We start from the raw sequence: 57,671 nt of genomic DNA, 5'->3' as shown, positions 1-57,671 counted from the left end.
CGGCGGCGGCAACACGCGATATGTTTGTGGTGGATGGTAAAGCCAATCCGGAATTGAGTCGCACTGGCGCGTTGGCGGCAGGCATTCCAGGTTCAGTTGCGGCGTTTGATAAATTGCAAAAACTGGGCGGAAAATTAACATTCCGCGAGGTGATTTTACCGGCGGCAGATTTGGCCGAAAAAGGTTTTTCTATTTCACCTGCACTGGCAGAGCGCATAACAGCAACGGCAGATAATTTGGCGAAATTTCCAGCCAGTGCAGCGATTTATCTGGATAAAAATAATAAACCGCTATCCGCCTTTTCACTGCTGCAACAAAAAGATTTGGCGGCAACTTATCGCTCCATTGCCAAACAGGGTTCTAGTTATTTTTACAGCGGTGATTTTGCGAAAAAAACCGGGCGCTGGATGGCCGCTAATGGCGGCATGATCACCAGTAAAGACTTTGCTAATTATCAGGTCAAAATGCGTAAGCCGATTGTGTCGGAATTTGCCGGTTATACACTCTATGGTTTTCCGCCGCCGAGTTCCGGCGGTATGCACGTTGCACAAATTTTAAATATTCTTGAGCAATTTGATTTAAATAAATTAGCCCCAGCGGAGCGCTACCATTTAATGGCCGAGGCGATGAAGTTTGCTTTTGCCGATCGCGCACACTGGTTGGGTGATAGTGATTTTACCAAGGTGCCGTTGAGTATCGCGGATAAACGCTATGCAAAAGCTATAGCACAAAAAATCAGTCTGGAAAAAACCACAGCGGATATCACCGCAGGCAATCCAGATGTGGATATTCAGCATTTGATGCAGAAACACACCACGCATATTGCCGCTGCAGATCTTGATGGCAATTGGGTGGCAATTACATCCACGGTCAATACCAGTTTTGGCAGTAAAGTAGTTATACCCGGCACCGGTGTGGTGTTGAACAATCAAATGGATGATTTTTCTGCACAAGTCGGTGCTGCCAATGCCTTTGGTTTGGTGGGCTCAGATGCCAATGCGATTGCGGCGCGCAAACGGCCACTGTCCAGTATGAGCCCGACACTGGTGTTTAAAAATGGCGAGCCGGTAATGACACTCGGCGCAGCCGGTGGCCCGACGATTATTTCGCAAGTAGTACAAACCTTGTTGTATGCGCTGAATGACTCTATGCCGGTAGAAAAGGCGATGGCGCAAGCGCGTATTCATCAGCAGTGGAACCCGAATTTATTATTTGTAGAGTCTGCTATGCCGGTTGAAATCCAACAGGCACTACAGAAAAAAGGCCATGAATTAAAAATCTGGCCCAGCATGGGCGCATCGCAAGCAATTCAATTGCGCGATGGAAAATTGGTGCCTGTGGCCGAGCCGCGAGTAATTTTGCAGAATTCAACTAAATAATTCCTGCTCTATCATCGCCAATAATTTGCGATAGCCAATGCTCATTTTTTTGCGCAGTTGGCGGATATCCACATAATACGCGGCGCGTTTGCCGTGGTATTCCACCGGTGCGCCAATTTGGGTGAAGTGAATGCCAACAAAATTCAGGCTGCGCGCCAGCCTGGGTTCCATCATCACAAATACATGGTGAATTCTGCTTTTGTGGCACAGGGCAATTGCAGATAAATACAAGCTGACAGCAATGTAAGGAAAAAAGCGCAGCTCTTGTGTGGAAAATATTGTTTCATTGATTGCACCGGTAGCGCCTCCTGAAAATTGGTCTACTTGCCGTTTTCTAAAGCTGAGCGGTACTGCCAGCCGTGAGACTTCACAAATCTGGTGCGCGGGAAAATTTCTGGGGCGCAGATTTTCATCGGTAATCGCTTGTGGGCAAAACTTTTCCATTGGTAAAAGCTCATCTGTATTGCGGGTGGCGATTACCCGCAGTGTTCCGGCGAGCGCGTTTGTATTGATATGGCGAATAAAGCAGTGTATTGAGCGGCTATCAAACTCATCTTGTTCAATATGTGTTGCATTGGTTTCTTCAAAATGTAATTCCTCGCAATAAACTTGATAGCGAAGTTTGTACACTTCTTGTTTTAACGGGTCAGATTTGGCAATTTGTGGTTTTAAATAGTGGGAAAAATGCTGCGCGATGTTTTCCGCTTCATCGCTTGCCAATGCCGCAGCATTTTGTTTTGGGGCGGGTTGGTTGATGTTTTCAATGCTTGCGTGATGGATCGATTTCATGGTGTCCTTATCTCCCTGTTAAATCGTCTCACTAATGATTGTAGCTCTCCTTGTCACGTGAACATCTAATTAAATCAATCTATGCCCAGCTTGGTATATTCAGAATCTTGCAGGTGACTTTTGCGTCACCTGCTTGCACATTAAAAATGACCGCTAGTTGCTACTAACTACTAAAAGCTACCACTGATACCCAAGGCAAATGAGCGAGCAGGCAGCGGCGCTTTGTCTTTCAGGAATGATGCGTGCACACGCGCATATTCGTTGGTGAGGTTGTTGCCCTTGAGGAAGATTTTCAGGTCGCTGCGCATTTGATAGCTGAGTTGTGCATCCATCAATGTGTAACCCGGGGTGCTGGTTTCAAAGGCGGCAGTTTGGTCTTGTTCAAAATAATGTTGGCCGCTAAGTTCTGCGCGCCAGTTGCCGAGCGCGTATTCAGCGCGCGCACCAACACGCAGCGGTGGAATGCGCGGCAAATTGCTATCTTCATCTAATTGCGCGCGGATGTAATCGCTGGTGAGGCTGAGTTTGAACGGTGCGCTTAATTGCCAAATAATTTCGCCTTCAAATCCGTATAGGTTGGCGTCGCGCGCTTGGTAAATAAATACCGGTAACTCGCTGCCGTGATCATGTTCATCGGCTTCACTTTCGTCGCCGTGAGCATGTTCACTTTCGTAGGTCAGGCCGGTTTCGGCGAGGTAGTAATAATTGTCGATGCGGTTGTAAAACGCATTGAAGATAAAACCGAAATCGCCTTCAAATTTGCGCAGTGAAAGGTCGATGTTGTTTGAGGTTTCCAGCTCGCTATCGCCGCTGGCTAAATCAAAATGAAATTCACCCGGTTCATCTTCCACTAGTTGCAGTAGTGCACCGACTTCATATAAACCTGAGCCTATATGTGGGCCGAAGGAAAATAATTCGGCGGCCGATGGCGAGCGTTCGGCATGGGTGTAAGAGAGTGCGATGTTGTAACCGGGAGTGAAATCCCACACCAGTCCGGCTGAGGCACTAAACGGGGTAGATTTTTGGTCGATGGAGAATACGCTTAGGTATTCGTCTTCATGCTCGCCTTCGTCGTGGTCATGGTCATTCAAATCGACTTGAAAATTATCGGCAGAAATTTTCACTTGTTCGATGCGCGCACCTAGTTGCACTAACACATCGCCAAAGTGACGCTCTTCCATCAGGGCGATGGCAAGGGTGTTGGTTGCACTGGGCGGGGTAAAGGCTTCTTCACCGACGGCTGAAAAATCCGAGTGTTTAAAATGCAGGCTTACTGCCCCGCGCCAATCGGCGATGGGGTGGTGAAATAGATCGATGCGCGCTTCCTGACTTTCGTTATTAAACGTGGTGCCGATTTCACCGTTTTCGATTTCACTGTGCTGATAATCGGTAAAACCAAAACGAGTATTGAGTGCGCTGAAAATATCGTGATCCAGTGACAGTTCACTTAGGAATTGCACGCGGTCTTGTTTTAAATCCGCGTAAACATCCACTTCTTCACCCTCGTGACCGTGGCCGGGAATGCCGTATTGACGCTCCAAGTGGCCGTAGGAGACGCCGACAAAACCTTCATCCAATATGTAACTGGTGCCCAGATTAAAACCTTTGGCTTCTGTTGCCGAGTTGGCCAAGCGATCATCATCGTGATCCTCATGGTCTTCCTCTTCGTGTTCTTCATGGGTTTCTACTTCGGCGGCACCGGGGATTTTGTAATCCTCGGCATCGCGCCAAAAACCATCCAAGTGCAATCCGACATTGCCCACACCGGTATTGCCGCTGGCGGAGACGAGTTTGTCGTTGGCGACCGAGTCGCGCTCAAGCCGCCACTCGCCATAGGTATCCAGCCCTTGGGGTACTCGGTCATCAACAATATTCACCACGCCGCCAATTGCACCGCTGCCATAAAACAAGGTGGCAGGACCACGCAAAATTTCGATTTGGCGCGCGGTTGAGGCTTCGGTTGCGACCGCATGATCAGCGCCAACGCGCGAAGCATCACCCGCATCCAAACCATTTTGGGTGATGAGCACACGCGGGCCTTCAAGGCCGCGAATAATCGGGCTGCTAGCCACCGGGCCGTAATAGTTGGAGTGCACACCCACTTCATTTTTGAGGGTTTCACCCAGAGTGGATGCCTGACGGTCGCGCAAGGTATCGCCGCCCAATACCGTCACCGGTTGCGCCGATTCCATATTGGATGCGTGCCAAGGCAGGCCGATCACATTCACCACTTCTATAGCGGTGCTGCTCAATACCAAATCGACGGCTTGATCGCCCTGTTTCAGATGAAAAGTTTTATGCATAAACATGGGCGCCTTTACATGCAACTCCACTTCGCCATTGATCTGCGGCGGCAGGCTGAACTCGCCTTGGGCATTGGCGCGAATCTGCAGGTTGGAACCTACTACATCGAGCTTGGCGTTACTAATTGGCTGGCCTTGCTCATCGCGCACCACGCCTTGATGCTGGGCGAATGCAGAGTGACTGACAGCGGTGATCGCCAAACATAAAAGGGTCTTTTTCATACTGAACATGTGTATCTCCACAGTTACGCGTAAAACGGTTCGCTTGCCCGCCGATTGTAAAAACGGAGGCTGGCGCTTGAAATTGTTGGTGATGTTATACTATAACAATTTAACTGGGCAACCTTTAATAAAGCGAATCCTAAGCAGGGCGAGTCAGCCTAGTGTTTTTGAGGGACGGAACAGGGTGGCTAGTGCTAAGCTTTGAGCACTATTCGTCAGGTGCAATCGCGGAGATTTTTATGTCACTGGTTACCGAACTTGCAGATCGCCCTTTGGCAGAGCGCATTCAGGCTATGGAACAGCTATGGGACTCACTTTGTCGCGAGCCAAACTACAACCCAAGCCCTGCATGGCATGAAGACGTGCTAACGGAGCGTCGCGCAGAGTTGCAGCGCGGCGAGCATAAGCCGTGGCAAGAAGTTAAAGCAGGCTTGCGGAATGGTTCTTAATTCATGGATGAACTACAAGAGCGCACAGCGTATGTGGTTGCTGTGTTGGATTGCCGACAGAATCCTGATTCGATCAAAGTGCGTTTTGATGTTTAGCGCGATCGCGTGGTATTGAGGCCGAACACCAACGCCAACAGGGCAAAGAAGATTAAGCCATTTACCAACAGGCTGGCGCCGATCAACGAATTCGAACCAAAGTGGCTGATGTGAGTGGCTAGCAATAAACCCAGCAACACAGCGAGCAATAGGCGCAAGCCCTGCGAAATCTGGCGGCGTTGAGTGCTTGTAAAAGTGATAACTGCCAGAAGCAGACTGGTAATCCAGAAAATACCCACCGACGCCATTGGCCACCAGAAGTTAGTAATCCCCGTTAACACCAATGCACAAGGGAAACCCCATACCGCGGCTAGCCACAAACGCTCGATGGTGGGACGCGGGGTACCGGCTTGCAGTTGGCGGCGAAACCAGATGTTCATGCCGGTGGCGCAGATAAAACACAAACCCAGACCGAGTAGGGTGTAAACGAGTTTTACCGGCAAGCCCCCAAAATGACCGAAGTGCAGGCGATAGCTGGAAGCATAAATCTGCATACCGACATCGCCATCTGGCCAACCCAAGCGCTTGGTTTCTTCGCCGGCCGCGTTGTATTGGATCGCGTCGTACCACGCCAGGCGATCCGGTACATAGGCACCAATCTCAACCGTTTGGGCGGTGGTAGCGGGGTAGTGAATGGCGAGGAAGTAGGCTTTCAGATCCGGATAATCGCGCTGGAACTTCTCCACAATCGGCGTCACGTCCATTAGCGGGGCAGCCTCTTTGCTGGGTTCCGGGTGCGGCATATAGAGCTGGTTGGTGATCGCGGTGGTATCGCCTTTATGGAAGCCGGTCGCGAAGGTAAACAGTAGCACCTGACCTAAACCGATCAGCGCGCCAGTCAGGGCGATGGCCAAAATAAACGGCGTCGCCCAGACGCCGATGCGATTGTGCAGATCCACTTGTTGCTGGCGTTCACCGCGATTGATGCGCAGGGAGAAAGCATTTTTGAACAAATTAGGGTGCGCCAAAATACCGCTAATGGTCATGGCCACCAGCACCATGCCGATCATACCCACCAAGGTTATACCCCAAATGCCGGGTATAGTCAGGGCGTAGTGCAGCTTGACCACAAAATGTGTCCACTCGTGGCTCACAGTCTCACCCAAACTGCCATCGGCATTCAGGTGAAACTCCATGTGTTCGTGTTCTTCTGCTTCATTTTCCCCGTGAGCGGGCGCGGCACCCACGGTAAAACGCGGCATATCGGCAGTGGGCAGGCTGACCCAAATATCCTCCAGGGATTCGGCTGCATCACCCTTGTGGGCTTCTTGCTGTTGGTGATGTTGATACACATTCACCAGCGCGGCCTGCACCTGCTCCGCAGTAACATTTTCGGTATTGGCGATATGAGCCTGTTCCCATTGTTCGATATCCGGGTAATAAACGCTGACCACCCCAGTCACGCAGACCAAATAGAGTAGGGCGACAATAAATAACCCTAGCCCTGAATGCGCCTTGAGGTTGGCGCGCACGCTGGAGGATGAAAGCTTGAATGATTTGGTCACAGTGAAATCCAATCGAGTATTGAGGAGTGCTAGAAAATTGCTGGGGTCGATAACCAGCCGGCCACACTTAGGCCGATAAACCAGAACGCCGGTTTGACTAGTGAATCGCGGCTGCGGCTCCACACTATTAATACAGGCCAGAGCAGCAGGGCCACAGAGGCAGCGGCCATCATGCGGTTTACCAAGCTGGTATCCAGCAGTGCATACACCACCAAGGCCACACCCAAGGCAGCGCTTAGCGAGAGCAGGCCGGTCACTAGAATCTGCACCAGCAGACCGGGCACCTGGCTGTACCACGGGGGTGATGGCTGAGCGGGGCGCGCACTTTTATCGCTGCGCCGATCAGCCAGTTGGCGCTCATGCCAAGGCGTGCGCAAGGCAATCAACAGCAGGGCGATTAGCCCCGGCAGCATCGCCGCTAGCGCCCAACCGCGATCTACCCCAAAAGCAGCAAACCAAGGCCAGTGCGCCAGTATCAACACACCCCAACCGGCTGCAATCAGCGGCCAATGGCGCTTGGGCTGCAACCATGCGCGGTAGAGCAAGCCCACTCCTGCCGCGATCAGCAGCAGGGCGAGCAAACTAAACCAAGGGTTAACGGTGGATAAAAACAGCGAGTTCATCTTAAAACTTCACCGTCACTGAGCCGCTGATATTGCGTGGTTCAGCGTAATAAGCCTGGGCATATTCAAAGCTGGTCAAATAGCTTTCATTGGTGATGTTGTTGAGATTGAGGCCGAAGGCGACGTGATCGTTCAGTTGATAACGGGCAAAGGTATCGACCAGTGTTAAGGCATCCTGTTTGATTACAGTGCCGCGCAGATAAGTGTCTGAGCGGTATTCCACAAAGCTGCCCAAGGTTAAGGCCGGTTGCCACTCAGGGTTGAAGCTGGCGCTGAGTTTTAGTGATTGTTTCGGAGTAAAAGTGCGCGCGACTTCGCCTTGGTGATCGTCTACCGTGAGGCTGGTGTAACCCAGCGTCATCTTCAGCTGATCGGTGATTTGCCCGGCCAGCTCCAGTTCAAAACCTTGGGATTCATAGTCCGCACCGCCGTAATAAAACTTGCCGGTCTCCTCGTTAAAGCCCAGTTGAATCGCAAAGTCTTGTAATTCAGTGGCAAATACCGCGACCGATGTGTTCAGCAAGCCGTCAAAAAATTCGCCTTTTACACCCAGCTCTTTGTTCACCCCGGTGGTGGGGGCGAGGCGGTCGAGTTGTGCGTCCAATTCGGTTTGCGGGGTGAAGGTTTCGGTGTAACTGGTGTAGGCGGTCAGTTGTTGGCTGATGTCGTAGGTTAAACCGACGTAGGGCACCACCACATCTTCGTTGGTAGCTTGCGCAGCGCCGTAACTGCTGCCGCTGCTGTTATAGCGCGCGGCGCGGGCACCGGCTAAGAGTTTTAAGTCGTCACTCAGGCTAAATTGACCGGCGATATAAGCACCGGTTTGTTTATCGGTAATAGCCGAACCTGGTTCTTCATCATTGAAGGTAGGGTGAGGCGTGTCGCCAGTCCATGTCGCCATATTATCGATCGCCGGGAAGCCATTGCCGGTGGTGTAATCGTAAAGAGCGCGTTCCTGTAAATCACTTTCTGCCTGATTAAAACCCACTACAAACTGATGGCTAAGTGAACCGGTGGTGAAGCTGCCGGTGGTGGCAAGGTCGAATTGCTCCTGATCGGTTTCGCGGTCAAATTTTCCAGCCCAGCCACCTAGGCCCGACATATCCTCATTGAGGGTGCCGTACACATAAAGCAATTCCTGTGCGCCGCGGGTTTTGGTACGGGTATAAGTTGCTTTGGTATTCCAGCCGTTATCCCAAGTGTGATCCAGCTCGACAAAACTCTTGGTGGTTTGCACATCCCAGTAGGCCCAATCCGCTGAGCTATTCATAGATTGGTCAAAGTTGGTCATGTAGGTTTTGCCATCATCACCCAAATAGGTCAGGGTGAGGGCGCCCCACATAGGGCTATCTGCCTCGCTTTTCTGGCGGCTGATACCAGCGGTCAGCAAGGTATTAAGCCCCAAATCCGCTTCAATAACGCCATAGCTGGTGGACAGATCTTTGTGGTAATCCTGCAGGTGGGAATCCTTACTTTGTTCACTCACCACCGCGCGGGCGCGAATGCCGCTGGTCAGTGAGCCTGAGGCATCCAAAACCGCGCGGGTATCGTCCCAGCGCCCGCGAGTCAGGTTGAGACTGGCTTGGGTTTCAGCTGTGGGGCGTTTGCGCACTAGATTAATCGTCGCCGCCGGGCTGCCCAGTCCGCTCATCAAACCTGAAGCACCGCGAATAATCTCCACCCGATCATAGAGCGCCATGTCGATATCGCCCTCCAGCAGATCCCAATGCAATGGGGTGCCCAAACCATCCACTTGAAAGTTATTGATATCAAAACCCCGCGCTTCAAAGTAGGTGCGGTCGGTTTCGGTACGTTTTACGGTGATGCCAGTGGCGGTATCCAGCGCTTCATTGATGGTGCTGATGTTCAGGTCTTCAATCTGGGCGCTGGTAATCACCGCGACCGATTGCGGGGTCTCGCGAACACTCAAGTCCATTTTGGTCGCCGTGTTCATGCTACCAGTGGTATAGGCGCCGGTCTGTTCAGTGGTATTGCCCAGGGCATTGGCTTCAACTTTCACCGTCTTGAGCTTACCGGTTGGCTCCTCGGCAAAGCTGGTAAGAGGAGTAAACAACAGGCTGGTGATGATGCTGGCAAGCAGGGCTTTCGGCTGATTCATGGTGATATGGCTCTCCCGTACTGATGAATAGGGTGCCATTGTATTTATAAATGATAATCAATATCAAATGGTATTTAATTCTAAACGATATTGATTGCTGTATTGATGGGTAAAAAACTCCGGCTTGAATAAGAAACGGGAGCCGAAGCTCCCGTTTAACTGGTCTACTGGTGCCTGTGAATCAGGCGCGGCAGATTTACTCTGGAGTATCGAGTGCCGCCTCAGCTGCGGCAATTTCGCGCTTGTATTCTTCGATCTTGGCGCGAATTTTCTTGGCGTCTTTAAACGATGGGTACAAATGTAAAAAGCGCTCGTAGTAGGGGATTGCATCCTGCTTGCGCCCCAGCTCTACCATAATGTCGCCGAGGTTCCAGTAAACTGCGGTGCGGCGCGCGTCTAACTCCACGGTGCGGTAATACCATTTCAGCGCTTCGTCATTTTCATTCATGGTGTCGAGTACATAGGCGTAATTGTTGACGATGGTTGGGTTGTACGGATTTAACCGAACTGCTTCCGCCCATTCGCTTTTTGCTTGTGCGTATTTCTTTTCTTTAAAAAATTCCATCGCCGATGCGTTTAATCGCCGCGCTTGGTTTTTGCGTTCTTCCGAGGTTTTTGCTGCAGTGCTCGATGTTGCATCACCCGTGGCGCTGCTGCTTGCTGCCGCACTTGTATTAGTCGTTTGCGCTTGCTGTTCTTTTTCCAGGGCGATTTCCAACTCCAAGCGGCGGCGCACATTTTCAGACGTGTCTTTCCGCAGTGAGGTTAATTCGGCTTCGATCCGTTTTGAGTCGGCAATTAATTTTTGATTAATGGCCGCTGCGGCATCGCTATTGATTTTAAATACAAAGTCACCACCCTCGCTGCCGAGCAAATTACCGAAGGAGGGCGTTTGTTCTGCATAACTGGATACCACTGGTGCAACATAAGTACCCAGCTCGGAAGCGGTGACGTATCCGTTGTTGTCGGTATCGGCTAAGCCATCCAATGCTTGTAAAAAAGTCCAGGTAAAAATCGAGTGTCCGCCGGGGCCGCCGTCGGCGACTTGTTGATCGGCGCCGCCTGCGGTGAGAATCTGCCGCGCTTTGCGCTCGGTGATTTGATTGATGTAATTAAGTGATTGACCAATACTGACACCGGCGCGAGTTAATGCCAGACCGCTGTAACAAGAGTCCATCACAAAATACACATGCTTGGCGGGAATAAGCGCAGAGAAGTCGTTAATTTGCGTCATGCTAATGCCGCGGTTTTGGAATCTATTTGTGTCCGCATCGACGGGAATTAAATAACCCAGTGCTTTGCCATTGGGCAGGTCGCGGGTCATACCGTGACCTGCGTAAAAAACAAAAACGCGATCATTTTCTTTAACAAGATTGGGGTCTGCTAGTTGATAGCCGAGCACCTCGGTAATCCGCTCGGAGGTGGCCTCTTCATCATAGAGGGCGATGATATTTTCTTTTTTGAACCCCAATTTAGTTTCAAGCCGCGCAGCAACTGCTTGTGCATCGTTTACCGCGTATTCCAGTTTTGGCCAGGATTGGTATTGATTAATGCCAATCACCACTGCCCAGCTGGTGCCATAAAATTCGGTTTTGGGCGCTTGAACTTTTGGTAAGCCCGTTGAATTTTCGCTGAAGCTGCGACCGTCGAGTGTGACTACGCGGTAGCCTTCATTGGCCAGTGCGGTCAGCAAGGTTGGCAGTGCATTAACGGTTTGTTTGTGGATATCGTGAAATAACAAAATCCCTTTTTTATATTTCTCCAATTCACGCAGGGTGCGGTCGGCAATAGATTCCGGAATCGGGTCGGCCCAGTCCATGGAATCGATATTCCACATCACCGAAATCATGCCCTCTTTGCTGGCAAGTGCGTCCAAGGCTTTGTCGCGCGAGCCATAGGGCGGTCTGAATAGTGTGTTGGCTGAGCCCTGGCTGTTACTGATCAGCAAATTCGTTTTGGTGATTTCGGCTTTGCGCCCTTCATCGGCAAGTTTAGTAAGAATGCTGTGGCTATAACTGTGATTGGCAAGTATATGGCCTTCAGCAATAATGCGTTTGGTAATTGCATCATTGCGTGTGCTAGTAACTGCTTCGCCATCGGCTTCACCCAAATTTCTCCCCACCGTAAAAAAGTAACCGTTCACTTCATACTGTTTGAGAATGTCTAACACCAAACCGGTATTGCGCGCATGGGGGCCGTCATCAAAAGTGAGCACTACGGTTTTTTCGGGCAAGTCGTTGCCCCACATAATTTTGGGGGTTGTCTCGGTCAAGGCATCTTTTTTGGTTTTGCTATCGTTTTCGCCGCGTGTCATATAGCGAAATAATTGTGCTTTTTCCTGCGCGTAGTGACGCAAGAGTTGAGCAGTATCAAATTGGCTGTTGAGAAAACTAATGTAATCAAGCCAACTCTCGTACTGCTGTCCGCGTGTGGTTAATTTATCCAGTGCTTTGCTGTAATCACTGCGGTATTGATCAAATGCTTTTTGATAATCTGTCGCAGCGCGTTCCAATTTAGCGAGTTCCTGCGCGGGCAGTGCACGGGCTTTTTCCAACGCCATTAATTCATCATAAAGATCATTAAACGCGAGCAAATCGGCGGGGTGTGATTGCAGTGTTGTTTGGGTATAGCGAATGAGTGTTTCGCTGGCCTGCGTCAGTTTGGACGATGACTGCTCAGCCTCGGCCTGTGTGATTAATTGTTCTATGCCTTCTTGCTTCACCACATACGCATTGCGCGCGGCAAAAATATAATCAGAGAGCGGGTCATTGGATGGGCTTTTGTCGAGCAGCAATATCATCGCCCGCTGCGCGGTGACAATATCGTCCAGTAATTTTTCAGTTGGGTTTGGATTGCTTGTGGCGCTAGCGTGTAATGAGCTGGTTATCACTACCAGCATTAGCAGAATTTGTTTAAACATCACCCTGTATGTTCCTCGCTATTATTGTTTGCCGCAGTCAGGTGTATGGAGAAAATGACTGCATTCCGTAGAGTCCTTAATTGCTTAGCGGGCGATGCTGAGCCGCGCTTCAACCCAAGGCTGCGCTAGTGTGCCACCATTGCATAAACGAATGCTACCTTTGTGCAGCGCGGCAATTTCTTGTACAAAACTCAGACCGAGGCCAGAACTTTTCCCCGCGCCCTCGGCGCGAGCCAGCGAATAAAAACGCTCGTAAATACGCGGCAGCGCGTAATCTGGTATCCAGGGGCCTTGGTTTTGAATCACTAATACCAGCTGTTCTGCTTGTTGTTCTATATGAATCAAAATGTCGCTCTGGCTATTGGCAAAGTTCAAGGCATTATCGAGCAAATTGCTAATGGCTTGCAGCAGTAAAAAACGATCGCCTTTTATTTCAGCAATGTTGGGTGGTGCGGTAAACACTAATTGAAGTTGTTTTTGTTGTGCACGGCTGCGTTTGGTATCGATTTCAGCACTGACTAGTTGGGCTAAATCCAGCGGCTCAGGGTTATGTAATTGATTGGTGTTTTCCAGTGCGGCCAATGCCAGTAAGCGATCAATTAAATCCTGCATGCGGTGTGCGGAGTGAACAATGTTGTGCAAAAACTTTTGTCGGGCATTGGCCTCCATGCCGCCTTCTTCCAATAACTCGGCCGCACCGCGAATGGCGGCCAGCGGGCTTTTCATTTCGTGGGTCAATGTGTGTACATAGTTTTCAATATAGGCTTTGCCTTCTAATTCGCGGCGCATAGATTCAGTTGCCTCTGCGAGTTCTGCCAGTTCTCGCTCGTGTAATTTCGGCGGTGTTACACGCTCACCTTGCCTGACTTTTTGCACGTAAATTGATAAGAGACGAACAGAGTGAGTGAGCCAATAAGTTAAGAGTGCGCCTATGGCCAGGGCGAAAATTAAAATCAAGCTGCCCTGGGTTAACAGTTGGGTGCGGGCAAATTCAAGAAAGGGCACGCTGCTGGCATTCGGTTGCACCACAGTGAGCACGCCAAATAAATCGCCATTGTTAAAAATAGGTGCGGCCACGTGCATTACACTGGTTAATTCATCATTCGGATCTATACGCGTAGTGCGCGCACCGTACTGACCTTTGAGCGTTTTGCTTACATCCAGCCAGCGCGAATAATCTTTGCCAATTTCATCCGGGTCGGTATGAAAAATCACTCGACCTTGGCGGTCGGTGATGTAGCAGCGCATATCCGATGTAGTTTTTTTAACATCCCAAATAGATGCATTGAGCTGGCGCTGCTGGTAGCGGGCGATGGCCTGGGTAAATTGCTCGCGATTAAATTGATTGTTATGCAGATCGCGCACCACCAGTTCAGCGAGCAGGTTGGCGGTATCGATCAGTGCGTTCTCGGCTGACTGGCGCACAATGGGCCGCAATTGGTTGGCTGCATTGCTAAAAAAAGTAAACAGGCCAATGCCGACCAATAAAAAATACATTAGAAAAATGCGCAGGCTTAATTTCACTCAGGGCAATCCTTATCGCGTTTGGCTAATGAATGCTGATGCTATAGCCCATACCCCGGTGGGTTTTAATGGGGTCGGTATCGCTATTGTCAGTGGCATCGCGCAATTTGGCGCGCAGGCTTTTGATATGGGTGTCCACCGCGCGCTCAAAACTGGATTCGGGTTCATCCCACACTTTATCCATTAATTGGGCGCGACTAAAAATTCGTTCAGGGTGTGCAAGCAGTACACGCAAAATTAAAAATTCATAGCGGGTAAGGTTGATGATTTTATCGCAGTAACTGACTCGCGCTTTATCGATTTCGACACAAAACTTTCCCTTTTGCCAAGGTGCTTGGGTTGTTGGTGCTGGCGCGATCTCCTGGGCGGAGGCTGGCGTTGAATTTTTTTCTGGCGAATTGCTGGGCGTTCTATTCGCTGCGGTGCCAGAGCGCTTGAGAATAGTTTTAACGCGCGCGCTGATTTCCCGTGGGCTAAAGGGTTTGGTGACATAGTCATCGCCGCCGATTTCCAAGCCGATAATACGGTCAACTTCTTCTTTGCGCGCGGTTAAAAACAAAATAGGCACATCTGCATATGGCTCATTGCTGCGGCGAATGGTTTTGCACAATTCAAAGCCATTTTGATCGGGCAGGCCAACATCGAGAATAATAAAATCCACTGGCTGCTGCGCAAGATATTGCAGGGCACTTTGCGCCAGTGATTCCCAAGTGACTGCAAAACCTTCTGTCTCCAATGCGTAAACCAATGTGTCCGCAATAGCGGGTTCATCTTCAATAATTAATACGCGGGCTTTCATTGCAATGATTTATCCAATACCTGATGACAGTTGCGGCTACAAGAGCGCTGCATGTACAACATAACGCAGCGGGCCGCCAGAGTTTAATGCATGGAAAGGATAGCAGGTGATCAGGGTTAATTCTGCGTTTTGTTGCTGCAAATATAATGACCGCTTGCCGCTATCGACAATTTCCATTTGCTCGATTTTATAGCGGTAGCGGTGCCCGTCGCTATTTTGTAATTGGATTACATCGCCTTTTTGTAGATTTTCCAAAAATACAAAGTGTGTATCCCGGTGGCCGGCAATAATCGTAGAGCCCGGTTGACCCGGCGCTGCACTCTGGTCAAGTAAACCCGGCCCAAATGCCAATGCCTGGCCACTGGTGCCTGCGAGCACGTAGAGTGTATCGCCCGCAGGTGTGGTGAGTGCCGCAACGGGCCAAGTGTCTGCCCAGCGCCAGGGTTTGCTGTTTGTGCCGGTAGCCAATGTGTGCTCCCATGCTTGCGCAATTAACAATTGTGCAAGCATGGCTTTAGCGCTAATCCAACTGGCTTTTATTAAACAGGCCAGAGCCACTATTAACAGCAATCCCGCACATAGGTTTAACCAGCGGTTGCGCTGTGCAAATTTGCTCTTACACATAGCATTGACTGCGACGGCAATAAATTGTTAACGCGCCGTATGCCAAGAGCATACACACACCAATCAACCACAATAATTCAATGCCGGTTGCGGTAGAAGGGTAGGCCGCTGTATGGCTAATAGCTGTGCCTTTGGGTAATAGATTGGCGACATTTTGTTTGGCGATATCGGTTTCTGGTGCGCGACTGATCACTTCCTCAACGGCGACAAAACTGGTGAATTGACTGACGAGTTGATGGGTGAATGCGACATCAATTATTTCGCGTTTAAGCGTGTCAGGATTGGCTTCATGCCGCATGCGTTCGCTGAGCGATTCAATTTTGGCGCGCGCCCAGAGGCTTGCGATTCCGGTTGCATTGTTATTGGTGGTGTCGCTGTGATCCTGAGGATAAACATTCCTGCTCCAAGTCGAGTGACCTTCGCCAATAATGCTGATTGTTGCGGGTAAAGCGCTTAGTTTTAGGGCGAGTAAAATTGGCTCACCCACATAGAGATCGGGAATTTTTTGTGGATAAATATCGGCGTGAATAGTATCGGGAAAAGTGACCTGTATATCGCGCAGTAAGGGTTTTTCCAGTTGGGTAAATAAAGTGCTCATCGCCGAATTTACATCGCTTAATTGGCTGATCAGTGTTTGAGTGCCGCGTCCTAGCTCTGCTGCTTTTTTCATAAAATAACCGTTAGGTGCGGAGCCTATGCCCACGGTAAACAAACGGCTGTCACCGAGCAATTGATGAATAATGCCAAACAGCTCATCCTCATTGCCCACTGCACCATCGGTAATAAAAATCACCTGACGCAAATATTCCGGGTCGCTGGGTAATGTCAGTGCGCTGCGCAGAGCGGGTGCCATTTCGGTGCCGCCGGTTGCTTGCAGGCTATTCACAAAGTTGACTGCCTGTTGTTTACCGCTGGCAGTTGCCTGCTCAGACAGTGCAAACAGTTTGCTGTGAATTGAATTAAATTCAATGATGTTAAAACGCTGCTGCTCGGTTAAATGTTCTATTGCAAAAATTAAACTGGCTTTGGCTTGTGCGATAGATTCGCCGCCCATGGAGCCAGAGGTATCGATAATAAAAATAGTTTCGCGCGCTAAAATAGTTTCATTGCTGGGATTCTCCGGCGGCATCAACATTAATAAACCGTAGTAACTGCCATCGACCTGATCGACAAAAAAAGCCGGTGTTGTTTCATTGATGCTGGCAATTTTCCAGCGCAATTTAAAATCTCTGTCCATCGGTACATGACTATCTTTGGTGGTGATTTGCCAGGCATTTTTATCTTCTTGCGTCACTATGGTATGGCTATTACTTTCAATGCTGCTCAGGTGTTTCACATTATTAATCTGCACATGAATACGCGCCGGATTGGCGAGCTCTGCCGGCAAATCTTGCGCAAAAATAAAATCGCTGCCCAACGATTCAGCCAGGTTGTTAGCGGCAGGTGGAAGGTAGCGCGGTGTTAAGGTCATAGGAAAATAAAAACTGAATTCATTGCCGGTGCGGGTCAGGGTTTCGATATAGGTTATCTCTACCAATATGGCTTCTTTGGGGGCGATATTGGCTACTTGTGTGGTGAAGAGATTGGCGCGCTGCTGTTCAATCAACCCCGCGTGTTTACCCTGTTGTAACGCCTGTTGATAAATTTTTTGCGCCTGTTGTTTTTCATGGATTTCGCCGTTGATCACCCGCTCGCCAATGAGCAAGGTCATTGCATTAATCGCGGCATCTTCCGGCAGCGGGAATACATATTTGCCTTCTACAAATGTATCGGACTGGTTGTAGAACTGCTGCCGTACCACCACTCGCGCAACGGGGCCGGTAATTTTCACCTCCACGTCGGTGCCGAGCAGCAGGGCGGGTTGGTAATCCTGATCGGCTGCGCTGCGCACTAAAAAACTGCCGCTTTCCGGCCCGCTGTTATCAGCGGCCTGCAGGCCGCTACTGAATATGAGTAATCCACACAATAGGCTGAGGTAATGGGTAATTTTCATTGACTGCTCCTGTCGCTAATAAAATGGCCTTGGTCTTGGTCAAGTGGGCCGACGAGAGACAGATTAAGTAACCAGTGTGAGGAAACTATGTGATTAATGTGTGGCTCAGGTGAAGATGGCATTAACAACCCTGGCTTGGCGCTTGACTCACCCCGAGTAACCTCGTACCTTGCGCGCCCGAGGTGTCTGATGGGTGTTTACTCTGTAACCAGAGTGCGCCAGGATCAGAGTCAATGGGAAGTCGGTACGTATCGCTCGTATATTAGTGGCGATGCAATCCCGACACTGCCCCCGCAACGGTGTATCACGATTGTTTTGCAATCCTGATGAGTCCGATACCAGCCTCAAACCCGGAGCAATGCTCTTTTAGTTCACGATGTCGCGGAGGGCAACATCGGTGGAAATCTGTATTTTTTGAGTCTTTGGCTCATCGCAGGCTTTTCCGCTTTCCCTCCCTCATCCCATTTAGGATTGAGGAATCTCATGTTTAGCAAATCATTTTCTTTTAAGCATCCATCTCCTTTTACAGTGGCCAGCCTGAGCGCGGCGATTATCGCGCTTACATCCACTCACGCAATCGCTGCCACTAAAAAAGCGGACGATAAAAAACTCGAAACCGTTTACGTCAGTGCCACACGCAGTGAAACCGCGCAGATGCCAGTGGCGACGCAAATTAAAATTATCAGCGCCGAAGACATTCGCGTAAGCGGCGCAAAATTATTATCGGAAGTGTTGCGTACCCAAGCGGGCATTCAATTAACCGATTCCGATGGCAGCGGCGCGCGCAATGTCACTGCTTCTATGCGCGGTTTGTCGGGCGCTAACAATGTGTTGGTGTTGGTAGATGGTCGCAAACTGAATAATCCATCACTCGCTGCACCGGCATTAAATACAGTTGCATTAAAAGATGTAGAGCGTATTGAAATTGTGCAGGGCAGTGCGGGCGTGTTGTATGGCGATCAAGCAGTCGGCGGCGTCATTAATATCATCACCCGTCGCGCCGTTGTAGGTGAGGTGCACGGTTCAGTAAGCGCAACCGGCGGTAGCGATAATCTTGAAGATTACACCGCGAGCATCAACCAGGGTTTTGCCAATGGTTTGAGTTACTCTGCCTCGGCACAAAAACGCAATGCCGATAATTATCGCGATAACAATCAAAATGCATACGAAAATGTGTTGGCTAATGTGCGCTACGATTTTGCGCAGGGTTTTGTGTTTGTTGAAGGGCAGACAATTGATGACGAATTAAATCTTGCGGGTTACCTATTGGACTCTGAAGTGATTGTTAACCCACGCAAGGCTCGCACACCGAGTAATTATGTAAATCAAAATACGGATCTTGCTCGTATTGGCGGTGGATTAAATTTGAGTGAGCATTGGGAGTTACTTGCCGAATTCGCCGATCGCGATGAGAATACAGAATCTTTCTACGGCTATGGTGCTCCGACACTCGGCAATATGCGGGTAAAAAATATTACGCCACGCCTTGTGGGTACTTTGCCTACCACAAAGGGTAATGCCCTTGTAACTTTGGGTTATGATCAGGTTGACTCGGAATATACAGTACTTGATTGGGGTACTGATATTGAGCAAGCGATTGATGCTTATTATGCGCAATTGATTTATCCACTAACACAACAATTAAGTCTTAGTATTGGTGCGCGGACTTCATCAGTAGATGATGCCAATCACGCACTGAGTACACATCACAGTGACGATGTGACTGCCAATGAATTGGGGCTTAGCTATCAATTAGATAATGGTTGGCGTGTATTTGGCCGCTATGCTGATGGTTTTCGTTTTGCAAATGCGGATGAAAATGGTTTTGTGCTGCCGAGTGTAATGTTTTTGGAAGCGCAAACCAGCCATTCTGGTGAGCTGGGTGCAGAGTGGAGCAGCGAGCGTGCGACAGTGCAGTGGTCGTTGTATCGCATGAATCTCGATAATGAATTGATGTACGATGCAGTGATTGTAAATCCTAATTCATGGAATGGATTTGGTGCAAACGTCAATCTGGATTCATCGCGTCGTCAAGGTGTTGCGATTGATGGTCAATTAATACTGAGCGACGAAATTCAATTGCAAGCAAACTACACTTACACCGATGCTGAGTTGAGCAGCGGCAGTTTTGCGGGTAATGCAGTGCCTAATACTGCGGAAAACCGCGCAAACGTTGCTTTGGTATTTACTCCTGTGCAGCAGTTAACTATATATCTGGATTCCAGTTACACTGGTTCACGTTATCGTTCAAGTGATAGTGCAAATGCGGGTGAAACATTGGCTCCGCTAGTGCTATTTAATTTGAATCTTACTTGGCAGTACGAAGCGGTTGAGTTAACTGGCCGCATTAAGAACCTGACTAACGAGCGGTATGCGGGCTTGTATGGCTTATCGCCAACTGCTGGTTACTATCAATACCCACAACCAGAGCGCAATTATCAAGCTAGCATCACCTATCGTTTTTAATTAATTCGCGTAGGGTGGGTGGAGCGAAAGCGATACCCACCGTTTAATTCAATGTACCCATTTTTCAGTATGGAAAACCACTATGAGCGATGAACATAACCAAGGCGATGAAAAAGCCAAGCGCCATCAAGAGCGCATGCAGCAGCGCAAAGAAATTGTCGATGCGGCTATCGCCCGTGCTGACGAAGAGCGCGGTGTGGTGATTGTGTTAACCGGCGACGGCAAAGGTAAAAGTTCATCGGGTTTTGGCACCGCGCTGCGCTGTTTGGGGCACGGTTACAAAGTCGCAATTGTGCAATTTATTAAAGGCACTTGGGAATGCGGCGAAAAAAACTTTTTAACCGAAAGTATTTTTCGTGGTGCTAGCCCGCAATTGGAATATTTTGTAATGGGTACAGGCTTTACTTGGGAAACCCAAAATGCTGAACAGGACAAACAAGCCGCTGAAGCTGTGTGGGCGGAATGCGAACATGTATTTCGCGACCCGAGTATTCACTTGGTATTGCTCGATGAGTTGACCTATATGCTCAATTACAAATATATCGATAAAGATAAAGTGATCGCCGCAATTCAAAATCGCCCGATCACTCAAAATGTGATTATCACCGGGCGCGGCGCAAAAAAATATCTGGAAGATTTAGCGGATACATTCAGTGAAGTGAAATCGGTTAAGCATGCTTTTAATGCTGGGGTTAAAGCGCAAAAAGGCATTGAATGGTAATACCAATTTAGTGTTGTTGATGTTCTATTTATCGCTGTTGTGCGGGTATGTATAGGCTGTGCAAGCGGGTATCTTTTCAGTTAAGCTGATGTGAATAATTATAACTATATCCAAAATTATAACGGTCATCACAATTCAACGACTGAGAGAATCAACATGCACAACAGTTTCAATAATATGTCTTTGGTGGCCTTTTTATTTATCGTTTTGTTGGGTTTACAAGCTTGCGGAGGCGGCGGTGGGGGCTCTTCACCTGCTGCTGCTAGCAGTAAAGCTTTATCGGTAGCACCATCCAGCTCAAGCGCCACAAGTGTATCGGTAATGAGCAGCAGTGTGCCGTCCAGTCTTAGTAGCAGTTCTTCATCTAATATTAGTAGCAATTCTGTTTCCCAATCTTCCATGTCAGTGCCAGCGGGCAATCCGGGTATGCGCAATCCCGATGGCAGTATTCGCCCAGCACATACACCTAATGCCGCTCCCAATATCATCAACGTAGTTACCCGCGCTGCGCAGCTGGGTTATACCATCGATCTCGCCAACACCAACAATGACGATAACCCCGGCATTCAGGCGGTAATTAGCGATGCAGCTACTACTGCGGGCAGCACTGTGTATTTTCCTAACGGTACTTACAATTTGAACAGTGTTTCAGTGTCGAGCACAACAGTACACATTGTGATGGCTAAAAGCGGTGTAAATTTGGAAGGCGAAAGCCGCGATGGCACAGTGTTTTTGTCCAATATAGATGCAGGTACCGGCGCGACAAATTATTACGGTATCCGCATGTTGGGCGTGAACAATATTGTGTTGAAAAATTTCACTTTCACCAACACCTGGAACAAAAACTATTCCACCAATACGAATACAGCTAACCCTGATCGCGGTGGTTTAAGTTATGTGATTGCAACCGGGTATGGCAGTTCTGCTGCGGCCTACAACATTACCATCGATAATGTTGTAGTAGAAAAATATATCAAAATGGGTGTGCGTATCGCCGCCGGTTCCTATGATGTAGTGGTAAAAAATTCTATCGCCCGCAATGCGACCGATGTGGCCGGTGGCGGAGCCGGTTATGGTTTTGTGATTCAGGGCAGTACACATTTAAGTGAAGCAACCAATCCCTATTTGGGTGATGCAGCAAAAGACACTTATTTTGTTACGCTCGATGGCAACAAAACCGAAGGTGAATACATTCGTCACGCAGTGATTGTTCAATACTGGGCGCACAATAATCTCATTACCAATAATCATTTTGTGAATAACCAGCTCGATGCTATTGATCTTCATGGTGAAGATGAATACGCCAACGAAGTGTCTTACAACACCGTGGTGAATTCTTATCGCGCCGGAGTTGCATTGGGTAATTCAGGTGCAGGTCACGATAAAAGTGGTATTGATAACTGGATTCACAATAACGATTTAATCGGCTGTAACTGGGGCATTAGTGTGCAATACGGCACGGCAAAAACCACGATTGAAAACAACACTATTCGCGATAACACATCAAATGCCGCTAGCTCACCCAGAGGCATTTGGCTGGGCAATAGCGACGGTTATATTGTGCGCAACAATGTGATTAGCAATAACACCGTACCAGGCTTTGTTGCGGTGGCGCTGAGAGATGATGCTGCCGAAGGTGAATCACCTGCGGGTGGTCCAATTAATTGGATCATTAGCGGAAATACTGTGATCAACAGCGGCACCGAGTTTGCTAACACGTCTACTTATGCAACAGGCAATAGTATTCAAACGAGTTGGTAAATGAATACAACTTGTTTGTGAATACAGTTAATAATGCTAGTTATTTAAAATAAAAGCGGGTGTTGTGTGGTAACTAGGTCATTAATGATCCAGGGCACAACACCCCAGAAAGGATTAATTCAGTGTAGGTGTATGGTTCAATATTAGCTCTACCAGTTGCGCCACATCGCCATTAAAGTGATGGTCGCCCTCTAAATAAAATAGTTGCTGTTTGACTGTGGCTGGAGGATGTTGTGCAAGGACATCACACAGGCTTTGTTCGCGAGTGGAATAAAAACAGTTGGTAATCCACTGCTGCCAATCCTTAACTTCGGGGTAAAGTTTATAAGGTGCTTCTTTTGCGTTGTTGAGCCAACCACTTAAGTGAAACGTAAAGTCTACATTGGTGGACGGGTTGAGCAGGTTGACGCTTAAGAGTTGTCGCTGGGTGGTCGCGTTTAAACGATTCACCATAAAGGGCATAACATCGGCGCCCATAGAAAACCCAATTAACAAAATTTTGTTTTTATGCCAGCGCGCTGAATAAGTATCCAGCAATAGTTGTAGATCCCGCCCGGCAATCTCGGGTGTCTTTCCCTCCCAAAAATAATCCAATGAATTCCAACCTACTACCGCTATACCTTTGGCCGCTAAACTATTGGCAATGTCTTTATCGATATTGGCCCAGCCGCCATCGCCAGAAATGACAACGGCGAATAAATCGTCCTGTGAGTATTGTTGATTGGCGAGCGGGAGAACTTCGACAAGTGGTAGTGAATCAACTGACACTTGTGCATTTACAGCGCTAGTTTTTGTGGGCTCCATTAAATGCCGTTCAAAATTGTCGCGTTCATTCAACCAGTTGCGTGAGGGGAAAATATTGTAAAACCAAGGCTTTAGCCATTCTGGTTCGGTGAAACTGCGCCAAGGGGTGGCTGGCGCAGAGTAAAAGTTCAGTGTGGCTAAATGGTTTGTTTGATTCCACTTAACTGCGGGATTGGGTTGGCATAAATTGTTGGGGAGTAGAATAATACTGCCGATTGTTTGGCTATAAGCGCCGCGAAAAACGCCTTTGGGTATTTGACTGAGCATGGCAAAGAGGTAATCACCGGCAGTGCCCAAGGCAGTAATAAAAGCCGGTTCGAAATGAAAAAAATGGTGATGCTGTTGCACATCCTGCGCGTAAACTGCTAGCGGGGTTGCCGCATCAAAGCAGCGCTTGTCATTGTTCTGCTGCTGTAAATATTGTTCTATAGATAAAATGGCTGCGAGTTTTCCGGTGCGGCTTAAATGGCTTGCCAGAAGGCGCGCATCAGGCAGCGAATGCTGATCCGTTAAAATTAACTCCACGCCATTGCTGCCGCCCGCGTAAATTTCAGTCGTACCAAAATCACCCCAGCTAAACAATTCTGGCACATACTGCGCCTGACAGATGTTGGCGATCAATATTAATGTCAAGGTAATGAGCGCGCGTGTCATTGGGTAAAGTTTCCGCTGATGCCGCGCGCTATGGCATTGGTGATGGTAAAGATCACACCCGGCAATTGTTGGCTTTTTGGTAAAGCTAAGTAGATGGGTTGCCATTGGGGGCGAAATTTTTCTTTATAGTGATGCAGGCCTTTGAAATCGTAAAATTCATTTTCTAATTTATAAATAGATGAGCCCAGCCGTTGCCAGAGCGGTGCCAGTTGGTCGTCGTCCATACCTGCCAGTGGCGCCATGCCCAAATTAAACCAGCGATATTCGCGCGCCTGCGCCCAAAGTAAAATATTAACCAGCAAAAAGTCCATGGTGCCTTTGGGGGCATCCTCGCCATAGCGCATTAAGTCTATAGATATGTCGCTCTGCTCATTGGTGATTAATAAATTGGTAAACGCGACTATAGCCTCGTCTTTTACGATGACCGCGATATTACATTTACCCAAATAGGCTTCGCTAAAAAAACCTAATGAAAAACCTTTTTCACGCACTTTTTTTTGCGCCAGCCATTGGTCGGAAATTTTCCGCAAATTGGCGAAGTGAGGTTGTAGCTCATTTGGCGTTAAAATTTTAAAACTATAGCCTTCGCGCGTCAGCTTGTTGATGCTGGTACGAAATGCAGTCTGGGCATTACCCTTAAGGCTAAAGTGTTGAATGTCTACCTGAGCTTCTTCGCCCAGTTTGATCAGTTGCAATCCCAGATCGACATAAAGTGATAATTGTTGTGGGCTCACGCGATAAAATACCGGCTTAGCTCCATAGATATCTGCAGCTGCCCGAAACTCGCGCACTAACTGGCTAAAGCGGGCAGGATTGCCACAGGGATCGTTGAGTGCAATCCAGTATTTATGGCTGGTGGTATAGGCAATAAAACAATCGCGCTCTTGGTTCCAGAAAAAATATTTGTCACCACTGAGATAAATAAAATGATCTGGTCTTTTACTTTGGCGAATAAGCAGTTCAACAGCGTGAAGTTCAGTGCTATCGGGTAAGTTTGGGTTGTGGCGACTACGCGAAAGCAGGTAATAGAAAATCGCACCGCCGCAGACTAAGGCTACCAAAAAACTGGAGCGCAAAAAGCGTGAGGCGTTAGCGTCACTGGCAAATTGCCACCAGAGCTCGTGGCGGTACGCGACTTCTTTATAAGCTACAAAACCAATATAAGTGCTAAAACTGGCCGCGGCGATAATCAACAGTAGCCAGTGATAGCTAAGGAAGTGTGTTTCAAAATTGGATTTGCGATAAAAACAACTGCGACAGGGAATAAAAATCAAGAACAGCAGGATCAGGGTGCCGGCCTCTTCGTAATCCCAACCTTTGGCAAGCGAAAAAATAATACCACTAGCCAAGAGTGCCAGCGTCAGTGGATAAGCAATTTTAAGGCGCAGATTGACTGCCCGCGCCAGAACCAATAAAAAAATCCCTATGCAACTGCCTAGCAGATGCGCCACTTCTACAAAGGGTAAACCGATAAATTCAATCAGCCGATCCACGCGCGACGGAACAGCGGGTGTGCTACCTGAGATTAACAACATAAGCCCAGCAACAACTAATAACCCGGCGAGCATGCGCGCGAGCGCCTGCTGGGAAATTCCTGCAAACAGTAGCAATAATCTGCCCTTGGCGGGCGCTGGTTTTAGCTGCTTGGGTGTAATGCTTTGCTCTTGTTCGTGGCCGCGCCACATCAAGCTGGGCAGGGCGAGGCCGAGCGGCAGGAAGTAATAAATAATCCTATAAGTTAATAGCGCCATAATAAGTAGCTGGTGGTCATAATGATCACCCGCCAAATATAAAAATGTGCCTTCAAATACGCCTATGCCACCGGGAACCTGACTGAATAGTCCCAGCAGCTGCGCCAGAATATAAATCGTAAAAAACCATTTAAATGGCATATCCGTCGTGGTGTAGAGCAAACTGTAAAGTACCAAACTGGCGAGAATTAAATCGACGGAGCCTAGCAAGGTTTGCATCAAACTCATACGCGTTGAAGGCAGGTGCAAATCCCATTTGCGCCAGCGAATATGAGGATGAAACACTACTGCACCCCAATAGCCCACTAAAAAAATAAGGGCTCCGCCAATCAGCCAGAGTAAATGGCCGCCGAGTAGTGCTGGATCCTGTAATTCGGCTTGGGGGAGCATTAATGCAACAACAAAAAACAGGCTGAGTGCGCCTAAAAAATAGGTCAGGCTACCGAATAGAATGATCTGCCCAATGGCGACAGTGTTGAGTCCCCAGCGCGAGTAAAAACCATAGCGAATGGAACCGCCAGATAAGTAAGCATGACCGGCATTATTGCTGACGGCATAGCTGATAAGGCCGACTTTGAGCGCGCGCTGCCAGCTAATAGGGAAGTTAAACTGGCGCATTGCTAGATAGTCGTAGAGTGCCAATACCGTATAACCGATTGTTGCAAATGTCAGCGCGGCAATAAGACTTGGCCAATGAAAATCCAACAAAATCTGGCTCGCGCTATCCAGATTGAGGTTGTAGGTTGTTATTTCCCGTTCGACCATGTAGAGCGCGGCCAGTCCCGCTACAATGGGCAATCCGTTTATCAGGTTGCGCGAGCTAATCAATTCAGTACCTGCTTTGCAGTGAGGTTATGGGGCGGGTCAGTAGGTGTAGATTTTATTGCAAGCTTGGTAGCCTAAGGTGAGTCAGGCTACGCCATGCTACTGACATGTGCCCACAGTATTAATTCGCTTAACTTATGAATTTTTCGATTTTTTTACGCGTTTGCTTTCAGGTGTTGTTAGCAAATATCTTTTTAGGCCAGGCTGTTTCAAAACCCATATGACAAAAACATTAATGATACAAGGCACAACATCCGACGCAGGTAAAACCACACTCGTTGCAGCGCTCTGCCGTATTTTAAGAAAGCGCGGCATTTCGGTGGTGCCATTTAAACCGCAAAATATGGCGTTAAATTCGGCTGTCACTGTCGATGGTGGTGAGATTGGTCGTGCGCAAGCGCTGCAGGCTCAGGCAGCAGGGCTTGCGCCGCACACGGATATGAACCCTATTTTAATTAAACCCACCAGCGATACCCGCGCGCAAATTATTGTGCAGGGTAAAGCGGTGACAGATATGGAGGCGGCGGTTTATCACAATTACAAAACCGAGGCGATGGGTTTTGTATTGGATTCTTACGCGCGTTTGCAGCAAAAATACGAGGTGATTTTGGTAGAGGGGGCAGGCAGCCCGGCTGAAATTAATTTGCGCGACCGCGATATAGCCAACATGGGTTTTGCCGAAGCGGTAGATTGCCCGGTGATTTTAATTGCCGATATAGATCGCGGCGGGGTGTTTGCCCATTTGATCGGTACACTTGAGTTGTTAAGCGAATCTGAACAAAAAAGAGTAGTCGGTTTTGTGATTAATCGCTTTCGCGGCGATATAAGTTTATTGCAATCGGGTTTGGATTGGCTGGAACAAAAAACCGGCAAACCGGTATTAGGTGTTATTCCTTATCTGCAAGGTTTGTATTTAGATGCGGAAGATGCGCTTACCGCAAGTGCAGCAAAACAAGATGCAAAATGCCGTGTTGCGGTATTAGCCTTGCCGCGCATTTCCAATCATACGGATTTTGATCCGCTACGTTTGCATCCACAAATCGACTTTCATTGGGTCGGGCCGAATCAAACAATTCCTTCCTGTGATTTAATCATCATTCCGGGCAGTAAAAATACCCGCGCCGATTTGCAATTTGTGTACGAACAGCAGTGGGATCAACAAATCAAAAAACATGTGCGTTACGGTGGAAAATTAATCGCTATTTGCGGCGGTTTTCAAATGCTCGGCGATGAGATTCACGACCCGCAGGGATTGGAATCTGCGCCAGGTAGCTCGGCAGGATTGGGTCTGTTTGCCATGCAGACAACACTGGAGCCGCACAAAATATTGCAACAGCGCAGTGGCTTTTTGTGGAATAAAACCAGTGCAGTGCGCGGCTATGAAATTCATTGCGGCATAACAACGGGTCATGCATTGCAATTCCCCGCCTGCTATTTGCAGGGCGAGCAAGGCTTGGAGCCAGAGGGGGCCATCAGTGAAGATGGCTTGGTTGTAGGCACTTATCTTCACGGTTTATTCGATCACCCGGATGCGCTGAATGCACTGCTTTTGTGGCTAGGTGCAGAACAAGTGCAACAAATGGATATCAATCGCGAGCGTGAACTATCCCTTGAGCGGTTGGCCGAGGCGACTGAGTCGGCGCTGCTACCTGATTTTTTACAGCAATTTTTATAAGACTGCGTTTTTAGGCCTATACTCTTTGAGTATTCCCGCATACCTATTTACTCCCTCTGTAACAAAGGCTAAACAAGGAGCGCCTTTATGCGTTTGATGCTGTTGGTAATTTTATTCTTGAGTGGCCAGCTGGCCCTACAGGCACAGGGGCAGGTCAAGACCCAAGCAGCAGACGAACCACCTATCATTAATCTGGCAACCAATATTTCATCCGCATTTACTTCTGATTTTCCATTGGGTAGCACACAAAATCTATTGCCCCATTTGCAGTGTATTTTTAAGAATATAAAGTGGGACTATCGTGTGCAAATCATGCCTTGGCGCCGCGCTTATCAAGACGTAAAAAATAATCGTATTGATGGTTTTTTTACCGCGATTCCAATGCGCCAAATCGATCCCTATGCGGTATTGTCTGCCCCCATGGTGTTGGAAAATTGGTATTGGTTTTGGCGCATGGACACAGTCGCTCCCGAGTCTTGGCGCGAGGGTTATAAACTGGGGTCTATTTTAGGCAGTCAGCAGGAAACATGGTTGGATGAGGCTGGCTACCGGGTAGAGATGAGTGCAAATAATTTGCCGCAGCTCATTAAATTATTAAGGTCCAAGCGCATTGATGTGATTCTTGCTGATCGCGAGCATTTTCTTCAGGCTGCGCAAGAATTGAAGCTTGACCCCAATCAATTCAAAAGCCGTTTTTTTCGCTATGTCCCTTTAGGCGTCTATTTTAACGAGCAGTTTCTCAATCAGGATCCGGAATTTTTAGCGAGTTTTAATCGGCAAATTAGCGGCTGTGCAAGTACTCGGTTTGCGGTGACTGATTATGAGCAGCAGCTTATAAAAGAGCTGTTGATGCGTAAAATTGAACGGTGGAAACACCTGCCAAAATTAGAGGAAATATTACGCGCGCAGAACAAAAAATCACGCCGTATTAGCCAGCAAGAAATTGCCAAGCGCGATAAACAATGGGCGCAGGCTTTTTTGCAAGGGGATTTTGCCTATCCCATTAAATTGGTTGATCAAGAACTGTCTGCACAGCTGCGCGAAGTGAAAAAACAATCGCAAGACATGATTACCGAAATCATCATTACTGACGCCTATGGGCTAAATATGGCAGTAAGTGATATGACCTCGGATTACTGGCAGGGTGACGAAGAAAAATTCTCAGAGGTTTTTGGTAAACCCGTGGGCACCCTCTATTTTGGCGATATTAATTACGATGAATCTACTAAGCGTTTCCAATTACATTTAAGCGTTCCGCTCTTCAGTGACGAAAAATTTGAACCTTTGGGTGTGATGGTATTTGGTATAGATGTAGAAAAAGTGCTGTCGCAAGCACAGTGAGTTATCTTTCTAGTGCTAGTTTTACGATGTGTTTTTGTTATTTGAAAGTGTTTTTCCTAATAAAAATATTTTCCTGGGCGTTTTTAGAGACCGGGGAAAACTCCTCTAAAGTGGCCATTTTTAGGCAATAAAAATTGTCTTACTTCACAAATCGAGTCAAGTGAGCATTAAGGTCTTATTGACTTTATTGCCATTAGATCTGATTGTATGACATTATGTGAGCGCAATCATTTTATAAGGCTCTTTCCGCGTCGAGCCGCATAATAATCAGCGAAAGCCATGAGAGGTGTGAATGATTGCGTATAGCAAATACGGTTTTATCACTCCGAGCAGCCCTAATCTCTGACTCTGGCCGAGCTATTTATCTAAATCTGAACGGTTGTTTCAATAATGCTAACGTTTTACCGGAATGCCCTCGCAGCATTTGTCGCGATCTTGGTGTTTAGCGCGCTGGTGGTTTACGTGGGTGTGATGAAATCCAAATTAAATGCGTCTTTATTTCCGGGGCGCGATGCGAATTTTCTTTGGGTGTCAGCGATAGAGCCGCAAGAGCCTGTTGGCAATACCCGGTTAAAGCTGAAGGGTGAGGTGGGTACGGTAGAGTATGATTTTTTTCTGGATGCAGAGACTCCATTTCCCTATACCCATTATTCAATTTATTTTGTTGATCCAATTCAATCATTTGCGCAAGTTGATTTACGCCGGTTCGCGGAAATTTCATTCAAAATTCAATGCGATCCCAAAAATGTGTTGATGTTGGTGTTATTTAGTTTTGATGACAAAGTTACTGATTTGAATAATATGTCATCGCGCCGGGTGTCTTCTACTGCGTTTTCTTGTGATAAAAACTGGTCCGAATTGAGGATTAATTTAGCGGATTTGGATACCCCGCACTGGTGGTTGGGGCGATATGGATATGAATTTAGCGACACCGGTTACCAGCTGAATAAAACCATGGGTTTTGCTTGGGTGAATTCCTTGCAAAGTCCGCTTAATACACCCTCTCATGTAAAGCTGACCGATGTAAAATTGCTCGGCACAGATCGTCGTTATATCTATGTATCAGCGGCTCTATGCTTTGTGGTATGGATTGTATTTGGTGTGTGGTTGTTTCGCCGCTACGTGGCGGTGTTGACGGTAGATATCAGAGAAAAGGTAAAACAAGATCAACCGTTAATGGCCTACAAAAAATTATCGATTGAGCCACAGAAAGATAAAGAGAAAAGTGCAGTATTGCGCTATATGGCAACTGAATATGCCAACCCGGAATTGAGTTTGGAAATGGCTGCTGCAGCACTGGGTGTCAATCGAACAAAAATTAACGACATACTAAAAGAGGAATTAGGTCTCACTTTTAGTACCTACTTGAACAAGTTGCGGTTAACTGAGGCGGCGCGTTTGTTGTCAGAAAATGAAGAGGCTAACGTATCTGAAATTGCCTATTCGGTTGGTTATAACAACGTATCCTATTTCAATAAACTATTTAAAACGGAATATGGTTGTGTGCCAAAAACGTTCAAATTTCTATATCCGTTGAAAGATTCAGAGCAACAGGATAAATAATTCTTTTCTTGATTTTCCCGCAAGTTATCATTTCCATAAAAATGGAATATCCTCTGAGTAAAATTATTTTCCCGTAGAGCTGTACATCGCCATATTGAATGCGGCATTTTTGGCTAGTGCAGTGGTTCTCATTTTGCAAGTTGTCGCTATTAATTGCATTCAAATAATTACAGTAAGGCTTCAACTTTCTGCAGTTTTGTATAAAACCTTTCAAAAGTGCAATTTTTAACTCCTCCATTTCCTTAGTCTTGCCTTCGGCGCGGATCAAACTGATCGGCGAACGACCCCTTTGAATTTTTAAATTTCGCAGTAACACGACTTATTTTTTCTAATAACCATAAACGGAGACTTGCATTATGCAAACATCACAATATCCCGTTAACCCTCTTGCACGGATACTCAAACGTACCTGCAGTATGGTTGGCGCCAGTGCCGCTTTAGCGGTGTTATCGCACTCAGCATTTGCCGTGTGCACTTATACGGTTGAAAGCGAATGGAATACGGGTTTTGTTGCCAGTATTACCATTAAAAATGATACGGCTGCACCGATTAATAATTGGAGTGTGAATTGGGGTTATGCCAATAACCGGATCACCGGAACCTGGAATGCGAATTTTGCCGGTTCAAACCCTTACACAGCATCTAACGTTTCCTGGAACGGCAATATTCCTGTGGGTCAGTCGGTCTCATTTGGCTTTCAAGGCAATAAAAATAGCGCGACTGCTGAGCGTCCTACGGTAAATGGGGCTGCTTGTGGTGGTGCAGTAGCAAGCAGTGCTGCGCCAAGTTCAGCGCCTCGCTCCAGTGTTGCGCCTAGCTCGGTTCCGCGCTCAAGTGCAGCACCAAGTTCACAGCCTGTAATCTCAACTAGCAGTTCATCATCGTCTGCCGGTTACACAGTTCCCACCAATAATTTTGCACAAAATGGCGGTGTGGAAAATGGTTTAACTAACTGGTCAACAACGGCCGGTACTGTTACACGTTCAACTCAAGATAAGCGCAGTGGCTCGGCGAGTGCGTTAATTTCCGGGCGCACAGCAAACTGGCATGGTTTGACATTTAACGTGGGTTCACTTGTTAGTGGCAGCCAGTATGATGTTGCGGTATGGGTGAAACTTGCACCTGGCACACCTGATAGTGTTGTTCAACTCACGGCTAAACGTCAGGACGACAACGACTCATCTACTTACAACGAATACACTCAAGTTGCGACTGCAACTGCATCCTCTACCGAGTGGCGTTTGGTGCAAGGTTATTACACCCAATCGGGCGCTACTGCATTTCAACATTTTATTATTGAAGCTACCGACGCAACGATCAGTTTCTACGCCGATGATTTTTCTATCGGTGGTCAAGCTCCCGTTGTGAATAGCTCTTCATCACGCTCATCCAGTAGTGCGCCTGCGGCCAAAAAATTCATTGGTAACATCACTACCAGTGGTGCGGTGCGATCCGATTTCAATCGCTACTGGAATCAAATTACCGGCGAAAATGAAGGTAAATGGGGTTCAGTGGAAGGCACTCGCGATGTGTACAATTGGGCGCCGGTTGATCGCATCTATGCTTACGCTCGCGCCAATAATATCCCGGTAAAAGCGCATACATTTGTATGGGGCGCACAATCACCTTCCTGGATTAATAACCTCAGCGCTTCAGAAACTGCAGCGGAAATTGAAGAGTGGATTCGCGATTACTGCGCTCGCTACCCAGATACGGCAATGATCGACGTAGTTAACGAAGCGGTATATGGTCACCAACCAGCTGCCTACGCGCAAAAAGCGTTTGGCAATAACTGGATTCAACGTGTTTTCCAATTGGCTCGCCAATATTGCCCTAACTCGATTTTGATTCTGAACGACTACAACAATATCCGCTGGCAGCACAATGAATTTATCGCGCTGGCTAAACCTTTGGCACAAGGCGGTTATATCGATGCAGTTGGTCTGCAATCTCACGAATTGAAAGGTATGACAGCTGCACAAGTTAAAACCGCAATCGATAATATTTGGAATCAATTGCAAGTGCCGATTTATATTTCTGAATACGATATTGGCGACACCAATGATCAAGTGCAATTGCAAAACTTCCAAGCGCATTTCCCCGTATTCTGGGATCACCCGCATGTTAAAGGCATCACTATTTGGGGTTATATAAATGGCAGAACCTGGATTGAAGGTTCAGGGTTAATGTCGGACAACGGTACTCCACGCCCGGCAATGACTTGGTTGCTGAATAACTACATCAATAAGTAAATCCGTTTTATTGCAACTCATAAAAGGATCTTATGAGTTGCATATTTTCATCAAACACCATCTTTTTGTACAAACTCCCGATTCAACACAATAACGATGAAGCTATGCTTCAACGGAGATTATGATGATTAACAACAAAATTTATCCCAACATTTTTGCACAGGTATTTAAGCATACCTGTAGCATGGTTGTTGTTAGTGCCACGTTGGCGGTCTTGCCCTATTCAGCATCTGCTGCCTGCACCTATACAGTTGAGAGTGAGTGGAGCAACGGATTTGTTGCCAATATCACGATTAAAAATGATACGGTTCTTCCGCTTAATAATTGGAGTGTGAATTGGGGCTATGCCAATAACCGTATTAGCGGTACATGGAATGCTAATGTTTCCGGATCGAACCCTTACACGGCGACTAATGTTTCCTGGAACGGCAATATCGCACCAGGTCAATCAGTGTCATTTGGTTTTCAGGGTGAAAAAAATGGTGGTATTGCTGAGCGCCCAACAGTGAGTGGAACTGCATGTGGTAGTGTAGTAGCGAGCAGTGTTGCACCAAGTTCATCTTCTCGTTCCAGTATTGCGCCTAGTTCAGTTTCCCGTTCGAGTGTCGCGCCCAGCTCCCAGCCAGCTATCATCAGCAGCTCTTCTTCATCCAGCGGTTACACTGTGCCAGCTAATAATTTCGCGCAAAATGGCGGTGTTGAAAATGGTTTAACTAACTGGTCAACAACAGCTGCCACCATTACTCGCGCAACCGCCGATAAACGCAGTGGCTCGGCGAGCGCATTAATTTCCGGGCGTACCGGCAGCTGGAACGGTTTAACTTTTACTACAGGTGCACTGGTTAACGGCAGTGAGTACGAAGTTGCAGTCTGGGTAAAATTGGCACCGGGCACGCCTGATAGTGTTGTGCAACTCACGGCCAAACGTCAGGATGACAGTGATTCATCCACCTACAACGAATATACGCGAGTGGCGACGGCGACGGCATCCTCAACTGAGTGGCGTTTGCTGCAGGGGTATTACACTCAATCTGGGTCAACTGCGTTTCAGCATTTTATTATTGAAGCAACCGATGCAAACATAAGTTACTACGCCGATGATTTTTCTATCGGTGGTCAAGCGCCAGCTGCCAGTTCGTCTAGCAGCAGTTCATCCTCTAGCGCGCCGCAAACCTGTGAATTAAAAGCGCCGTTAAGGTGGACGTCTACTGGCCCCTTAATTAGTCCAAAAAATTCAGGCTGGAAATCGATAAAAGATCCGTCGGTAGTGAAATACAATGGGACTTACCATGTATACGCGACATACTACGACACGTCGTACAAATCCATGCATACCAGTTTTACCGACTGGAACAGCGCACAGCAGGCTCCGCACACTTCTATGAATGGAACTGCTGTGGGTAATGCAGTTGCACCGCAAGTATTTTATTTCCGCCCGCACAATAAATGGTATTTGATTACGCAGTGGGGCGGTGCCTACGCAACAACCGATGACATTAGCAGACCTAACTGGTCGGCTAAAAAGAAATTGCTGCAAGGTGAGCCAACTAATTCATTGGATTTTTGGGTGATTTGTAACGCGACTCACTGTTACTTGTATTTTTCGCGGGATGACGGTGTGTTGTACATGTCAAAAACCACGATTGGAAATTTCCCCAACTTCTCCGGTTATTCCATCGTGATGGAGGATCACCGCGGCAATGGCAATCAATATTTATTTGAAGCCCCCAATGTTTATAAGTTGGATGGCCAAAATAAATATTTGTTAATGGTAGAAGCTTATCCCAATGGCCCACGCATGTTCCGCTCTTGGACATCAACCAGTTTAGATGGCCCTTGGAGCCCATTGGCGGACACCAACGATAATCCCTTTGCAGGTAATAACAACGTGGAATGGCCGAGTGGCAAATGGGCAGATGGCATTAGCCACGGCGAGCTGGTTCGCTCGGGTTATGACGAGCGCCTCACCGTTGATCCTTGCAATTTAGAATTTCTCTATCAAGGTCAAGCGGGCACCAGTTCAGACTACAACACCATTCCCTATAAATTAGGTTTGCTGCGCTTGAAAAAATAAGTTTGTTTTAGTCGTCACCCTTGTTTGCCCGGCCTAGTGCCGGGCTTTTTTGTAGGTTTTCTGCTTGTGCAGGGGAGAGGTAGTAATAAGCTGTAATTCAAATTGACGCCGGGTGTAACTATGGTCTTTAATTGTTTGCTATTTTATGGCGTCAATACGAGATTTGCGCTGCGTTTTTTTACGAGTAAAGCGACTCTATTGTTCATGCGTTCAAACGCCTAAACTTCCGATATTCCGCCGGGCCCCATACAGGCTACAATTACGTCAATCCCAACCGCTTAGATTTAACACGAGTACATAAGAGTCAATTATGAATTCAAAAAGGCAAACTGCATCAGCTCGGCATATTTTGGTTAAAACGCAAAGTGAAGCGGAGAAGATAAAGCAGCTGATTGCCAAGGGCGCTGATTTTGGTGTTATGGCGAAGAAGTATTCTACTTGTAGCTCTGCCAAAAAAGGTGGAAATCTTGGTGAGTTTAGCCCGGGGCAAATGGTTAAGGCATTCGATAATGTGGTGTTTAAGTTGCCGATACATGTAGTGCATGGGCCTATTAAAACGCAATTCGGTTTTCACCTTATTGAAACTATTTACCGCGACTAATGCTTTCATTTTTTGCAAAAATAATTGTGGTGCAGCTGCTCCAGAGTAGTGTTGTAACAAGCTCGTTTAATAATCAAATGGAGATGTTGTGATAGAAATTATTGCTGCAGAATTACAGGATGCAAAAGAAATACTTGAGTTGCAGCGCCTTGCGTATCAGTCAGAAGCTAAACTGTACAATGATTGGTCTTTGCCCGCGTTAACCCAGACAATTGAATCACTTATTCAGGAGTTAGAACGCTCCATTGTTCTCAAGACTGTTATTAATGGAATGATAGTCGGCTCTGTTCGAGCAAGTGTTGACAGTGACATCTGCAAAATTGGCCGTTTAATTGTGATGCCTGAATTTCAAGGGCGAGGGATTGGCACTGCATTGTTGGAGCGTGTTGAAGCAATGCAGGAGACTAATGTTAGCTTTGAATTGTTTACTGGTAGTAAAAGCCTACGTAATATTCAACTTTACCAAAGGCAGGGCTATGTTATGTCGCATACAAAAGTTTTGTCAGATAGTGTAACGCTTGTTTTTTTGGTCAAGAAAAGTAAAGCGTTTTTTTGAATGGCTCGCCTTGTTGGCGAAAACGTGCAGTGAAAAAAGGCGCAGATTATTAAATAATCTGCGCCTTTTTTGTTGCAATTTTTACCACAACAATATTTTTTACATTATTGAATGGTTTAGCCACAAGTGAGCATAGATGCTGGCGAAATAGCCAAGCGCTACTACGGGCGTCCATTTTAAATGGCCGAGGAAACTGTAGTGGCCGCGTGCTTGCCCCATGAGTGCAACACCTGCCGCTGAACCGATTGACAGCATGCTGCCACCAACACCGGTTGTTAAGGTAATGAGCAGCCATTGCCCTTGGGAAAAATCTGGCGCCATGGTGAGTACGGCGTACATGACGGGGATGTTGTCGATAATGGCAGAGATTAAACCGAGGCTGACGTTTGCAATTGTCTCGCTGAAATTGCCATAGAGTGATTCAGACAATAGGGTTAGATAGCCTAAAAACCCTAATCCGCCGACGCACATGATAACGCCATAGAAGAATAGTAAGGTGTCCCATTCCAAGCGTGCCAGCGGTTGAAATACATCAAAGGGTAGTGGCACTTTGGTAATGGGGTTTTCATTTTTATCGGGAATAAAATCCGAGCTTGCTTGTTCGGCATGTTTTAAATCTACAATGCCTTTTTTGCGCAAATAAAAACCGTAAATTTTTAAGTAGGCCAAACCAAGCATCATGCCCAGCACCGGCGGCATGTGAATGAGTATGTGACCGAGCACGGCGCTCGCGATAGTGGCCAGAAACAAAAACAGTATAGGGAACGCGCCTTCTTTGTACGTTAGTGTTTCCAAAAATAGATCTTCTGCATCTTTGTGTGAAGGGCGGTTTTTTATAAAAAAACTCATGATCGCGGCGGGAACCAAAAAATTTACCAGCGATGGAATAAACAAATGAAAGAAAGTAAAAAAATCTACCTTACCAGCTTGCCATACCATTAAGGTGGTAATGTCGCCAAAGGGGCTGAAAGCGCCACCAGCATTGGCTGCAACAATAATATTAACGCAGCACATATTGATAAAGGCTTTTTCATTTTCGGCGATTTTTAATACTACGGCGCACATTAATAACGCGGTGGTGAGATTGTCGGCAATGGGCGAAATAAAAAATGCCAGAATGCCGGTAATCCAAAATAATTGGCGATAGGTAAACCCTTTTTTAATCATCCAGCCGCGCAGAGCATTGAATAAACCTCGCTCATCCATGGCGTTGATGTAGGTCATGGCCACCAGCAAAAACAACATCAGCTCAGCAAATTCCAGCAGTGTATGGCGGAAGGCTTCATTGGCTAATGCTGATTGATCTTGTTGGGTGTATATCCAACCAATAATGACCCAAATAATGCCAGCGGCGGCCAGCACTGGTTTGGATTTACGCAAATGCAATTTTTCTTCGAGCATGACAAAGGCATAGGCGATCACAAATAAGCCGACACAAAACCAACCGGCGCTAGTGTGAGTCATGTCCATGCCATCACCTGCGAGGGCGATATTGCCGGTGCACAGCAAAAGTAGCGGCAAGATAATTGCCAGAAAGGATTTGAGCATAGCGCGTCCTGTTTTTTTTGAGTGAATTCTAGAGAGCGATTATTTTGGGCCGCAATAACGAAAAAAGGCAGCTCGCGGGAGCTGCCTTTTTCGTTAATTTTACGCCTTGAGCGGTTTGTACTTCATACGTTTTGGCTGTGAATCATGGCCCTTACGTTTGACGAAATCCTCGTGATATTCCGTGTAGTTGCCTTCAAAGAAAACTATATCGGAATCGCCTTCATAGGCGAGGATGTGGGTCGCGATACGGTCGAGGAACCAGCGATCATGCGAGATTACCAATACGCAGCCAGGGAAGGCGAGGATTGCATCTTCCAAAGCGCGCAGGGTTTCGATGTCCAAATCGTTAGACGGTTCGTCGAGCAAGAGTACGTTAGCACCTTGTTTCAGGGTGTTGGCCAAATGCAAACGGCCGCGCTCACCACCAGAGAGTTCGCCCACACGTTTTTGTTGGTCAGAGCCTTTGAAGTTGAAGCGACCAACATAAGAGCGGGAACTTACTTCGTAATTGCCGATTTTTAAAATATCCAAACCGTCTGATACTGCTTCCCAGACCGATTTTTTATCGTCCAGATTTTCACGACTCTGCTCAACGTAAGCGACTTTTACTGTATCGCCCAGCGTCACAGTGCCTGAATCCGGTTTTTCAGTGCCAGAGATCATACGGAACAGGGTGGATTTACCCGCACCGTTACCGCCGACAATACCGACTACTGCACCCTTGGGAATGGTGAGCGATAGATTGTCGATCAACAGGCGATCGCCATAACCCTTGCTCACATTTTCCAACACGATCACTTTATCGCCCAAGCGCTCGCCCGGCGGAATGTAGATCTCGTTGGTTTCGTTACGGGCTTGGAATTCTTGCGATTGCAACTCATCAAAGCGCGCCAGACGCGCCTTGCTCTTGGCTTGGCGGCCTTTAGGGTTCTGACGAACCCATTCCAATTCGGTTTTCAGTGCTTTTTGGTGGGCTGCTTCAGTGCGTTGTTCCTGTTCCAAACGAGCATCTTTCTGCTCCAGCCAGCTGGTGTAGTTACCTTCGTACGGAATACCGTGACCGCGGTCGAGTTCCAGAATCCAACCGGCGGCGTTATCGAGGAAGTAGCGGTCATGGGTAATCGCCACGACTGTGCCGGTGAAGTTGTGCAGGAATTGTTCTAGCCAGTAAACCGATTCGGCATCCAAGTGGTTGGTCGGTTCGTCGAGCAAGAGCATATCGGGACGCGACAGCAACAAACGGCACAAAGCAACACGGCGGCGTTCACCACCGGACAGCACCGTCACATCGGCATCCCACGGCGGCAAGCGCAGCGCATCGGCGGCGACTTCTAGTGTGTGTTGCAGATTGTGGGCATCCCAGGCTTGAATAATGTCTTCGCACTTGGCCTGTTTCTTGGCCAACTCATCAAAGTCTGCATCGGGTTCGGCGTAGGCGGCGTAGATGGCATCCAGCTCCGCCAGTGCATCAACTGCTTCGCGCACACCGTCTTGCACGTTGCCCAGTACATCTTTAGCTGGATCGAGTTGCGGTTCCTGTGGTAGATAGCCGATTTTCAGATTCGGCATGGGGCGGGCTTCACCGTTAAAATCCTGATCCACACCGGCCATGATGCGCAGTAAGGTTGATTTGCCTGAGCCGTTTAAGCCGAGTACGCCAATTTTGGCGCCAGGGAAGAAGGAAAGGGAGATGTCTTTAAGAATTTCGCGCTTGGGCGGTACTATCTTGCCAAGGCGATGCATGCTGAATACATATTGAGCCATGATGTAACTATCTCATTCGCGGTAAAAGAGGGTGCCTACTATAAAGAAAGCGGCGCGAGGGGGAAAGGCGCAATAACACCGTAAAAGCGAGTAGTTGCTAAGAGTTCAATTTGAGTTTGTCGCGTGAAATGCGTATAACCTTTCTATGTTTGATGTCTTGATAAATCTGCGAGGAAGCGATGTCTAGTAAAACGAGTAACCCCCTGCGTGACCCCAATACCCACTTAACGGTACGCAATGCCACTGTAAAAGATGTTCCCGCTATTGTTGCTTTGTCTGAACGTGTTTACAAACCACTAAAAATGGAAGTCTATTCACCCGCTGCGATTGTCGGGCAGATTAATAATTTTGCCCAAGGGCAGATTGTTGTGATGGTTGGCGATGAATTGGTTGGTTATTGTGCGACTTTTCGTATTGCCGAGAAGATCGGTTTAAAACCCCATACATGGCACGAAATCACCGGTAATGGTTATGCCTCGCGTCACGATATAAACGGCGATTGGCTGTACGGTATGGAAGTCTGTATCGACGATAGTTATCGCGGTTATCGCATTGGCCAGCGGCTCTACAATGAGCGTAAAAAGTTGTGTCAAGGCTTGGGTTTAAAAGGTGTGGTGTTTGCTGGGCGAATCCCCAATTTGGCAAAACGTATCGGCAAGTTCAAAACGGTCGAGAACTATGTTGACAATGTAGTTCATAAAAAAATTAAAGATCCGGTGTTGTCATTTCAATTGCGCAATGGTTTTGAGGTGCTCGGCATAGTTGAAAACTATTTGCCCGATGATGCCCAATCCATGGGTTATGCCGCGCACATGGTTTGGTATAACCCCAAGGTGCAATTAAAAGAAGAGAAACCGGTAAAACAGTTTGGGGTGCGCATGCCCGATGTGGTGCGTATTGCCACAGTGCAATATCAATTGCGCAAGGTGAGCTCTTTTGGCGAGTTCATGAAAAATATCGAATATTTTGTCAATGTGGTTGCCGACTACAAAAGTGATTTTGTGGTCTTTCCCGAATTATTTACCCTGCAGTTGCTGTCGATTGAAGATCAGGAATTAACGCCTAGTCAATCGATAGAGGCACTGACTAAATATACGCCACGTTTTAAAGAATCTATGCGCGAGTTGGCTCTGCAATACAACGTCAATATTATTGCTGGCTCCCATCCTACCCGTGTAGAAAATGGCCGTATTGAAAATATCAGCTATGTGTTTTTGCGCGATGGTCGTTCATTTGAACAACCTAAAATTCATCCGACACCCAGCGAGCGCTACTGGTGGGATATCGAAGGCGGCAGCAGCCTGAGTGCGATTGACACTGACTGCGGGCCGATTGGCGTGTTGATTTGTTATGACTCTGAATTCCCCGAGCTGGCGCGCCATTTGGTCGATCAAGGTGTGCAAATTCTGTTTGTGCCTTTCTGCACCGACGAGCGCCAAAGTTATTTGCGTGTGCGTTACTGCTGCCAGGCGCGCGCGGTAGAAAATCAAATCTATGTGGTGATGTCGGGCAATGTGGGCAACTTGCCTAATGTGGCCAATTTAGATATTCAGTACGCGCAAAGTTGTATCTTGACGCCATGTGATTTCCCCTTCGCCCGCGACGGCATTGCGGCTGATACCACACCTAACGTAGAGATGGTTGGTTTTGCCGATTTGCGCCCTGATTTATTGATTCAGGCGCGCAATAGCGGCACAGTGCAAAATCTGAAAGACCGCCGTCACGATTTGTATCGTGTGCAATGGCGCGGTGATAAAAAACGCAATTAATTGTGAGAAAAAAGAGCGGCTCTTGCAGGGTCGCTCTGCTGTTTTTTTAGCTACAACGGAGAGTTAAATCTTCATGGACAAAAACCAAGTTCTGCATGCATTAGAACAGGGTGCTTCCTTCTGGAATAGCTGGCGTAAGCATCAGGTCAATGGCGAAATTAATCTTGATGGCGTTGAGCTGGAGGGGATGAACCTTAATGGCTACGATTTTTCAAAAGCTTCTTTTTGCAATGCGCGCGTCACTCACTGCAGCTTTCAGTATGCGGATTTGATTTTTGCAAATTTGCAAGGCTCGTGTTTTCAGCACAATGATTTTTCTTACGCGAAGCTCATCGCGGCCAATTTATCGCGCTGCGATCTGAGTGGTTCAATTTTATTTCTCGCTAAAATTCTTACCGCAAATACGCGTAATGCCCGATTGGAAAATATTGATTTTCGCGGGCACGATATCAGTAGTTTAATTCTGCGGGATGTATCTCTGGCAGGCAGTAATTTGGAATCGCAACAATTAGCGCGAGTGGATTTTGGTAATTCCAATCTGGCTGGCGTTAATCTGCGCAATGCGGATTTATCCAGTGCTATTTTTACTGGCGCCAATTTGAGCAGTGCCAATATGCGCGGCGCCAACTTGACGGGAGCGGTGTTTAAAGGAGCCAATTTAACCGGCGTGGATCTGCGTCAACTCGATTTATACAAAGCCGATTTTGCCAGCGCCAATTTAACCGACTGCGATTTGCGCGGCGCCAACCTCGGCAAAGTGAGGTTGACGGGGGCTACTATCACTGGCAGTAAATTATGGAAAATTACCAGTGCTGGCTGGAATATTGCCAATGTTAAATGTGCCTATGCCTACTGGGATGAAAGCGGTCAGGAAAAAACCGTTTATCGCACTCATGAGTTTGAGCGTATTTTTGCTGAAGCCGTTACGATTGAGTTGCGCTACCCCTATCGTCTTGCCGATCATGAATTGGCAACACTGCCCATTTTTATGGAGCATTTGGCGGCGGTGCACTGGGGCACCATACTGCGCTTAAAGTCGATTAGCGATGTTGCCGGCGGTGCGCTAGTGAAATTTGTCGTAGAGGAGGTGGGTACGCACAACCCTACCGAGTTGAAAAATCAATTGCAAACTGAAGCGGAGCGCATTCAACTCGCGCAATTAGTGTTGCGTACTAATACTCAGTTACACGTGCAGCTAAAAGAAAAAATGGCGGCGATTCGCGAGGAATTCTGGCCGCGCTTATTGGAGCTTGCCGCTGACCATGAGCAAGAGCAGGTGCGTAAACTCACCATTTTGTTTATGGATTTAAAAGGCTTTTCCCAATGGGGGAACGACGAGCTTTCAGAAAAGTTAGCGCTGTTTCGCGGTTTGGTAAAACCTATTCTTAAAAAGTGGTCCGCAGATCACCCCAATATGGAAGGCGATTCGCTGCGCGTGACCTTTAAAAATGCCACTGCAGGTTTAGCCTGTGCTTGCATGATGCGCAATGTTTTACGTGCGGCTGGATTTGAATTGCGCATTGGTCTTGAATTGGGTGAGGTAAGTATTATACACAATGAAGTAACCGATATTCCTGATTTGGAGGGTGTTGCGGTGAGCATGGCAGCGCGTATGGAAGCTGCAGCAGAGCCGGGTGAAGTGCTTGTGAGTCACATGGTGCGCCACTACGCCGAGCGCAGTGATTTGTTTAGCTTTACACCGCGCCGGGTGCCATTGAAGAAATCGATTGGCACACTGGCGCAGGGTGAACATATTGAGTGTTTTGCAGTAGAGGCGACAAAAAACCTACAAGAAGCGTTGGCATAATGTTGTTTTACAGCCAACCGGATTTTTTAAATCGATAATACAAATACACACAGACTACCGACACAATGCCGAGTGATACGGGATAGCCGTATTTCCATTTCAATTCCGGCATGTGCTCAAAGTTCATTCCCCAAATACCGACAAACGCCGTAGCAACGGCAAATATGGCAGCCCAAGCGGCGAGGCGCTTATTCACTTCGCTTTCGTCGATGCTCACCATGGATAAATTAACTTGAATCGCAGTGCTAATTGTGTCGCGAATAGAGTCAATTGAGGTGTTGATGCGATACAGGTGATCCTGCACATCGCGGAAATAATCTTTAGTATTGGCCACAATTGGCGGAACACGGCCACCATCGAGTTTGCCCACCGCCTCCAACAAGGGAGCAACTGCGTGTTTTAAAATAGTGACCTTGCGTTTTAATTCGTAGAGTCGCTCAATATTGGCGCGCTGCGATCCCTTGGTAAAAATTTGATCCTCAATAATTTCCAGCTCGGTTTCAAAAGCAACAACGACGGGGAAGTAGCGATCAACAACTGCATCCATCAATGCATAAAAAACAAACGCTGAACCTTGTGCCAGGTGGTGCGGTTCACGTTCGCAGCGTGCGCGCACACCGAGAAATCCTTGTTGGGTGCGGTTGCGGGTAGAGAGCACATAATTCTCCCCTACAAACACATCAACTTCGCCTACATTTAATTCGCCATCATTAAATTCTACGGTGTGCATCACTGCAAACAGCGAATCGCCATACTCTTCAATTTTAGGGCGCTGATGACCAACATGGGCATCCTCTACCGCCAATTCGTGCAGGCCAAATTCCTGTCGCATTTGGTCGAGTTCATCTGGCTCAGCATCTTTTAATGCAACCCAGACAAAACAATCGTTCTTTTTGACGTACTCGCTGATTTCCACCACAGGGATATCGCAGAGCTTTTTACCTTCTTGATAGGCAACGCAATTTATCAACATGGACGCACCAAATGAAAAGCGGAATCATAAGGCCATTCTAGTGCAAAATTCTCTGGTAAAGACGATACTGGGAAATGAATTTTGGATGTCAGGAGATGCTTTGTGACCGCACACAGTAAAACGAAAACCAGTTTTTATCGCCGAATTTATGTTGCTTGGTTGATTGCACAGGGAGTTAATACGGTGCCTAAAATCATCGGTGCGACGGGAATGCCAAGACGTACCGCGCAAGATACCTTGGCTGCTATTCATGAGCTCGCCATTGACTTAGAAAACAGCAATGGCAGTTATCGTCTAGTGGCTTGGGGGGCAGTTAATCAGAATTGGGTTGCAGAAAATGTTTTGCAGTTAAAGCAGGTGCTGGAATATCCGTAAAAAAGCGGGCAGTTTGTGCAAACAGCGATTGCGCTATTAGTCGTAAATCTGTTTTTTCTTCCACTTATCGTTTTCTTCGTTGAACTGTTGCCACTCTTTGCTGGAAGTGTTGTCGGCAGTTGCGGCGGGTTTTGTTTCGCTTGGTGCTTCAGCTCCTTCAGGTGTTGCATCAGCTTTCTCTTGCAGCTTGGCGATGACTGAGTCTAACTGTGCGATTTGTTTATCAAAACTGCGGCCAGCTTTTTCAGTAGCTAAAGCTTTGCGAGCCAAGGTGTAGTAGTGAATGGCTAAACGAGTTTTACCGATTTGTTGTGACTGACGGGCGTTAAAAACATGGCCATCTACAGATATTTGCAGCACCAGCCGGTTGATTTGATCGACATAGGCGTCGGTTTGTACTTGGTTAATAAGGTGTAACGCAGATTGTTGCATGACAAATTTATGCAGTTCTTGTAATAAGCCCTGAGCCTCCTTGATTTGCTGAGGGTTGTCCAGCCGAACCCGGGTTTGGTCGGCCGTGTCTTTTTGTGCGGCTAGCAGGTTGGTGTAAAGATTGAAGTGTTCCGTGTGAGTTGGGTCACTGGGCTCGAGACGGGAAAGCTGTTCGCTACAATCGATCAGTGCGCGATAGAGCAGGGCAGTTAAATCGGTGGATAAAAAGCCCGAAGGGAATCCGGTAGCAAGATCGCGAAAAGAGTTGCGTCGCGCGCGCAGGGCGGTAATCAGCCGTTGGCGCCGTGCTCGTCGCTTTTCGATTGCGTGAGATAAAAATAAATATCCCGCCAGCAAAACCAGCAACAAAAGTATTATGGCAATAACATAAACCGACATGATGGATTAAAGACCTTATTGGTTAATTGCTGGGCATATTGTTGCGACAAGTATAGCACCGAAAAAAATGGCACTAGAGTTTGTGTTTTAGTTGCTGCCTAAGTTAGCTAAGTGCTTGTTTCCGCTCTGATAAAAAAAGAATTAAAAGTGTTGACATGGGCGGTACCTGTCCCTAGAATGCGCCCCACTTCTGACGCAGACATCGGCTTGAAAGAGTAGATGAAAACGTTAGATGGTCCGGGTCCCCTTCGTCTAGTGGCCTAGGACACCGCCCTTTCACGGCGGTAACAGGGGTTCGAGTCCCCTAGGGGACGCCAATATGCGGGAATAGCTCAGTGGTAGAGCACAACCTTGCCAAGGTTGGGGTCGCGAGTTCGAGCCTCGTTTCCCGCTCCAACTTCTCTCATAACGAGAAGTTAAAGTAGTAGAAAAAGCTGTAAGTTTTAATCTGTTAGTGAAGTACGTTTTATCGTTGCCGCCTAGGCAGCTTTCAAAATGTCCCCTTCGTCTAGTGGCCTAGGACACCGCCCTTTCACGGCGGTAACAGGGGTTCGAGTCCCCTAGGGGACGCCACATTTTGCGGGAATAGCTCAGTGGTAGAGCACAACCTTGCCAAGGTTGGGGTCGCGAGTTCGAGCCTCGTTTCCCGCTCCATTTTTACTCAGTTCATCTCTTGGTTTACTTTCCTCATTCTCTCAAAATATATTTGCCCGCTTGGGCGTAGCATTCCTTTGCGTTTATTCTGTTTAATGCATTCCCATTGTTTTTGCGCGCGCCTCTTTATAGCTGAACGGCACTTGTTGTTCTTTTGCCTCTTCGCGTTGCTCGTCTAATCGCTGGAACACCGCAATTTCTTCATCTGGCATAAAATGCAGGCAATCACCCCCAAAAAACCAGAGTAGGTCGCGATACAATAGCGGCATCAAATGTGGATAAGAGCCGACAACTCGGCACATTAGTGTTTGGCCTTGCTCAAGAAAGCCTGGTTCATGGGATTGTTGTGGCAACAGGGTGAGCGCGGCGAGAAACTCCTGATCATCCTCGCTGGGGAGTTCTGCATTAAAAGGCGGCAACTCTTGGACTTGCGCGCTGAAAGCGGCGAGCAATTCCAGATGATAGGTATAATACTCTTGGTCGTAAATGGATTGTTCCAAACTTGAAATCGACATACAGCGCCCTGATCTGGTGATAAATTTTTTGACTTTCATTCATTATTGCGAGGGGTTATGACTCCGGCACTCTCATTAAAAAATCTGCGCAAAGTTTACAACGAAAAATTCGAAGCACTAAAGGGTATTTCCTTGGATGTGATGCCCGGGGATTTTTTTGCTGTACTGGGACCTAATGGCGCAGGTAAATCCACCACCATTGGCATTATTAGTTCACTGGTGCGCAAAACCTCAGGCATGGTGGAGGTGTTTGGTAAAAATATTGATACGGATTTTTCCAGTGCAAAAAAATACCTGGGCGTAGTTCCGCAAGAATTTAATTTCAGTATGTTTGAAAAAGTTGAAGATATAGTGCTGCAGCAAGCTGGGTATTATGGGTTGCCGCGTAACCAGGCGTTGCAGCAAACTGAAAAATATTTAAAACAATTAAGTTTATGGGATAAGCGCCACACACCTGCGCGCATGTTGTCGGGAGGGATGAAGCGGCGTTTGATGATTGCGCGGGCACTGGTGCATGAGCCACAGCTGTTGATTCTTGATGAGCCTACAGCGGGTGTTGATATAGAACTGCGTCGTTCCATGTGGGAATTTCTGCGCGAGATCAATGCGGCAGGTACTACTATTATTCTCACCACGCATTATTTAGAAGAGGCGGAGAGTTTGTGTCGCAATGTGGCGATTATTGATCAAGGCGTTATTGTTAAAAACACCAGCGTAAAACACTTACTGCAACAGCTTAATAAAGAAGTATTTATTTTTGATGTGGTGGGTGAGCTGCATGCGCTGCCGAGCTTAATTGGGTATCGCGTCGAAAAAACTGATGAGCACTCCTTTGAGGTTGAAGTGGATAAAGGGCAGTCGCTTAACGCGGTATTCGCACAATTGACTGCGCAAGGTTTTGAGATTGTTAGCATGCGCAATAAATCTAACCGCTTGGAAGAGTTGTTTGTTGCGATGGTTAATGGGAATAAAGACTTGTCGGTCGCTACACAAAAAGAGGTGCAATCATGAATGCACAAGAGCAGTGGATTGCCTTTCTCACCATTTTGCGCAAAGAAATTAAACGTTTTACTCGTATTTGGATTCAAACTTTATTGCCGCCAGCAATCACCATGATTTTGTACTTTGTGATTTTTGGCAAGTTGATTGGCAGCCGCATCGGTGATATGGCAGGTTTTAGCTATATCGAATTTGTTGCGCCGGGCTTAATTATGATGGCGGTTATTACCAATGCCTACGCCAATGTATCGTCATCTTTTTTTAGTGCAAAATTTCAGCGCAGCATTGAAGAGTTGCTGGTCTCGCCTACGCCTAATTATATTATTTTGCTGGGTTATGTCATGGGTGGTGTTGCCCGCGGAGTTGCGGTAGGTTTTATTGTAACGATTATGTCGTTATTTTTTACGAAATTATCTATTCATCATTGGGGGGCGACGCTATTTATTGTGTTTATGACGTCGGTGCTGTTTTCCCTGGCTGGCTTTATCAATGCAATTTACGCCAATACTTTTGATGATGTATCAATCATTCCCACCTTTGTATTAACTCCGCTAACCTACTTTGGTGGTGTGTTCTATTCCATTAGTTTGTTACCGGAGTTTTGGCAGCAGGTATCGGTGTTTAACCCCATTCTGCATATGGTCAACGGGTTTCGCTATGGCATGCTGGGGGTTAGCGATGTACACATAGGTGCCGCATTGATAGGGTTAACGGCTTGTGTGGTAATTTTGTTTGCTGTTGCTATGAATTTATTAAAAACCGGCAAGCGTTTGCGCGCTTGATCTGGCAGGAGTTGCTATGAGTCACAATCCCCTTGGACAGCAAACTGATTATATTTCGGTGTATGCACCGCAATTGTTGTTCCCAATCGCCCGCGCTGAATCGCGCAGCTTATTGGGTATAGGTAATGAGTTGCCGTTTTACGGTGTTGATATTTGGACTGGTTATGAGTTGTCTTGGTTGGATAAAAAGGGTAAGCCGGTTGTAGCTGTGGCTGAATTTTTTATTCCTTGTTCCAGTGAATTCATTGTGGAATCAAAATCGTTCAAGTTGTATTTGAACTCGCTGAATCAAACGCATTTTGATAGTACGGTTGAGGTTGAGCAACTGATTGCGCAAGATCTTGCGCGCGTCACCTGTGCAGATGTTCGTGTTATGATAACACCGTTAAATACACCGGCGCGTGCTGCGCAACATTTGGCGGAAATCGCAGAAGTGCAGGGGGAGTTATTAGATGAGTTGGATGTGGTAGTGGATACCTACCATCCTGCTCCAGAGTTGCTCGTCACTAGCACCGAGTTAGTTGATGAATGTTTGGTGAGTCATCTGTTAAAAACGAACTGTCCGGTAACGGGGCAGCCAGACTGGGCGAGCCTTGTGATTCGCTACAAGGGCAATAAAATTCAACGTGAGAGCTTGCTGCGCTACATTATTTCGTTTCGCGAGCATCAAGATTTTCACGAACATTGTGTGGAGCGGATTTTTAGCGATATTGCACGCGTATGTGTGCCGGAGGAGTTGGTGGTATACGCGCGTTATACGCGACGGGGCGGGTTGGACATTAATCCGTTTCGCGCTAGCAACCCGAATATTAAGCCTGAGTTGCTGCGTTTAGTTCGCCAGTAGTGCATGTCGCGCTACTGGTTAGTGCTTAGACTATAACTTTATCTTTTAAGCGGTTCGCGGCTTTTTCAAGTGACTCAATAACTTTTTGTTTGTCGTAGTTGCGCACTTTTTCCATATCTAAATACATAGAAAAGCCTTCGGCGCGATCCTCGAAGTAGCTTTGGTTTTTGCCCATCTCTTTGCGTAAATCCGCCACCTGATAAACCTTCACCGGCAGCGAAAAACCTTTCACTTGAATTTCACCTTTGTCGCGGCACATGACGGTATCTTTTACCAGCGACCAGGTTTCATGCGAAATCAAAATCTCATCCGGTTCTGCGGCAGATTCAAGGCGGCTAGCCAAGTTAACCTGAGTACCCAAAACTGTGTAATCAAGGTGATTGGAGGTACCAAAGGTGCCTACCGTGCAATAGCCGGTGTTAATACCCATGCGTACTTGCAGTGGCTTTTTAATGCCTTGGTTAAACCATTCGACCTGCATAGCTTTAATGCGTTTTTTCATTGCAATCGCCATGGCAGCACAGCGGGTTGCATCGTCTTTTACCCCTTTGCTGTTGCTATCGCCAAACAGCACCATAATGCCGTCGCCCATAAATTTATCGATTGTGCCACCGTAGTGCGCAACGATTTTTGACATTTCGGTGAGGTAGTGATTGAGTAGTTCGGTTAAGGCTTCCGCTTCTATTTCTTCTGAGAGTTGGCTGAAATCTTTAATGTCAGAAAAAAATACACTGATGCGTTTGCGCTCTGCCTGGAGATTTTTATCATCGCCGCGATTAATTGCCTGCCATACGGTGGGTGGTAAATAACGTGACAACTTATAGGCGCGAATCTTATGCCATTTTTGCTCGTTTTCGAGCTGTTTTTGGCTAATCATTAATTTGTGAAAGCGTTGATGCATATAAATGGCATAGACCAAAAAATAGGTGGCGACGCCAATTAAGCTCGCGGCACTGATTTCGATACTGCTAGAGAGTACTAGCTGTGGTTTATGGATGATTAAACTTAGGATAACACCTACCGCAAACGCGCTATTGTCTTCCAAAAGCTTACGTACTCCGCCGCTAATGAGGGCGTTAAATTGAATCATGGTTAAAAACATAACGCAGGGCAGGATGCTAAAGTCAGTAAGACTTAATACAATCCCGATTAATACTGCATCCACATGGGATAACCAGCGATTAATGCGATTCATCTGCTCGGGAATTTGTTTGCGCGTGAAATAATAAGTGGCGTAGGCGTAGATTAATAAAAATACAATGACACCCATGTGGGCGATACTGGGATGATCCCAATTAATAAAGGAGGCAAGGGTGCCTGAGGCGGTAAAACAGATGAGGGCGCGAAAATAATACTGCTGTATGGGAGATTCAGTTTGCAGCTGTTGACTGTCGGTCTTACTGTTCATTGGACTGAAAACCTTGTAGTTATTTGGTCAGTAAGGAATCCCTATAAAATGGTGCTCTGCTTGCCCAAGCCAGTGAATTAAACGGGTTTTTGTAAGAAATGTCTACCTGTTGTGGGAAGAGTCACTGAATTTTCAAATTGCTTATTATTTAAACTTCAATTCCAGATATTTTTCTTCTAATTCGGTATATTGCTTGCGTAGTTCAGCAAACTCAGTCTGGATTTGTTGCAGATTGGCATTGGGTTCAGTTGGTGTCGCATCAGTATCTTCCAAGTTATTTTTAAGTTGGTCATTTTCCCGTTCCAGATCCTCCAGGTTTCCCAGTAGTTCTTTGCTTTCATGGGTGAAGCTCTGTAATGTCTCTTTGATGCGTTGATTTTCCTCCTCAAGTAAGTGATCGTGTTCTATTTGCTCCCCTTGTTTGGCTATTTGTTCATGTGCCTTGTTGAGTTCATCTTCAAGCAGTTGTACGCAGGTATCTGATTCCTGTACAAAGCGCACTTGTCGCTGCAATTGCTGCTCTAATTCCTTGATGACAAGGTCTTTCTCTTCTGTCGTTTGGGCGTCTTCCAGTTTGCGCTGTAGATTGCTAATTACCCGGTATTGGTCGGCCGCCACGTTGCGTAACTTCATAATCTCTTCTGCCGCGCGCGGATCCTGCCGAATGATATTAATGGTTTTGCTCTCAACGGGTTGCCCGGTAATGGCCGCGTTGGTGGAGTGCATGTAATGCGTTATCTCGTTGTAGCTGTTGCCGTATTGCTCAAGTAGCATTTCGTATCGCTCGCGGTCCTCAATGCCATCGGCCATGGCGTAAAGTTCGTTGTAATAACCTTGTGCATTGGTTTGGGCTTCGTTCCAGCGTTTTTCCAGATCAAAAAATAGCTTTTTAAACTTCTCCAGGTTTTCAACCCGCTTTTTATACATATCCAACTCTTCAGAGCTGGCATCTAGTGACACATCTAATTCAGTGTTGTTGTCAGTTTGCAGAAGCGGCTCCAGCGTTTGGCGAAAGACATTCCAATAGCCTTCGCTGCCCGGTACTTCAGTTGTGCCCAGCTCTTCTGCGCGTAAGAATGCATAGCGCAGTGCAACAATGCGTTGGTTGATGGGGAGGTTGGATGGCTGGGCTTCGCTGATATCGCTGCGCGGAGCGATAAGTGCAAAGCGATCCTGAGTTAGCTCAAGCTGTTCGTAGATGAGTTGCTTATAGGACTTTCCTTCTGTGGCGGAGGGAGAGTTGGTGGTTTTAATTGTTTCAATCAGTTCGCGCAGTTTTTCTTGTTGGCGGCGAATCAGTTTTTTTTGTTTGGAGGCGTAAATAATTAACACCACGGTCGCAATAAGCAACGCCAGATAGATCTCTATGGCTACCGCGAGAACAAGGGTTGGTACTTGCATATTATTATCGGCCGAAAAGATTCTGGTTGTGAATGAGGTATCGCAACCTTAAGTGCGCAATCGACTTTATAATCGCCGAATAGCGTATTTAGCTGAAAGTATGGTACAGATTTGGTCAATATTCGACTTAGCTATAGCTCATTGCGCCGCTTTCTCTGTCTTTTGAACGATTTTATTAATGAGGTTTCAGTTTTATGGATGCTATTACTGCCTTGCATCAGCGTGTTTCAACTCCCCGACTTACTGCACCGGCACCTACGCCGGAGCAGCTGGACATCTTGTTTCGGGCGGCGATGCGGGCTGCCGATCATGGCAATATGCGCCCCTGGCGCTTTCTCGTAGTGGAGGGAGAGGGGCTTGCGCGACTTGGCGAATTATTTGCCAAGGCCGCGACAGCAAAGAATCCCACGCTTACTCAAACTGAATTGGATCGTTGTCATGCTATGCCGCAGCGTGCCCCGATGATTATTGTCTCCATCGCCCAGTGCCAGCCAAATCCTAAGGTGCCGCAAATCGAGCAAATCATCGCTGCAGGTGCTGCCACTCAGAATTTGCTCAATGCCGCATTTGCCACAAGTGTTGGCGCGGTGTGGCGTACGGGCGATATGGCCTACGATCCAATAGTAAAAGAAGCGCTGGGCTTAACCGAAGGCGAAGAGATTATTGGCTTTATTTATCTTGGCACTCCCACTGTTCCACCGCATGCGCCGCGCGAACAAAACCCTGCTGATTTTTTTAGTGCATGGCCGCAGGAATAAGATTGCGTTTGCGAGCTTGCTTGTGTACATTAGCGCGCCTTCGCAGGGGGTACTTTGGATGGTGTTTTCGGCGAAGCCCGCATGTCCAGTGCGGTAAAAAACGGTGAGATGTCCGAGTGGCCGAAGGAGCACGCCTGGAAAGTGTGTATACCGCAAGGTATCGAGGGTTCGACTCCCTCTCTCACCGCCATTTTTAAAAAGTTTAACTGTACAGTTTCGCGTAAAGGCATGGTTAGTTTGCTATTTGTACAGGTTGATCGAAATTTCTATTTCATTGATTTATAAAGCATTAATTTGAAAGTTTCCCAAAAGAAAATCAAATAAACGCTTGACTCACTGAACTCCGATCAATAGAATGCGCGCCTCAACAACGCACTCATAGCTCAGCTGGATAGAGTACTCGGCTACGAACCGAGCGGTCGGAGGTTCGAATCCTCCTGAGTGCACCATATACCTGAACGATACAGTACAAAATCGTCCCAAACCCCGCGTAATTGCGGGGTTTTTTGTTTATACTCCATCCAAAGCAATCCTATAACATACCCACAAATCCAACCACTTTTGTGGGTATGTTTACGGGTACGCTCTGTACCCACAGCGCGCGTACCCACAAATGGCCTTTGGGGTGGATGAGATGGCGTTAACAGACGTAAAAGCTAAGCAAGCAAAGCCAACTGATAAACAATATCGGCTGGCCGATGAAAAAAGCCTATTTCTACTGGTGAAACCCACAGGTGCCAAGATATGGCAGCTTAGATACAGGTTTGCTGGTAAAGAGAATATCTACAGCATCGGCGCTTATCCTGAAATCACCCTCAAAGCCGCCCGCGAAGAGCGCGATAAAGCCCGCGCCCTTATTGCCACTGGTATAGACCCAAATCAAACCAAAAAAGCCGTTAAGGTTTCCCAAAGTGGTGCTGATAGTTTTGGCGCTATCGCTCATGAGTGGTACGCCAAGCAATTGCCCTCATGGGCAGACGCTACCGCCAAAAAGCGTTTGGCGTTGTTAGAGAATGACCTCATCCCATGGCTAGGCTCCAAACCCATAGATACGCTTACATCATTAGACTTGCTCAATAACCTACAGCGCATTGAAAAGCGCGGCGCAACCGAAACCGCACGCAACGCCCGCCAAATGCTTTCGCAAATATTCCGTTATGCCCGCGTAACCCAACGCACTACGAATAACCCCGCCGATGACTTGCGCGGCGCCTTGGCTCCCAAGATCGTAAAAAATAGGGCGGCTATCACCGAACCTAAAGAATTTGGCCGTCTATTGGTCGATATTGATAACTACACTGGCGGCAATGTAGTGCGCGCACTTTTGGCGGTATGCCCTTTGTTGTTTCAAAGGCCTGGGGAAATGATAACGATGGAATGGGCAGCGTTAGATTTTGAAGCTGCCGAATGGCGCTATACACCCCCAAAATCAATCAAGAAAAAAACCTGCCCCGAAGGTATCCCGCACTTGGTTCCTTTAAGTAAGCAGGTAATAGAAATACTCAGTGACTTGCGCCCACTTACCGGTAATGGCCGCTATGTGTTCCCCAGTGAATTGCGTCAAGGTGGGCATGTCAGTGATATGACTATTAATAAGGCGCTAAAACTCATGGGCTACAACACCAGCGAAACCCATTGCGCCCACGGCTTCCGCTCTTCAGCCCGCACTATGTTGGATGAAGTCTTAGGTTTCCGTGTTGAGTGGATAGAACAACAACTCGCTCACGCCGTAAAAGATAGTTTAGGCCGCGCCTACAATCGCACCAAACACCTAGAGCAACGCAAAGATATGATGCAAAAATGGGCAGATTATTTGGATGTGCTCAAAGTGCAAGCTAAGGGCGGCAATGTGATTGCAGGCACTTTCAATAAAAAGGCGTAGTAGATAGAAATGTGTAAGGCTCTGCAATTAAAAGGCCGCGCGCTCGGGCGAAGTGTCTGGATCAACTAAAAGCGGGAGTCTGAAGCATTAACATAACTTGGCTAATAAACGGGTTGTCATGGCGAAAGTAAATAACTTATACTTTCTGCAACAATACCCGCCAAGGCTATGTTCTTCGGAATATCCTCAAACTGGCGGGTTATTTTTTTGTGTCCCCCACAAATACAACAATAAGGGGTTTTAATGGAATTTAAAAAGCCTGCAATATCCTTTGAGCAACAGGTGGATCTACTGATTTCACGCGGCATGACCGTTGAAGATCGTACCAGCGCCATACACTACCTATCCCACATAAATTATTATCGATTGGAAGCCTATTGGCTACCATTCGAGATTTCACGTGCCCCTCATGTTTTTGCGCCCGCCACATCATTCAACACGGTCTTAAATAATTATCTATTTGATCGTGAATTTCGGTTGCATCTATTGGATGCAATTGAGCGCATTGAAGTCTCATTCCGCACCCAATGGGCATACCATATAAGCCATGAATTTGGTGCGCACGGCTATTTAGAAAACAGCAAGGGAATGCGTAAAGATGAGCGGCGGTTATTGAATGACACTAAGGAGTTACAAGAGCACGTACAACGTAGTGATGAAGTTTTTATAAAGCACTTTCGTGAAGCTTATGATGAGCCTCTGCCGCCCGCATGGGTAAGTTGTGAGGTTATGTCGCTCGGGCTATTGTCCCGCTTCTATAGCAACCTAAGAGCCAACCAAGTACGGCGCAATATTGCAGCAGCCTATCAGGTAGATGAGGGGTTTTTAGAAGGGTTTTTAGAACATATTACTTATGTGCGTAATGTGTGCGCGCACCATAGCCGTTTGTGGAATCGTCATTTAACTAAAAAAATGCCATTACCCAAGGGTAAACCCGTTGGCCTTAAAGACAATATTTATATAGATGCCAGCAACAAAACCGAACATAAAATTTATAATACCTTGGTGGTTGTGCAGCATTTAATAACTGTGATTTCCCCCGATTCTTTATGGGCAATAAACCTAGCCCAACTTATAGAAAAGTATTCAATAGATGCTAACCGAATGGGGTTTCCTGAAGGTTGGCAGGCTTTGCCTTTGTGGCAACAAGCATTAAATAAATCCAATTAAAATCGAGTTAACACCCTATGCCTTTATCATGGAATGAAATCAAAAGCCGTTCATTAGCGTTTAGTAAACAATGGGAGCATGAGTGCTCTGAAGATGCTGAAGCCAAAAGCTTTTGGGATGGTTTTTTTGGCGTATTTGGTATTTCCCGCAAACGGGTTGCCAGCTTTGAAGAGCCAGTAAAAAAGCTGGGCAATAAACAAGGCTTCATTGATTTGTTTTGGAAAGGCGTTTTAATAGTTGAGCATAAATCGCGCGGTAAAAACTTAGATAAAGCCTACACCCAAGCTCTCGACTACTTCTCGGGCATTAAAGAGCATGAATTGCCTAAGTATGTGCTGGTGTCTGATTTTGCTGGTTTCCGCCTTTATAATCTTGAAGATAAGGAAATTCACGAGTTTCCATTAAAAGACCTGCACAAAAACATCAAATTATTTGGTTTTATTGCTGGTTATCAAACCCACAAAATAAAAGATCAAGACCCTGTCAATATAAAAGCCGCCGAAAGCATGGGTAAGCTACATGACCAAATGAAAGAGGTGGGCTATGAGGGGCACGCTTTAGAGCTTTATTTGGTGCGACTGCTGTTTTCTCTCTTTGCAGAAGATACCGGCATATTCGAGCGCCAACAATTTCAAGAGTACATTCAAGACCGAACCAGTGAGGATGGCAGCGATTTAGCCCACCACATAACCACTTTGTTTCAAGTGCTCAATACCCCGCACGATAAACGCTTTAAAAACCTTGATGAGCAGCTAGCCGCCTTTCCTTACATAAACGGTAAGCTATTTGAAGAAATGCTACCTACCGCCAGTTTTGACAAGGCTATGCGCCAAGCTTTGTTGGATTGCTGTGCCTTGGATTGGAGCCGCATTTCACCGGCTATTTTTGGCTCGCTCTTTCAATCCATTATGGACAAAAAAGCACGGCGCAATTTGGGCGCTCACTACACCAGCGAAAAGAATATTTTAAAGCTAATCAAACCATTATTTTTGGATGATCTTTGGGCGGAATTCGACAAGGCAAAAACCAATAAAAATAAATTGGCTGAGTTCCATCAAAAGCTGCGCAAACTTACGTTTTTAGATCCTGCCTGCGGTTGCGGCAACTTCCTAGTTATTGCCTACCGCGAATTGCGCTTGTTGGAATTAGAAGTGCTGCGCGCCGCCCGCGTAACCGATCAGCTCACCTTGGACGTTAATGGACTTATCTTGGTAGATGTAGATCAATTCTACGGCATAGAAATTGAAGAATTCCCTGCTCAAATTGCACAGGTTGCGTTGTGGTTAATGGATCACCAAATGAACCTGCAGGTATCAGAAGAGTTTGGTATGTACTTTGCGCGCATACCCCTAAGGGCAACTAGTACGATTGTTTGCGCCAATGCTTTGCGGGTGGATTGGAATGATGTGGTGCCAGCAGAAAAGCTGAGTTTTATTATGGGGAATCCGCCGTTTATTGGCGCTAAGTTTATGGGTGAGCAACAAAAGCAAGATGTAGGCTTTGTATTTGGTGGTATTAAAAACGCGGGGTTGTTGGATTTTGTGGCCGCTTGGTACGTGAAAGCGGCGGATATGATTCAAGAATCTAATATTCGTTGTGCGTTTGTTTCTACTAATTCAATTTGCCAAGGTGAACAGGTTGGCGTTTTGTGGAGTTGGATGCTGGCCCAAGGGATGAAGATATTTTTTGCGCACCGTACGTTTTCTTGGAATAACGAGGCGCGTGGAAAGGCGGCTGTACATTGTGTGATTGTTGGGTTTTCCTGTCGAGATGTGTCATCTAAGTGGCTGTTTGAGTATGAA

41 protein-coding genes, 6 tRNA genes and 1 riboswitch (2 of these 48 cut by a window edge) are annotated in these 57,671 nt (G+C 47.1%); of the genes, 28 read left to right on the top strand and 19 right to left on the bottom strand.

Features of this window, described 5'->3' with window-relative positions:
* Window positions 1–1,379 carry the 3' portion of a gamma-glutamyltransferase gene (ggt, locus tag AWU77_RS13470; protein ID WP_062064296.1) on the top strand. It extends 319 nt beyond the left edge of the window, so 1,379 of the gene's 1,698 nt are visible here — the last part of the coding sequence; the start codon falls outside the window, past its left edge; the stop codon is at window positions 1,377–1,379.
* Here the strand turns inward: ggt and AWU77_RS13465 are convergent.
* Together AWU77_RS13465 and AWU77_RS13460 are read right to left on the bottom strand one after the other, a co-directional pair.
* A complete protein-coding gene (locus AWU77_RS13465; RefSeq protein ID WP_062064294.1) occupies window positions 1,368–2,168 on the bottom strand; it encodes a PEP-CTERM/exosortase system-associated acyltransferase in 801 nt (266 codons plus the stop codon). The genes ggt and AWU77_RS13465 overlap by 12 nt on opposite strands.
* Window positions 2,169–2,338: 170 nt before the next feature.
* Window positions 2,339–4,693: a TonB-dependent receptor gene (locus AWU77_RS13460; RefSeq protein WP_062064439.1), complete on the bottom strand. Its 2,355-nt coding sequence runs from the start codon at window positions 4,691–4,693 to the stop codon at window positions 2,339–2,341.
* 239 nt (window positions 4,694–4,932) lie between these two features.
* Here AWU77_RS13460 and AWU77_RS13455 point away from each other — a divergent pair, with 239 nt between their 5' ends.
* A complete protein-coding gene (locus AWU77_RS13455) occupies window positions 4,933–5,142 on the top strand; it encodes an addiction module protein (protein ID WP_062064292.1) in 210 nt (69 codons plus the stop codon).
* A 92-nt stretch (window positions 5,143–5,234) separates the two neighbouring features.
* On the opposite strand, the gene AWU77_RS13450 is transcribed toward AWU77_RS13455, so the two are convergent.
* From AWU77_RS13450 to AWU77_RS13415, 8 genes are all read right to left on the bottom strand, one after another.
* A complete protein-coding gene (locus AWU77_RS13450; protein ID WP_062064291.1) occupies window positions 5,235–6,743 on the bottom strand; it encodes a PepSY domain-containing protein in 1,509 nt (502 codons plus the stop codon).
* Between the two features lie 29 nt (window positions 6,744–6,772).
* Entirely contained in the window at window positions 6,773–7,366 is a 594-nt protein-coding gene (locus AWU77_RS20510) for a hypothetical protein (RefSeq protein WP_062064289.1), read from the bottom strand.
* A gap of 1 nt (window position 7,367) precedes the next feature.
* Window positions 7,368–9,485: a TonB-dependent siderophore receptor gene (locus AWU77_RS13440; protein WP_062064286.1), complete on the bottom strand. Its 2,118-nt coding sequence runs from the start codon at window positions 9,483–9,485 to the stop codon at window positions 7,368–7,370.
* A gap of 196 nt (window positions 9,486–9,681) precedes the next feature.
* Window positions 9,682–12,405, bottom strand: a complete 2,724-nt coding sequence (locus tag AWU77_RS13435; protein ID WP_062064284.1) for a polysaccharide deacetylase family protein — start codon at window positions 12,403–12,405, stop codon at window positions 9,682–9,684.
* A gap of 84 nt (window positions 12,406–12,489) precedes the next feature.
* Window positions 12,490–13,929, bottom strand: coding sequence for a two-component system sensor histidine kinase CreC (creC, locus tag AWU77_RS13430; RefSeq protein ID WP_062064282.1), 1,440 nt, complete (start codon window positions 13,927–13,929; stop codon window positions 12,490–12,492).
* 25 nt (window positions 13,930–13,954) lie between these two features.
* On the bottom strand, window positions 13,955–14,728 hold the full coding sequence (gene creB / locus AWU77_RS13425) for a two-component system response regulator CreB (protein WP_062064280.1): 774 nt from the start codon (window positions 14,726–14,728) through the stop codon (window positions 13,955–13,957).
* 36 nt (window positions 14,729–14,764) lie between these two features.
* On the bottom strand, window positions 14,765–15,352 hold the full coding sequence (locus tag AWU77_RS13420; protein ID WP_084618386.1) for a class GN sortase: 588 nt from the start codon (window positions 15,350–15,352) through the stop codon (window positions 14,765–14,767).
* Window positions 15,345–17,345: a marine proteobacterial sortase target protein gene (locus AWU77_RS13415; protein ID WP_062064278.1), complete on the bottom strand. Its 2,001-nt coding sequence runs from the start codon at window positions 17,343–17,345 to the stop codon at window positions 15,345–15,347. Before AWU77_RS13415 ends, AWU77_RS13420 begins: the two co-directional genes overlap by 8 nt.
* 194 nt (window positions 17,346–17,539) lie before the next feature.
* Window positions 17,540–17,707: riboswitch (cobalamin riboswitch) on the top strand.
* 121 nt (window positions 17,708–17,828) lie between these two features.
* On the opposite strand from AWU77_RS13415, the gene AWU77_RS13410 reads away from it, so the two are divergent.
* The 3 genes from AWU77_RS13410 (at window position 17,829) to AWU77_RS13395 (ending at window position 22,293) form a co-directional block, all read left to right on the top strand.
* The gene (locus AWU77_RS13410) at window positions 17,829–19,811 is read left to right on the top strand and encodes a TonB-dependent receptor (protein WP_062064276.1); all 1,983 of its coding nucleotides are present in this window, start codon (window positions 17,829–17,831) and stop codon (window positions 19,809–19,811) included.
* Window positions 19,812–19,893: 82 nt separating this feature from the next.
* Window positions 19,894–20,532, top strand: a complete 639-nt coding sequence (gene cobO / locus AWU77_RS13405) for a cob(I)yrinic acid a,c-diamide adenosyltransferase (RefSeq protein ID WP_062064274.1) — start codon at window positions 19,894–19,896, stop codon at window positions 20,530–20,532.
* Window positions 20,533–20,688: 156 nt separating this feature from the next.
* Window positions 20,689–22,293 (top strand): right-handed parallel beta-helix repeat-containing protein, encoded by a 1,605-nt coding sequence (locus AWU77_RS13395; protein ID WP_084618384.1) that lies wholly within the window; start codon window positions 20,689–20,691, stop codon window positions 22,291–22,293.
* Between the two features lie 114 nt (window positions 22,294–22,407).
* Here AWU77_RS13395 and AWU77_RS13390 read toward each other — a convergent pair whose 3' ends face one another.
* A complete protein-coding gene (locus AWU77_RS13390) occupies window positions 22,408–23,751 on the bottom strand; it encodes an AcvB/VirJ family lysyl-phosphatidylglycerol hydrolase (RefSeq protein ID WP_062064267.1) in 1,344 nt (447 codons plus the stop codon).
* A complete protein-coding gene (gene mprF, locus AWU77_RS13385; protein WP_062064265.1) occupies window positions 23,748–26,330 on the bottom strand; it encodes a bifunctional lysylphosphatidylglycerol flippase/synthetase MprF in 2,583 nt (860 codons plus the stop codon). The genes AWU77_RS13390 and mprF overlap by 4 nt, the downstream gene beginning before the upstream one ends.
* 217 nt (window positions 26,331–26,547) lie before the next feature.
* Here mprF and AWU77_RS13380 point away from each other — a divergent pair, with 217 nt between their 5' ends.
* The 7 genes from AWU77_RS13380 (at window position 26,548) to AWU77_RS13350 (ending at window position 36,389) form a co-directional block, all read left to right on the top strand.
* Window positions 26,548–28,002: a cobyric acid synthase gene (locus AWU77_RS13380; protein ID WP_062064434.1), complete on the top strand. Its 1,455-nt coding sequence runs from the start codon at window positions 26,548–26,550 to the stop codon at window positions 28,000–28,002.
* 87 nt (window positions 28,003–28,089) lie between these two features.
* Complete coding sequence (locus AWU77_RS13375; protein ID WP_062064263.1) at window positions 28,090–29,343, top strand: ABC transporter substrate-binding protein; 1,254 nt, start codon at window positions 28,090–28,092, stop codon at window positions 29,341–29,343.
* Window positions 29,344–29,733: 390 nt separating this feature from the next.
* Entirely contained in the window at window positions 29,734–30,906 is a 1,173-nt protein-coding gene (locus AWU77_RS13370; protein WP_062064261.1) for an AraC family transcriptional regulator, read from the top strand.
* 356 nt (window positions 30,907–31,262) lie between these two features.
* Entirely contained in the window at window positions 31,263–33,158 is a 1,896-nt protein-coding gene (locus AWU77_RS13365) for an endo-1,4-beta-xylanase (RefSeq protein ID WP_062064259.1), read from the top strand.
* Window positions 33,159–33,282: 124 nt separating this feature from the next.
* Window positions 33,283–35,232 carry a non-reducing end alpha-L-arabinofuranosidase family hydrolase gene (locus AWU77_RS13360; RefSeq protein WP_062064257.1) on the top strand — a complete coding sequence of 650 codons (1,950 nt, stop codon included), beginning with the start codon at window positions 33,283–33,285 and terminating at the stop codon, window positions 35,230–35,232.
* A gap of 310 nt (window positions 35,233–35,542) precedes the next feature.
* Complete coding sequence (locus tag AWU77_RS13355) at window positions 35,543–35,833, top strand: peptidylprolyl isomerase (protein ID WP_062064255.1); 291 nt, start codon at window positions 35,543–35,545, stop codon at window positions 35,831–35,833.
* 88 nt (window positions 35,834–35,921) lie between these two features.
* The gene (locus tag AWU77_RS13350; RefSeq protein WP_062064253.1) at window positions 35,922–36,389 is read left to right on the top strand and encodes a GNAT family N-acetyltransferase; all 468 of its coding nucleotides are present in this window, start codon (window positions 35,922–35,924) and stop codon (window positions 36,387–36,389) included.
* A gap of 99 nt (window positions 36,390–36,488) precedes the next feature.
* Here AWU77_RS13350 and nhaD read toward each other — a convergent pair whose 3' ends face one another.
* Both nhaD and ettA read right to left on the bottom strand, forming a co-directional pair.
* Complete coding sequence (gene nhaD / locus AWU77_RS13345; RefSeq protein ID WP_062064251.1) at window positions 36,489–37,937, bottom strand: sodium:proton antiporter NhaD; 1,449 nt, start codon at window positions 37,935–37,937, stop codon at window positions 36,489–36,491.
* A gap of 99 nt (window positions 37,938–38,036) precedes the next feature.
* Window positions 38,037–39,701, bottom strand: a complete 1,665-nt coding sequence (ettA, locus tag AWU77_RS13340; protein ID WP_062064249.1) for an energy-dependent translational throttle protein EttA — start codon at window positions 39,699–39,701, stop codon at window positions 38,037–38,039.
* 179 nt (window positions 39,702–39,880) lie between these two features.
* On the opposite strand from ettA, the gene AWU77_RS13335 reads away from it, so the two are divergent.
* Window positions 39,881–41,470 (top strand): bifunctional GNAT family N-acetyltransferase/carbon-nitrogen hydrolase family protein, encoded by a 1,590-nt coding sequence (locus AWU77_RS13335; RefSeq protein WP_062064247.1) that lies wholly within the window; start codon window positions 39,881–39,883, stop codon window positions 41,468–41,470.
* A gap of 73 nt (window positions 41,471–41,543) precedes the next feature.
* Entirely contained in the window at window positions 41,544–43,277 is a 1,734-nt protein-coding gene (locus tag AWU77_RS13330) for a pentapeptide repeat-containing protein (RefSeq protein ID WP_062064245.1), read from the top strand.
* Between the two features lie 7 nt (window positions 43,278–43,284).
* On the opposite strand, the gene corA is transcribed toward AWU77_RS13330, so the two are convergent.
* Complete coding sequence (corA, locus tag AWU77_RS13325; RefSeq protein ID WP_062064243.1) at window positions 43,285–44,250, bottom strand: magnesium/cobalt transporter CorA; 966 nt, start codon at window positions 44,248–44,250, stop codon at window positions 43,285–43,287.
* A gap of 102 nt (window positions 44,251–44,352) precedes the next feature.
* On the opposite strand from corA, the gene AWU77_RS13320 reads away from it, so the two are divergent.
* Complete coding sequence (locus AWU77_RS13320) at window positions 44,353–44,625, top strand: helix-turn-helix domain-containing protein (RefSeq protein ID WP_062064241.1); 273 nt, start codon at window positions 44,353–44,355, stop codon at window positions 44,623–44,625.
* 36 nt (window positions 44,626–44,661) lie between these two features.
* Here the strand turns inward: AWU77_RS13320 and AWU77_RS13315 are convergent, their stop codons facing one another.
* On the bottom strand, window positions 44,662–45,456 hold the full coding sequence (locus AWU77_RS13315) for a hypothetical protein (protein WP_062064237.1): 795 nt from the start codon (window positions 45,454–45,456) through the stop codon (window positions 44,662–44,664).
* A 241-nt stretch (window positions 45,457–45,697) separates the two neighbouring features.
* On the opposite strand from AWU77_RS13315, the gene AWU77_RS13310 reads away from it, so the two are divergent.
* The 4 genes from AWU77_RS13310 to AWU77_RS13295 all read left to right on the top strand — a co-directional run bounded on the left by AWU77_RS13310 (window position 45,698) and on the right by AWU77_RS13295 (window position 46,110).
* A tRNA-Glu gene (locus tag AWU77_RS13310) sits at window positions 45,698–45,773 on the top strand.
* 4 nt (window positions 45,774–45,777) lie between these two features.
* Window positions 45,778–45,852: transfer RNA gene (locus AWU77_RS13305), tRNA-Gly, on the top strand.
* A gap of 101 nt (window positions 45,853–45,953) precedes the next feature.
* A tRNA-Glu gene (locus tag AWU77_RS13300) sits at window positions 45,954–46,029 on the top strand.
* 6 nt (window positions 46,030–46,035) lie between these two features.
* Window positions 46,036–46,110 (top strand) — tRNA-Gly (locus AWU77_RS13295).
* Window positions 46,111–46,202: 92 nt separating this feature from the next.
* On the opposite strand, the gene AWU77_RS13290 is transcribed toward AWU77_RS13295, so the two are convergent.
* Window positions 46,203–46,625: a PA2817 family protein gene (locus AWU77_RS13290; protein WP_238582433.1), complete on the bottom strand. Its 423-nt coding sequence runs from the start codon at window positions 46,623–46,625 to the stop codon at window positions 46,203–46,205.
* 57 nt (window positions 46,626–46,682) lie between these two features.
* On the opposite strand from AWU77_RS13290, the gene AWU77_RS13285 reads away from it, so the two are divergent.
* From AWU77_RS13285 to queF, 3 genes are read left to right on the top strand one after another with little or no spacing between them, the layout of a single operon-like run.
* Window positions 46,683–47,636: an ABC transporter ATP-binding protein gene (locus tag AWU77_RS13285; RefSeq protein ID WP_062064235.1), complete on the top strand. Its 954-nt coding sequence runs from the start codon at window positions 46,683–46,685 to the stop codon at window positions 47,634–47,636.
* Window positions 47,633–48,406, top strand: coding sequence for an ABC transporter permease (locus tag AWU77_RS13280; RefSeq protein WP_062064231.1), 774 nt, complete (start codon window positions 47,633–47,635; stop codon window positions 48,404–48,406). The genes AWU77_RS13285 and AWU77_RS13280 overlap by 4 nt, the downstream gene beginning before the upstream one ends.
* 16 nt (window positions 48,407–48,422) lie before the next feature.
* A complete protein-coding gene (gene queF / locus AWU77_RS13275) occupies window positions 48,423–49,250 on the top strand; it encodes an NADPH-dependent 7-cyano-7-deazaguanine reductase QueF (RefSeq protein WP_062064226.1) in 828 nt (275 codons plus the stop codon).
* Window positions 49,251–49,275: 25 nt separating this feature from the next.
* On the opposite strand, the gene AWU77_RS13270 is transcribed toward queF, so the two are convergent.
* Both AWU77_RS13270 and AWU77_RS13265 read right to left on the bottom strand, forming a co-directional pair.
* Window positions 49,276–50,658 carry an adenylate/guanylate cyclase domain-containing protein gene (locus AWU77_RS13270; protein ID WP_062064222.1) on the bottom strand — a complete coding sequence of 461 codons (1,383 nt, stop codon included), beginning with the start codon at window positions 50,656–50,658 and terminating at the stop codon, window positions 49,276–49,278.
* Window positions 50,659–50,802: 144 nt separating this feature from the next.
* Window positions 50,803–52,059 carry a hypothetical protein gene (locus AWU77_RS13265; RefSeq protein ID WP_062064218.1) on the bottom strand — a complete coding sequence of 419 codons (1,257 nt, stop codon included), beginning with the start codon at window positions 52,057–52,059 and terminating at the stop codon, window positions 50,803–50,805.
* A gap of 194 nt (window positions 52,060–52,253) precedes the next feature.
* Between AWU77_RS13265 and AWU77_RS13260 the strand changes: the two genes are divergently transcribed.
* The 6 genes from AWU77_RS13260 to AWU77_RS13235 form a co-directional block, all read left to right on the top strand.
* Window positions 52,254–52,817 carry a nitroreductase gene (locus AWU77_RS13260; RefSeq protein WP_062064214.1) on the top strand — a complete coding sequence of 188 codons (564 nt, stop codon included), beginning with the start codon at window positions 52,254–52,256 and terminating at the stop codon, window positions 52,815–52,817.
* Between the two features lie 102 nt (window positions 52,818–52,919).
* Window positions 52,920–53,007: transfer RNA gene (locus AWU77_RS13255), tRNA-Ser, on the top strand.
* Between the two features lie 182 nt (window positions 53,008–53,189).
* A tRNA-Arg gene (locus AWU77_RS13250) sits at window positions 53,190–53,266 on the top strand.
* 185 nt (window positions 53,267–53,451) lie between these two features.
* On the top strand, window positions 53,452–54,699 hold the full coding sequence (locus AWU77_RS13245; protein WP_062064209.1) for an integrase arm-type DNA-binding domain-containing protein: 1,248 nt from the start codon (window positions 53,452–53,454) through the stop codon (window positions 54,697–54,699).
* 243 nt (window positions 54,700–54,942) lie between these two features.
* Window positions 54,943–55,869: an Abi family protein gene (locus AWU77_RS13240; RefSeq protein WP_062064205.1), complete on the top strand. Its 927-nt coding sequence runs from the start codon at window positions 54,943–54,945 to the stop codon at window positions 55,867–55,869.
* 17 nt (window positions 55,870–55,886) lie between these two features.
* Window positions 55,887–57,671 carry the 5' portion of a DNA methyltransferase gene (locus tag AWU77_RS13235; protein WP_062064201.1) on the top strand. 963 nt of this gene lie beyond the right edge of the window, so 1,785 of the gene's 2,748 nt are visible here — the first part of the coding sequence; it begins with the start codon at window positions 55,887–55,889; its stop codon lies beyond the right edge, outside the window.

The sequence above is a fragment of the Cellvibrio sp. OA-2007 genome (assembly GCF_000953825.1).
In the GTDB taxonomy this organism is placed as follows: domain Bacteria; phylum Pseudomonadota; class Gammaproteobacteria; order Pseudomonadales; family Cellvibrionaceae; genus Cellvibrio.
Note: the sequence above shows the minus strand (reverse complement) of the source record. Positions and strands in the feature narration are given on the sequence as shown.

Coding starts and splice junctions, on each gene's coding strand:
- AWU77_RS13465 (WP_062064294.1), bottom strand. CDS start 2,168: ATGAAATCGATCCATCACGCAAGCATTGAAAACATCAACCAACCCGCC.
- AWU77_RS13460 (WP_062064439.1), bottom strand. CDS start 4,693: ATGAAAAAGACCCTTTTATGTTTGGCGATCACCGCTGTCAGTCACTCT.
- AWU77_RS13455 (WP_062064292.1), top strand. CDS start 4,933: ATGTCACTGGTTACCGAACTTGCAGATCGCCCTTTGGCAGAGCGCATT.
- AWU77_RS20510 (WP_062064289.1), bottom strand. CDS start 7,366: ATGAACTCGCTGTTTTTATCCACCGTTAACCCTTGGTTTAGTTTGCTC.
- AWU77_RS13440 (WP_062064286.1), bottom strand. CDS start 9,485: ATGAATCAGCCGAAAGCCCTGCTTGCCAGCATCATCACCAGCCTGTTG.
- AWU77_RS13435 (WP_062064284.1), bottom strand. CDS start 12,405: ATGTTTAAACAAATTCTGCTAATGCTGGTAGTGATAACCAGCTCATTA.
- creB (WP_062064280.1), bottom strand. CDS start 14,728: ATGAAAGCCCGCGTATTAATTATTGAAGATGAACCCGCTATTGCGGAC.
- AWU77_RS13420 (WP_084618386.1), bottom strand. CDS start 15,352: ATGTGTAAGAGCAAATTTGCACAGCGCAACCGCTGGTTAAACCTATGT.
- AWU77_RS13415 (WP_062064278.1), bottom strand. CDS start 17,345: ATGAAAATTACCCATTACCTCAGCCTATTGTGTGGATTACTCATATTC.
- AWU77_RS13410 (WP_062064276.1), top strand. CDS start 17,829: ATGTTTAGCAAATCATTTTCTTTTAAGCATCCATCTCCTTTTACAGTG.
- cobO (WP_062064274.1), top strand. CDS start 19,894: ATGAGCGATGAACATAACCAAGGCGATGAAAAAGCCAAGCGCCATCAA.
- AWU77_RS13395 (WP_084618384.1), top strand. CDS start 20,689: ATGCACAACAGTTTCAATAATATGTCTTTGGTGGCCTTTTTATTTATC.
- AWU77_RS13390 (WP_062064267.1), bottom strand. CDS start 23,751: ATGACACGCGCGCTCATTACCTTGACATTAATATTGATCGCCAACATC.
- AWU77_RS13380 (WP_062064434.1), top strand. CDS start 26,548: ATGACAAAAACATTAATGATACAAGGCACAACATCCGACGCAGGTAAA.
- AWU77_RS13375 (WP_062064263.1), top strand. CDS start 28,090: ATGCGTTTGATGCTGTTGGTAATTTTATTCTTGAGTGGCCAGCTGGCC.
- AWU77_RS13370 (WP_062064261.1), top strand. CDS start 29,734: ATGCTAACGTTTTACCGGAATGCCCTCGCAGCATTTGTCGCGATCTTG.
- AWU77_RS13365 (WP_062064259.1), top strand. CDS start 31,263: ATGCAAACATCACAATATCCCGTTAACCCTCTTGCACGGATACTCAAA.
- AWU77_RS13360 (WP_062064257.1), top strand. CDS start 33,283: ATGATTAACAACAAAATTTATCCCAACATTTTTGCACAGGTATTTAAG.
- AWU77_RS13355 (WP_062064255.1), top strand. CDS start 35,543: ATGAATTCAAAAAGGCAAACTGCATCAGCTCGGCATATTTTGGTTAAA.
- nhaD (WP_062064251.1), bottom strand. CDS start 37,937: ATGCTCAAATCCTTTCTGGCAATTATCTTGCCGCTACTTTTGCTGTGC.
- ettA (WP_062064249.1), bottom strand. CDS start 39,701: ATGGCTCAATATGTATTCAGCATGCATCGCCTTGGCAAGATAGTACCG.
- AWU77_RS13335 (WP_062064247.1), top strand. CDS start 39,881: ATGTCTAGTAAAACGAGTAACCCCCTGCGTGACCCCAATACCCACTTA.
- AWU77_RS13330 (WP_062064245.1), top strand. CDS start 41,544: ATGGACAAAAACCAAGTTCTGCATGCATTAGAACAGGGTGCTTCCTTC.
- corA (WP_062064243.1), bottom strand. CDS start 44,250: ATGTTGATAAATTGCGTTGCCTATCAAGAAGGTAAAAAGCTCTGCGAT.
- AWU77_RS13315 (WP_062064237.1), bottom strand. CDS start 45,456: ATGTCGGTTTATGTTATTGCCATAATACTTTTGTTGCTGGTTTTGCTG.
- AWU77_RS13290 (WP_238582433.1), bottom strand. CDS start 46,625: ATGTCGATTTCAAGTTTGGAACAATCCATTTACGACCAAGAGTATTAT.
- AWU77_RS13285 (WP_062064235.1), top strand. CDS start 46,683: ATGACTCCGGCACTCTCATTAAAAAATCTGCGCAAAGTTTACAACGAA.
- AWU77_RS13280 (WP_062064231.1), top strand. CDS start 47,633: ATGAATGCACAAGAGCAGTGGATTGCCTTTCTCACCATTTTGCGCAAA.
- queF (WP_062064226.1), top strand. CDS start 48,423: ATGAGTCACAATCCCCTTGGACAGCAAACTGATTATATTTCGGTGTAT.
- AWU77_RS13270 (WP_062064222.1), bottom strand. CDS start 50,658: ATGAACAGTAAGACCGACAGTCAACAGCTGCAAACTGAATCTCCCATA.
- AWU77_RS13265 (WP_062064218.1), bottom strand. CDS start 52,059: ATGCAAGTACCAACCCTTGTTCTCGCGGTAGCCATAGAGATCTATCTG.
- AWU77_RS13260 (WP_062064214.1), top strand. CDS start 52,254: ATGGATGCTATTACTGCCTTGCATCAGCGTGTTTCAACTCCCCGACTT.
- AWU77_RS13245 (WP_062064209.1), top strand. CDS start 53,452: ATGGCGTTAACAGACGTAAAAGCTAAGCAAGCAAAGCCAACTGATAAA.
- AWU77_RS13240 (WP_062064205.1), top strand. CDS start 54,943: ATGGAATTTAAAAAGCCTGCAATATCCTTTGAGCAACAGGTGGATCTA.